Source organism: Nocardia sp. NPDC055002, from assembly GCF_053608825.1.
In genome coordinates this window covers 193484-248678 of sequence record NZ_JBSGWE010000006.1, presented here as the reverse complement: position 1 = coordinate 248678, position 55195 = coordinate 193484, and the positions used below count along the sequence as shown (strand labels likewise).

Annotated in this window: 61 protein-coding genes (2 of these 61 cut by a window edge); 12 read left to right on the top strand and 49 right to left on the bottom strand. The window is 68.2% G+C overall.

All coding sequences use genetic code 11. The annotated features are described in order from the left end of the window. The 6 genes from ACWF99_RS24795 to ACWF99_RS24770 all read right to left on the bottom strand — a co-directional run. Positions 1-289: the start of an ABC transporter permease gene (locus ACWF99_RS24795; RefSeq protein ID WP_452537516.1), read on the bottom strand. Its footprint begins 515 nt before the window's first position; only the first 289 of its 804 coding nucleotides appear in the window; its start codon is at positions 287-289; the stop codon falls past the left edge of the window. Continuing rightward, a complete protein-coding gene (locus tag ACWF99_RS24790) occupies positions 286-1182 on the bottom strand; it encodes a 2-aminoethylphosphonate ABC transporter permease subunit (protein ID WP_378626421.1) in 897 nt (298 codons plus the stop codon). Before ACWF99_RS24790 ends, ACWF99_RS24795 begins: the two co-directional genes overlap by 4 nt. A gap of 40 nt (positions 1183-1222) precedes the next feature. Further along, positions 1223-2425 (bottom strand): ABC transporter ATP-binding protein, encoded by a 1203-nt coding sequence (locus ACWF99_RS24785; RefSeq protein WP_452537515.1) that lies wholly within the window; start codon positions 2423-2425, stop codon positions 1223-1225. A gap of 28 nt (positions 2426-2453) precedes the next feature. Beyond that, positions 2454-3500: a 2-aminoethylphosphonate ABC transporter substrate-binding protein gene (locus ACWF99_RS24780; protein ID WP_378626419.1), complete on the bottom strand. Its 1047-nt coding sequence runs from the start codon at positions 3498-3500 to the stop codon at positions 2454-2456. A 109-nt stretch (positions 3501-3609) separates the two neighbouring features. Then, entirely contained in the window at positions 3610-4296 is a 687-nt protein-coding gene (locus tag ACWF99_RS24775; protein ID WP_452537514.1) for a phosphonatase-like hydrolase, read from the bottom strand. Between the two features lie 9 nt (positions 4297-4305). Further along, complete coding sequence (locus tag ACWF99_RS24770; protein ID WP_378626416.1) at positions 4306-5433, bottom strand: TIGR03364 family FAD-dependent oxidoreductase; 1128 nt, start codon at positions 5431-5433, stop codon at positions 4306-4308. A gap of 97 nt (positions 5434-5530) precedes the next feature. On the opposite strand from ACWF99_RS24770, the gene ACWF99_RS24765 reads away from it, so the two are divergent. Continuing rightward, positions 5531-6253 (top strand): GntR family transcriptional regulator, encoded by a 723-nt coding sequence (locus ACWF99_RS24765; RefSeq protein ID WP_378626415.1) that lies wholly within the window; start codon positions 5531-5533, stop codon positions 6251-6253. A gap of 4 nt (positions 6254-6257) precedes the next feature. On the opposite strand, the gene ACWF99_RS24760 is transcribed toward ACWF99_RS24765, so the two are convergent. Continuing rightward, positions 6258-6617: a DUF4254 domain-containing protein gene (locus tag ACWF99_RS24760; protein ID WP_101468584.1), complete on the bottom strand. Its 360-nt coding sequence runs from the start codon at positions 6615-6617 to the stop codon at positions 6258-6260. Between the two features lie 398 nt (positions 6618-7015). Here ACWF99_RS24760 and ACWF99_RS24755 point away from each other — a divergent pair, with 398 nt between their 5' ends. Beyond that, the gene (locus tag ACWF99_RS24755) at positions 7016-7894 is read left to right on the top strand and encodes a helix-turn-helix domain-containing protein (protein ID WP_378655165.1); all 879 of its coding nucleotides are present in this window, start codon (positions 7016-7018) and stop codon (positions 7892-7894) included. Here ACWF99_RS24755 and ACWF99_RS24750 read toward each other — a convergent pair. The 5 genes from ACWF99_RS24750 to ACWF99_RS24730 form a co-directional block, all read right to left on the bottom strand. Further along, on the bottom strand, positions 7888-8697 hold the full coding sequence (locus ACWF99_RS24750) for an ABC transporter permease (RefSeq protein ID WP_452537513.1): 810 nt from the start codon (positions 8695-8697) through the stop codon (positions 7888-7890). The genes ACWF99_RS24755 and ACWF99_RS24750 overlap by 7 nt on opposite strands. After that, a complete protein-coding gene (locus ACWF99_RS24745) occupies positions 8694-9566 on the bottom strand; it encodes an ABC transporter permease (protein ID WP_452537512.1) in 873 nt (290 codons plus the stop codon). The genes ACWF99_RS24750 and ACWF99_RS24745 overlap by 4 nt, the downstream gene beginning before the upstream one ends. Beyond that, the gene (locus ACWF99_RS24740; protein WP_452537511.1) at positions 9560-10468 is read right to left on the bottom strand and encodes a thioesterase domain-containing protein; all 909 of its coding nucleotides are present in this window, start codon (positions 10466-10468) and stop codon (positions 9560-9562) included. Before ACWF99_RS24740 ends, ACWF99_RS24745 begins: the two co-directional genes overlap by 7 nt. A 201-nt stretch (positions 10469-10669) precedes the next feature. Continuing rightward, a complete protein-coding gene (locus tag ACWF99_RS24735) occupies positions 10670-11113 on the bottom strand; it encodes a hypothetical protein (RefSeq protein ID WP_452537510.1) in 444 nt (147 codons plus the stop codon). A gap of 256 nt (positions 11114-11369) precedes the next feature. Then, the gene (locus ACWF99_RS24730) at positions 11370-12716 is read right to left on the bottom strand and encodes a TIGR03118 family protein (RefSeq protein ID WP_452537509.1); all 1347 of its coding nucleotides are present in this window, start codon (positions 12714-12716) and stop codon (positions 11370-11372) included. A 115-nt stretch (positions 12717-12831) separates the two neighbouring features. Here ACWF99_RS24730 and ACWF99_RS24725 point away from each other — a divergent pair, with 115 nt between their 5' ends. Both ACWF99_RS24725 and ACWF99_RS24720 read left to right on the top strand, forming a co-directional pair. Continuing rightward, positions 12832-13329 carry a peroxynitrite isomerase gene (locus tag ACWF99_RS24725; protein ID WP_378655147.1) on the top strand — a complete coding sequence of 166 codons (498 nt, stop codon included), beginning with the start codon at positions 12832-12834 and terminating at the stop codon, positions 13327-13329. A 266-nt stretch (positions 13330-13595) separates the two neighbouring features. Further along, positions 13596-13799, top strand: coding sequence for a hypothetical protein (locus tag ACWF99_RS24720; RefSeq protein WP_378626405.1), 204 nt, complete (start codon positions 13596-13598; stop codon positions 13797-13799). A gap of 52 nt (positions 13800-13851) precedes the next feature. Here ACWF99_RS24720 and ACWF99_RS24715 read toward each other — a convergent pair whose 3' ends face one another. From ACWF99_RS24715 to dxr, 5 genes are all read right to left on the bottom strand, one after another. Continuing rightward, a complete protein-coding gene (locus tag ACWF99_RS24715) occupies positions 13852-15642 on the bottom strand; it encodes a penicillin-binding transpeptidase domain-containing protein (protein ID WP_378626403.1) in 1791 nt (596 codons plus the stop codon). Positions 15643-15698: 56 nt separating this feature from the next. Continuing rightward, the gene (locus ACWF99_RS24710) at positions 15699-16553 is read right to left on the bottom strand and encodes a GNAT family N-acetyltransferase (RefSeq protein ID WP_378628249.1); all 855 of its coding nucleotides are present in this window, start codon (positions 16551-16553) and stop codon (positions 15699-15701) included. Between the two features lie 87 nt (positions 16554-16640). Further along, positions 16641-17795: a flavodoxin-dependent (E)-4-hydroxy-3-methylbut-2-enyl-diphosphate synthase gene (gene ispG / locus ACWF99_RS24705; RefSeq protein WP_378626402.1), complete on the bottom strand. Its 1155-nt coding sequence runs from the start codon at positions 17793-17795 to the stop codon at positions 16641-16643. A 114-nt stretch (positions 17796-17909) separates the two neighbouring features. Further along, a complete protein-coding gene (locus ACWF99_RS24700; protein ID WP_378626401.1) occupies positions 17910-19106 on the bottom strand; it encodes a M50 family metallopeptidase in 1197 nt (398 codons plus the stop codon). A 147-nt stretch (positions 19107-19253) separates the two neighbouring features. Beyond that, positions 19254-20447, bottom strand: coding sequence for a 1-deoxy-D-xylulose-5-phosphate reductoisomerase (dxr, locus tag ACWF99_RS24695; RefSeq protein ID WP_378626400.1), 1194 nt, complete (start codon positions 20445-20447; stop codon positions 19254-19256). A 95-nt stretch (positions 20448-20542) separates the two neighbouring features. Between dxr and ACWF99_RS24690 the strand changes: the two genes are divergently transcribed. After that, the gene (locus ACWF99_RS24690; protein ID WP_378626399.1) at positions 20543-20812 is read left to right on the top strand and encodes a DUF2631 domain-containing protein; all 270 of its coding nucleotides are present in this window, start codon (positions 20543-20545) and stop codon (positions 20810-20812) included. Between the two features lie 63 nt (positions 20813-20875). Here ACWF99_RS24690 and ACWF99_RS24685 read toward each other — a convergent pair whose 3' ends face one another. The 4 genes from ACWF99_RS24685 to ACWF99_RS24670 form a co-directional block, all read right to left on the bottom strand. Further along, positions 20876-21838, bottom strand: a complete 963-nt coding sequence (locus ACWF99_RS24685; RefSeq protein WP_452537508.1) for a LysR family transcriptional regulator — start codon at positions 21836-21838, stop codon at positions 20876-20878. A 43-nt stretch (positions 21839-21881) separates the two neighbouring features. Continuing rightward, entirely contained in the window at positions 21882-23021 is a 1140-nt protein-coding gene (locus ACWF99_RS24680; RefSeq protein ID WP_378626396.1) for a serine/threonine-protein kinase, read from the bottom strand. Between the two features lie 93 nt (positions 23022-23114). Next, entirely contained in the window at positions 23115-23696 is a 582-nt protein-coding gene (locus tag ACWF99_RS24675) for a hypothetical protein (RefSeq protein WP_378626395.1), read from the bottom strand. 52 nt (positions 23697-23748) lie between these two features. After that, positions 23749-24171, bottom strand: coding sequence for an uL11 family ribosomal protein (locus ACWF99_RS24670; protein WP_452537507.1), 423 nt, complete (start codon positions 24169-24171; stop codon positions 23749-23751). Between the two features lie 115 nt (positions 24172-24286). Here ACWF99_RS24670 and ACWF99_RS24665 point away from each other — a divergent pair, with 115 nt between their 5' ends. After that, the gene (locus ACWF99_RS24665) at positions 24287-25090 is read left to right on the top strand and encodes a transglutaminase-like domain-containing protein (protein ID WP_452537506.1); all 804 of its coding nucleotides are present in this window, start codon (positions 24287-24289) and stop codon (positions 25088-25090) included. A gap of 44 nt (positions 25091-25134) precedes the next feature. Here the strand turns inward: ACWF99_RS24665 and rlmN are convergent, their stop codons facing one another. Further along, the gene (gene rlmN / locus ACWF99_RS24660) at positions 25135-26244 is read right to left on the bottom strand and encodes a 23S rRNA (adenine(2503)-C(2))-methyltransferase RlmN (RefSeq protein WP_378626392.1); all 1110 of its coding nucleotides are present in this window, start codon (positions 26242-26244) and stop codon (positions 25135-25137) included. A gap of 101 nt (positions 26245-26345) precedes the next feature. On the opposite strand from rlmN, the gene ACWF99_RS24655 reads away from it, so the two are divergent. After that, entirely contained in the window at positions 26346-26717 is a 372-nt protein-coding gene (locus ACWF99_RS24655) for a LapA family protein (RefSeq protein WP_452537505.1), read from the top strand. A 3-nt stretch (positions 26718-26720) separates the two neighbouring features. On the opposite strand, the gene ACWF99_RS24650 is transcribed toward ACWF99_RS24655, so the two are convergent. From ACWF99_RS24650 to rpsB, 5 genes are all read right to left on the bottom strand, one after another. Further along, positions 26721-27599, bottom strand: coding sequence for a phosphatidate cytidylyltransferase (locus tag ACWF99_RS24650; protein WP_378628247.1), 879 nt, complete (start codon positions 27597-27599; stop codon positions 26721-26723). Between the two features lie 111 nt (positions 27600-27710). Next, the gene (gene frr / locus ACWF99_RS24645) at positions 27711-28268 is read right to left on the bottom strand and encodes a ribosome recycling factor (RefSeq protein WP_101468579.1); all 558 of its coding nucleotides are present in this window, start codon (positions 28266-28268) and stop codon (positions 27711-27713) included. A gap of 49 nt (positions 28269-28317) precedes the next feature. Then, entirely contained in the window at positions 28318-29046 is a 729-nt protein-coding gene (gene pyrH, locus ACWF99_RS24640) for a UMP kinase (RefSeq protein ID WP_378607015.1), read from the bottom strand. Positions 29047-29214: 168 nt separating this feature from the next. Beyond that, positions 29215-30039, bottom strand: coding sequence for a translation elongation factor Ts (gene tsf / locus ACWF99_RS24635; RefSeq protein WP_358105503.1), 825 nt, complete (start codon positions 30037-30039; stop codon positions 29215-29217). A 252-nt stretch (positions 30040-30291) separates the two neighbouring features. Continuing rightward, positions 30292-31182: a 30S ribosomal protein S2 gene (gene rpsB / locus ACWF99_RS24630; RefSeq protein WP_062989975.1), complete on the bottom strand. Its 891-nt coding sequence runs from the start codon at positions 31180-31182 to the stop codon at positions 30292-30294. 416 nt (positions 31183-31598) lie between these two features. Between rpsB and ACWF99_RS24625 the strand changes: the two genes are divergently transcribed. The 3 genes from ACWF99_RS24625 (at position 31599) to ACWF99_RS24615 (ending at position 33556) form a co-directional block, all read left to right on the top strand. Then, the gene (locus ACWF99_RS24625) at positions 31599-32336 is read left to right on the top strand and encodes a hypothetical protein (protein ID WP_452537504.1); all 738 of its coding nucleotides are present in this window, start codon (positions 31599-31601) and stop codon (positions 32334-32336) included. Between the two features lie 103 nt (positions 32337-32439). Next, positions 32440-32982: a M23 family metallopeptidase gene (locus ACWF99_RS24620; RefSeq protein ID WP_452537503.1), complete on the top strand. Its 543-nt coding sequence runs from the start codon at positions 32440-32442 to the stop codon at positions 32980-32982. 61 nt (positions 32983-33043) lie between these two features. Beyond that, positions 33044-33556, top strand: a complete 513-nt coding sequence (locus ACWF99_RS24615; RefSeq protein WP_452537502.1) for a DUF1990 family protein — start codon at positions 33044-33046, stop codon at positions 33554-33556. 31 nt (positions 33557-33587) lie between these two features. Here ACWF99_RS24615 and ACWF99_RS24610 read toward each other — a convergent pair whose 3' ends face one another. From ACWF99_RS24610 to ACWF99_RS24535, 16 genes are all read right to left on the bottom strand, one after another. Next, the gene (locus tag ACWF99_RS24610) at positions 33588-33929 is read right to left on the bottom strand and encodes a GatB/YqeY domain-containing protein (protein ID WP_378655116.1); all 342 of its coding nucleotides are present in this window, start codon (positions 33927-33929) and stop codon (positions 33588-33590) included. A gap of 62 nt (positions 33930-33991) precedes the next feature. Continuing rightward, positions 33992-34291: a DUF202 domain-containing protein gene (locus ACWF99_RS24605; protein ID WP_452537501.1), complete on the bottom strand. Its 300-nt coding sequence runs from the start codon at positions 34289-34291 to the stop codon at positions 33992-33994. Continuing rightward, positions 34288-34653 carry a YidH family protein gene (locus tag ACWF99_RS24600; protein ID WP_452537500.1) on the bottom strand — a complete coding sequence of 122 codons (366 nt, stop codon included), beginning with the start codon at positions 34651-34653 and terminating at the stop codon, positions 34288-34290. The genes ACWF99_RS24605 and ACWF99_RS24600 overlap by 4 nt, the downstream gene beginning before the upstream one ends. A gap of 412 nt (positions 34654-35065) precedes the next feature. Then, the gene (locus tag ACWF99_RS24595) at positions 35066-35989 is read right to left on the bottom strand and encodes a tyrosine recombinase XerC (protein WP_378626382.1); all 924 of its coding nucleotides are present in this window, start codon (positions 35987-35989) and stop codon (positions 35066-35068) included. Positions 35990-36211: 222 nt separating this feature from the next. Next, positions 36212-37393, bottom strand: a complete 1182-nt coding sequence (gene dprA / locus ACWF99_RS24590) for a DNA-processing protein DprA (RefSeq protein ID WP_452537499.1) — start codon at positions 37391-37393, stop codon at positions 36212-36214. Then, positions 37390-38898: a YifB family Mg chelatase-like AAA ATPase gene (locus tag ACWF99_RS24585; RefSeq protein ID WP_378626380.1), complete on the bottom strand. Its 1509-nt coding sequence runs from the start codon at positions 38896-38898 to the stop codon at positions 37390-37392. The genes dprA and ACWF99_RS24585 overlap by 4 nt, the downstream gene beginning before the upstream one ends. Further along, on the bottom strand, positions 38898-39254 hold the full coding sequence (locus ACWF99_RS24580) for a YraN family protein (protein WP_378626379.1): 357 nt from the start codon (positions 39252-39254) through the stop codon (positions 38898-38900). Before ACWF99_RS24580 ends, ACWF99_RS24585 begins: the two co-directional genes overlap by 1 nt. A gap of 91 nt (positions 39255-39345) precedes the next feature. After that, positions 39346-39651 (bottom strand): DUF2469 domain-containing protein, encoded by a 306-nt coding sequence (locus tag ACWF99_RS24575; RefSeq protein ID WP_011210678.1) that lies wholly within the window; start codon positions 39649-39651, stop codon positions 39346-39348. A 46-nt stretch (positions 39652-39697) separates the two neighbouring features. Beyond that, entirely contained in the window at positions 39698-40402 is a 705-nt protein-coding gene (locus tag ACWF99_RS24570; protein WP_452537498.1) for a ribonuclease HII, read from the bottom strand. A 136-nt stretch (positions 40403-40538) separates the two neighbouring features. After that, positions 40539-41303: a signal peptidase I gene (gene lepB, locus ACWF99_RS24565; protein ID WP_378626377.1), complete on the bottom strand. Its 765-nt coding sequence runs from the start codon at positions 41301-41303 to the stop codon at positions 40539-40541. A gap of 86 nt (positions 41304-41389) precedes the next feature. Next, on the bottom strand, positions 41390-41731 hold the full coding sequence (gene rplS / locus ACWF99_RS24560; protein WP_062986944.1) for a 50S ribosomal protein L19: 342 nt from the start codon (positions 41729-41731) through the stop codon (positions 41390-41392). Between the two features lie 157 nt (positions 41732-41888). Next, a complete protein-coding gene (locus ACWF99_RS24555; protein ID WP_378626376.1) occupies positions 41889-42767 on the bottom strand; it encodes a hypothetical protein in 879 nt (292 codons plus the stop codon). 28 nt (positions 42768-42795) lie between these two features. Next, positions 42796-45177 (bottom strand): Tex family protein, encoded by a 2382-nt coding sequence (locus ACWF99_RS24550; RefSeq protein ID WP_452537497.1) that lies wholly within the window; start codon positions 45175-45177, stop codon positions 42796-42798. 47 nt (positions 45178-45224) lie between these two features. Beyond that, on the bottom strand, positions 45225-46406 hold the full coding sequence (locus tag ACWF99_RS24545; protein WP_452537496.1) for an alpha/beta hydrolase family protein: 1182 nt from the start codon (positions 46404-46406) through the stop codon (positions 45225-45227). A 98-nt stretch (positions 46407-46504) separates the two neighbouring features. Continuing rightward, the gene (locus ACWF99_RS24540) at positions 46505-48118 is read right to left on the bottom strand and encodes an AMP-binding protein (protein WP_452537495.1); all 1614 of its coding nucleotides are present in this window, start codon (positions 48116-48118) and stop codon (positions 46505-46507) included. Next, entirely contained in the window at positions 48118-49728 is a 1611-nt protein-coding gene (locus ACWF99_RS24535; protein ID WP_452537494.1) for an AMP-binding protein, read from the bottom strand. The genes ACWF99_RS24540 and ACWF99_RS24535 overlap by 1 nt, the downstream gene beginning before the upstream one ends. Positions 49729-49824: 96 nt before the next feature. Here ACWF99_RS24535 and ACWF99_RS24530 point away from each other — a divergent pair, with 96 nt between their 5' ends. Both ACWF99_RS24530 and ACWF99_RS24525 read left to right on the top strand, forming a co-directional pair. Beyond that, the gene (locus tag ACWF99_RS24530; protein WP_378626371.1) at positions 49825-50670 is read left to right on the top strand and encodes a helix-turn-helix transcriptional regulator; all 846 of its coding nucleotides are present in this window, start codon (positions 49825-49827) and stop codon (positions 50668-50670) included. A gap of 396 nt (positions 50671-51066) precedes the next feature. Continuing rightward, on the top strand, positions 51067-51435 hold the full coding sequence (locus ACWF99_RS24525) for a VOC family protein (protein WP_378626370.1): 369 nt from the start codon (positions 51067-51069) through the stop codon (positions 51433-51435). Between the two features lies 1 nt (position 51436). On the opposite strand, the gene trmD is transcribed toward ACWF99_RS24525, so the two are convergent. The 6 genes from trmD to ACWF99_RS24495 all read right to left on the bottom strand — a co-directional run. Continuing rightward, the gene (trmD, locus tag ACWF99_RS24520) at positions 51437-52114 is read right to left on the bottom strand and encodes a tRNA (guanosine(37)-N1)-methyltransferase TrmD (RefSeq protein ID WP_452537493.1); all 678 of its coding nucleotides are present in this window, start codon (positions 52112-52114) and stop codon (positions 51437-51439) included. Between the two features lie 3 nt (positions 52115-52117). Next, the gene (gene rimM / locus ACWF99_RS24515) at positions 52118-52642 is read right to left on the bottom strand and encodes a ribosome maturation factor RimM (RefSeq protein ID WP_378626368.1); all 525 of its coding nucleotides are present in this window, start codon (positions 52640-52642) and stop codon (positions 52118-52120) included. Next, positions 52643-52885, bottom strand: a complete 243-nt coding sequence (locus tag ACWF99_RS24510; RefSeq protein WP_056811833.1) for an RNA-binding protein — start codon at positions 52883-52885, stop codon at positions 52643-52645. It abuts the gene before it with no gap. Then, positions 52885-53322 carry a 30S ribosomal protein S16 gene (gene rpsP, locus ACWF99_RS24505; protein ID WP_378626367.1) on the bottom strand — a complete coding sequence of 146 codons (438 nt, stop codon included), beginning with the start codon at positions 53320-53322 and terminating at the stop codon, positions 52885-52887. Before rpsP ends, ACWF99_RS24510 begins: the two co-directional genes overlap by 1 nt. A gap of 204 nt (positions 53323-53526) precedes the next feature. Next, on the bottom strand, positions 53527-54111 hold the full coding sequence (locus tag ACWF99_RS24500) for a Uma2 family endonuclease (protein ID WP_378655105.1): 585 nt from the start codon (positions 54109-54111) through the stop codon (positions 53527-53529). 168 nt (positions 54112-54279) lie between these two features. Continuing rightward, positions 54280-55195, bottom strand: the 3' portion of a protein-coding gene (locus tag ACWF99_RS24495; protein ID WP_452537492.1) for an amidohydrolase family protein. Its footprint extends 179 nt past the window's final position; only the last 916 of its 1095 coding nucleotides appear in the window; its start codon lies beyond the right edge, outside the window; its stop codon occupies positions 54280-54282.

Sequence of the window (55195 nt, the reverse complement as noted above, 5' to 3'; positions counted from 1 at the left end):
TGGGCGCCTCGCGGGAGGCCAGGGCCGCCCACGTGCCGAGGACGAGGGAGATCGCGCCGGCGAGCAGGGCGGTTTGCAGGCTCACCGAGAGGCTGGCCGCCTGCTCACCGCTGAGCGCGTGGCCGATATTGGTGAAGCCGAGGTCCGACGGCAGTGGGCCGGTCCAGCTGCCTGCCAGGGCGGCGGCGACCACGGTGGCGATCGGGGCGACGAAGACCACCGTAACCACCAGCCCGAACACGCCGAGTACCAGCGCTTTTCCGCGAGAGGTCCAGACGAGCACGATCATTGCTCCTTCGGGCGGGCGATGAACCGGGCGAACACGAACCGGTAGACGAGGTAGAGGCCCAGCGAGAGCAGCACCTGCACCGAGGCCAGCACCGCCGCACCGGGCAGGTCGAAGGTGACGATGCCCCGGGTGTAGATCAGCGCGGGCAGCGTGATGACGCCCTTGGCGCCGGTGAACAACACGATGCCGAACTCGTTGAGCGTGAGCAGCAGCACCAGCGACCCGCCCGCCGCGAGCGCGGGCCACGCCTCGGGCAGCACCACCTGCCGCAGCACCCGCCACGGTGAAGCGCCGAGACTCGCTGCCACATCGAGCTGTTCCCGGGGCAGCTGCGCGAACGCGGCCAGCACGGGTCGCACCACGAACGGGGTGAAGTAGGTGATCTCGGCCAGGATCACGCCGAGCGGGGTCGTCAGAAAGTCGATGACCGGTGTGGTGGCGCCGGTCAATTCGGCGATCAGGGCATTCACCGCGCCCGCCGTCCCGTAGAGGAAGGTGAAGGCGAGGGTGATCAGGAACGAGGGCAACGTCAGGATCGTGTCGATGAGCCTGCCGACCAGACCGGATCCGGGGAACGGCACGAAGGCCAGCACGATCGCCAGAAACGTGCCGAGCACCAGACACCCCGCCGTGGCACACACGGCGATGGAAACGGTGCGCCACAACGCTTCCCGAAATGCTTCGGAGCCGAGTACCGACGTCCACACCTCGGTGCCGCGCCCGGTCGGCGTCTGGGTGGACTCGGTGAGCACCCGCAGAATCGGATACCCCGCGATCCCGAGCACCACGAGCACGGGCGGCAAGGTCCACAGGATCGGCAACCACGACCGGCGAGGCGCGCGATCTTTCGACGGCGGCGACGCGTCGGGCCGATCGAGAACTACAGCGCTCACGACAGCACCTCGCTGATGCCCGGTTCGCGCACGATCGCTGTCATGACTGACCCTCTGCGGACACGGAACTTCCTGCCGTAGTGGATGTCTCGCCGATTGCGCGAGGGATGAGCACACCCGCCGGGTCCGGAAGCTTCACCCCGACAACGGCACCGGCCTCGGTCGTGAAGTGCCCCGACACGTCAGCCGCGAGCGTGCCGGGTAGCCCGTCGATCGACAGCTCTACCCTGGTCGTGGCACCACGCCATACCGAGGTCGACACGGTGGCGCGCAAGGCGTCCCGCTCACCGGGTTTGCCGACGGTGATCGTGTGCGGGCGGATACACAGCAGCGCGTCGTCGTCGGGCGCCCACTCCGCCAGTCCCACGCCGGGTTGCGGCGCCTGGGCGCGCAGGGTGTTGGTGCCCGCGGTGACCAGGGCCGCGGTGCCGGTGACGTGGTTGACGGTGCAGGGCACCAGGTTCGCGCCGCCGAGGAACCCCGCGGTGAAGTCGGTGGGCGGGCGCTGCCACAGGTTTTCGGCCGTGTCGATGTCGACGAGGCGGGAATCGCGCATCACCGCGATCCGATCCGCCAGTGCCAGCGCCTCGGCCTGATCATGGGTCACGTACAGCATCGCGGTGTCGGGCAGCGCTTTTCGCAGCGCCTGCAACTCGCCGAGCATCGAATGACGCAATTGCGCGTCGAGCGCGGCGAGCGGCTCGTCCAGCAACAGGACGCTGGGCTTGATGGCCAGCGCACGGGCGATCGCCACCCGCTGCTGCTGGCCACCGGACAACTCACGCGGGAGCCGCTGCGCGTAGCTGCCCATGCCGACCATGTCGAGCGCCTCGGCGACCCGTGCGGCGATCTCCGCCCGCGGCACCCGATGCGATTTCAGGCCGAACGCGACATTGCTGTGCACGGTCATGTGCGGGAACAACGCGTAGGACTGCACGACAACACCGATCCCCCGCTTGGCGGGCGAGAGATCGGTGACGTCGCGGCCCGCCAGGCGGACCGCGCCCGAGGTGGGCCGGACGAAACCGGCCAGGGCCTTGAGCGCGGTCGACTTGCCCGAACCACTCGGGCCCAGGAGCGCGACGGTCTCACCGACGGCGACGCGCAGGGTGAAATCGGCCAGCGCGACGGCGGCCTTGCGGCCGCGGCCGTAGCTGACCCCGACCCGGTCGAACACGATCGCGGGTTCGGTGGTGGCCGCCACGGAAATGGCGGATCTCATCTGGAGGTCACCGTCGGACATCGTCAACTCCCTTGTGTCACAGCCGCAGTCAGCTGCCGGTTGCCTTCTGGTACGCCGCGACATCGGCGTCCAGCTCGGTCAGCACCTTGTTCCAGTCGACCGGGACCACCTCGACACCCGTCATGGCGGCGGCCGGACCACCGTCGGCCGGGGCGGGCACATCGGTGCGGGGCGACACGGCGAACGCCTCGGGGCCCAGTTTCGCCTGCGCGGCCGGGGCCATCAGGAAGCTCATCAGCTTGGTGGCGTCGTCCTTGTGCGGCGCACCCTTGGCCAGACCCATCATGTACGGGACGGCCACGGTGGAACGCTTGCCTGCGGCGGCCGGGAAGAAGACGTTGAACTTGGAGCCCTTCTCCTTCACCGTGGTCAGGTTCATCTGCACGTCGCCGTTGGCGATGAGCAGCTCACCCTTGTCGACCTTGGCTTGCAGCTTGCCGGTCGAGGACGACGGGCCGACGTTGTTGGCCTGCAACGCGGCCAGGTAGTCGAGGGCGGCCTGCTTGCCACGCAGCTGCTGCAGCAGCACCAGTACCGCGGTGCCGTCACCGGCCTGGCCGGGAGTGGAGTACTGCAGCTTGCCCTTGTACTCCGGCTTCAGTAGGTCTTCCCAGGTGAGCGCCGAGGCGTCGACCGCGGGGTTGGCGATGAAGCACAGGAAGTTGTTGGCGAGGGTTACATAGCTGCCGTCGGCGTCCTTGGCCGCGGCGGGAACAGCGGCGGTGTCGATGCCGCTGGGCTGCAGCAGACCTGACTGCTTGGCCTTCTGGATGAACGGCGGCAGCGTGACGACGACGTCGGCCTGCGGGTTGGACTGCTCCTTGTCGACCCGGTTCACGACCTCGCCGGAGCCCGCCTCGACCAGGTTGACCGCGATGCCGGTCTCCTTGGTGAACGCCTCGAATTGGTTCTTGTACCAGCCACCGACACCGTCGGCGGAGTACACGGTGACGGTCTTGCCGTCCGCGGATTCGGTACCGGTGCCACCGCAGGCGCCGGTGAACGCGACGGCGGTGACGCCGGCCAGCAGCAGCGCGGCCTTGGACAGGCGGCGCGCGGTGAGGGAAGTACGCACGATGACAGCAACTTTCGTTTCAGATGTCGGGGGAATCGCAGGGGCGGGTGGATCGGAGGGCGACGCCGCGGCGAATACCGCGACGCCAGGTTCGGCAGCGCACCAGCTCTCAGTGCGCGAGCACCAGCGCCGGGAAGTCGGCGACCGACGCCACGACGTGGGTGGCGCCGGCGGCGCGCAGCTGCTCGGCGGTGTGCGCGCCGGTCAGGGTGCCCGCGACGATGCCCGCGCCGGCGGCCAGGCCGGTGGCGATATCGCTGGTGGTGTCACCGAGCACGGCGATCCGGTCGACGGCGTCGACGCCGAGGCGCAGCGCGGCGGCCAGCACCATGTCGGGGTAGGGGCGGCCGCGTCCGGCGTCGGACGGCGCGAGGGTGAGATCGACCAGGTCGGCCCAGCCCAGCGCGGCGAGGAGCTTGTCCTGCGTGCTCCGGCTGAATCCGGTGGTCAGCGCGACCCGGACACCGGCCTCACGCAGTGCGGTGATCGCTTCCACCGCACCGGGAATCGGCGCGATATCGGCCTCGTCGACCAGTGCTTCGTAGGCGGTTTCGAAGGCGCTGTTGGCGTGGTGGGCGGCAGCCTCCTCGCCGTCGAGCAGCGCGCGGAACACCTCGATCTTGGACTGGCCCATGGTGTCGACCACGTAGCGGCGAGCCTGTTGCCGGCGCGGGCCCTCGGGCTCGATCCCGGCGGTGGTGGCGGCACTCTCGAAGGCGCGCAACACCAGTCCGCCGTCGGCGACGGTGGTGCCTGCCATGTCGAGGGCGGCGAGCTGAATCTTGTTGTTCGACACAGTTGTTCCTCACAGTCCGATCTGGTCGGCGGTCTGTTCGCCGATGGCGGGGCCGAGCGTCATACCGCGACCGCCGGGGCCGGTGACGACCCAGACGTTGGTATCGGCCCGCACCCGGGTGACGACGACTCCGGGGTCGACGCTCTGGCTGTAGACGCCCGCCCAGCGCCGCACGATCGGCGGCAGCTTGCGGCCGAGCAATTCCTCGGTCACCTCGGTGAGGTGGTCATAGGGTGCTTCGTCGACGTCGAAGGCGAACGGCTCGACGTATTCGTGGGTGTCGCCGATGGTCAGGCCACCGTGCAGGCGCTGCACGCACAGCAGCTGCATCTTGTGCTCGGCGGCGGTCGCGGTCTGCGATTGCTCGGCGGCCAGCGAATCCACCTGCGGACCCGCGAAACCCGGGTAGTACCGGAAGCTGTCGCCGTCGGCGATCGCGGTGGTGAGCGGTTCGCCCAGCGGGGCGGTCTGCATCATCTGCAGCCGCACGCGGCGCACCGGCAGTTCGCCCGCCAGCTCACGGGTGAGCCCGGAGTGGGCGGCGCCCGGGCAGTGGATGACGAGGTCGGCCTCGTGGCGGCGACCGTGATCGTCGACGACCACCGCGCCGGAACCGGTGTCGAGGACCGCGCGGGCCTCGGTGCCCTCGTGAAAGGTGTAGCGATCGGAGGCGGCCATGTGGGCGCGCAGCGCGGGCAGTGCTTGCCGCGACTCCACGGCGGCATCGGTCGAGCAATGCAGGCCCGCAAGGTATTTGCCGCGCACCGCCGGGTTGATCGCGCGTACCTGGTCGGGGTCGAGCAGGGTGAACCCGCGGGCATCGGCGGAGTCGCCGGCAGCCGCGGCCTCGGCGACAGCGAGTTCGGCGGGGGTACGCACCAGCGTGATCGAACCGGCGGGCCGGAAGCCGACGCCGGCCACCCGGCCGCCGATCTCCTCCCACAGCTCGCGCGAACGCAGCGTCAGTTCCAGCTCGTTCGCCGACCGGCCCGAGACCCAGACCAGGCCGAAGTTGCGGACCGTCGCGCCGCGGGCTTCGCGTTCGCGTTCGAGGTGCACGACCTCGTGTCCACGGGCTGTCGCCGCCCAGGCGTGGGCGGTGCCGAGGATCCCTCCACCGATGATGACCAATCGCATGCCACCGATAGTGGCAAATGGTCTAGACCGATAGGTGTGGGCCGCGAGAACGGCAAGTTAATTTTTGGTATAGACCAATCCGGGTAGGGTGGGCAGCATGGATTCGCCGCAGACGACCCGAGTTCCGAAGGTGTTCCTGGTTCGCACCGAAATCGATCTGCTGCTGGCCGATCTCACCGAGGGCGACCCGGTGCCCTCCGAACGCGACCTCGCCACCCGCTTCGGCGTCGCCCGCGAGACCGTGCGACAGGCGCTGCGAGAATTGCTGGTGGAAGGCAGGATTCGCCGTCAAGGCCGCGGCACGGTGATCTCCCGCCCCAAACTCACGCAGCCACTGTCGCTGCGCTCCTATACCGAAGGCGCGATCAGCCTCGGCCGCACCCCCGGCCGCATCCTGGTGGCCTGGGAAGACGTCGCCGCGGACGCGGCGACGGCCACCGACCTCGAGGTGGAGCCGGGCACCGAGGTGATGCACCTCGAGCGGGTACTGCTCGCCGACGGTGAACGTGTCGGGCTGGAGAGCACCTACCTGCCACTGCACCGCTTCGCCGCCCTGCGCGGCAGCTATGACCCCACCACTTCGCTGTACGCCGCGATCCGCGCCACCGGCGTCGAACTCGCCGGTGCGCGCGAACGCATCGAAACCGTACTCGCCGCCCCGAGAGAGGCGGGTCTACTCGAATGCACCACCGCACTACCGATGTTGCTGCTGCACCGGCGCAGTGTCGACGCCGACGGCGCACCCATCGAACGGGTGCGCTCGCTCTACCGTGGCGACCGCATCGCCTTCGAGGCGAGACTGTCACCGGAGCCGGCGTAGCCCCTTACTGCTCGGGCAGCCGCCGCCGCCCACCGGCCACATCGGTGACCAGATCTGTGTAACCATCCACAAGCTCGGCGAGGTGGTACCAGTGCTTGTGGGTGTTGTCGCTTCGCGCGCCGTCGATGTCGATCGCCTGATTGGCATCCACCCAGCTACGCGCCATCCGGTCGACGACCGCACCGAGACTTTCGGTGTGCAGCGAGGCGCCGTTGCGATGCAACGGGATCTCCTGGACACACCAGTCGTTGATATCGTCGACGAGTTCACTTCGACGGCAATCGATCTCGGCGATCAATGCCGTATCACGCACCTGCCCCCGCCGTTCGTGCAGTTCAGCGAGTGCGTGCGCTGACCGCAACAATTCGCGATCTTGAAATCGCCGCCCCTGAAATGCGCACAACAATTGCGGAGCGGTGGGCAGTATGCCCATCACCGGCGCGCTCATCGCACGGCCCCGAATTCACCCGACACCCAAGATTTGTCTACCAACATGATTGGCTCTCGATTCGGTTATCCCGGTCATCTGTTTGGATTGTTCGCAACCAGGCTAACTGGATCATGCTCGCTCAGAAGGCGAAACGCAAGATTGCGTTATCACTCCTGCAGTAAAGCCGCCCTGACAGAACCGGGAGTCACATGCGCAGCGCCGCACGGTCTTCCGGCGTGCCTCGCGGACTCGCCGAACACCATGGCATGCCCTATGCCTCCGTCTTCGCGGAACGCGTGACATAGCGGCCTTGCAGCGCAATAATGCGTTTCATGGCAGGCAAGCGCACGACCCTGACCGTCCGGCTCCGCAGGCTCGCAGCCATGTTGCGCGAGTTGCGCGAAAGTGCCCAGCTGAGCAAGGAAGACGTCAGCGCGCGAACCGGAATCAACGTCACCACGCTGTACCGGATCGAAATGGCGCAGGCGCGCCCACAACGTCGCACTCTCGGCGCCATGCTCGACCTGTATCAGGTCGACGACAAAATGCGCGAGGAAGCACTCAGTCTGCTCACCGATGCGTTGAAACCCGGCATGTCGCGACCTTACGAAGGCGCGGTGTCGGAGGTGTACGCGAATTACATCAACTTCGAGGCGGAAGCGTTGTCTGCCAGGCAGTACCAGACCTCGACGGTACCCGGCCTGCTGCAGACCTTCGAGTACGCCGCCGCCGTGATCGACACCTCGATGCCACGCCTGGATGCCTCGGTGATGGAGAGCCGGGCGCAGGCGCGCATGGATCGCGCCATCAACCTGACCAAGGACGACCCGCTGGAATTGTGGGTGGTGATGGACGAGGCGGCGATCCGCAGGGTGGTCGGTGGACCCGCGACGATGGCGGGCCAGCTCGACCGGCTGCTCGACGAGACCAAGCGCAAGAACGTGATCCTGCAGGTACTTCCGTTCGACGCGGGCGCGCACCCCGGCATGGCGGGCTCGTTCACGCTGCTCGACTTCCGCAATCCCGTCGACCCCGAACTGGTGTACGTGGAGAGTATGTCCGTGCACGATCTGGTCGAGGGGCACTCGGAGATCCGCCGGTTCGGCGTGATCTTCGACCAGCTGCGGGCGATGGCGTTGAGTCCCCGCGATTCGGCGAAGCTGATCACCGAGGCACGGGACGCGATCACCCGCTCCGCGTCCGCTCAGTAGCGGCTGGCCCGGCGGAAACCGATCGCGGCCGGTAGGGCGAAGATCGCGATCGCGCCGAGGGACCACGCCAGAGTGGCCAGCAGCGGGCCACGCACCGGCCCGCCGAGCGAGAGTCCGCGCATGGTGTCGATGGCGTGCGTGAGTGGGTTGTGCTCCACGATCGGGCGTGCCCAACCGGGATAGGCGGCGAGCGGGACGAATCCGGTGCTGAAGAACATCAGCAACGACGATCCCAGCGAAACCACCTCCACCAGTGCGGCTTTAGCGGTGTACACCGCCAGTGCGGTGACCATCGTCGCGAAGCCGAGTCCGTACAGCACCGGGATGGCGAACAGGGCGATCGCGGCAGGCAGGCCCTGGGTGAAGCGGAATCCGAGTGCGATGCCGACCGCGAAGATCACCATGGTGCACACCAGGATCCGGACGCCTTCGGCCAGGACGCGCGACAGCAGACCCGAGGCGCGATGGACCGGCAGCACCCAGAATCGGGAGAGCAGTCCCTCGTCGCGCTCGCGGCCCAGGGTGACGGCTCCGGCCAGGGAACCCGACATCACCCCGACCAGTGCGACCATCGGGACCGAACCGTAGAGGGCGTCGGCGCCCGCGAACGACGACACCTGCTTGCCCAGTACGGCATTGAGCATCACCAGTAGCAGCGCCGGGAAGAGCAGGGCCTGCATCACGGTCAACGGGTCTCGAGTCCAGCGAGTCAGCAGGCGCCGGGTCTGGATCACCGTCTGCGGTAGCAGCATTCGCAGCGACTCGCTGTGCCGTGCGAGAGCGGGCAGGGGAAGGGTCGTCATGCGGCCCGCCGGGCGGCATGACGCCAGGACAGACCGCCGCAGACCACCAGGATGCCGAGCGCCCAGGCCAGGCCGGGGCCCAGCGTCGCGAGGTCGACGGTGCCCGCGTCGCCGGTGGAATCGCCCGCCAGCGCGCGCAGGCCGTCGACGAACTGGGAGACGGGCTGATTGCGGGCGAAACCCTGGATCCAGCCCGGAAATTGGCTCGCGGGCGCGAAGCCGGTGGACACCATGCCGAAGATCAGCTGGGGCAGGACGAGGATCTGGGTGGTGGCCTCGGGACTGGCGGACACGCTGCCGAGCAGATCGGCACCGCAGCACAGGGCCGTCGCGATCAGCAGCGAGAACGCGAGAAAACCGACTGTGTGCCACCAGCTTCCGTAGAAGCGGAACCCGATGACGGCGCCGCAGACGAGCGCGGCGCCGACCGCGATCACCGCACGGTGGGCGGCCACGGTGATCCTGGCCGCGAACGGGACCCAGCGTGGCATCGGCAAAGTCGCGAACCGGACGTCGAGGCCGTCACGGGCATCGGTGGCGGCACGGAACGCGGCCGAGATGGCGCAGAACGCCACGGCCTGCATGACGATCATCGGCATCAGGAACTGGGCGTAGCTGCTCAGGCCGTGCCCGTAGACGGTCATCACGAGGTTGAGCGGGACGTAGAAGCCGAGAGTGAACACCGCGGGGGCGAGCAGGGCGGTGAGGATCTCACCGGTGCGCCATGCCGGGCGGATCAGCCGTCGCGCGAGCACCCACCACTGGGTGAACGCCACCGTCGGCGCGCGGTCGGAAGTGAGCTCGTCGGCGGTCGGCACGCCCCCATCGTGGTCGACGCGCGCGGTGGTGCCGGGGAACCCGGTCAGCATGTCGTGCGCGCGGAGGGCGGGGCGGTCGCGAGGATGCGGGCGATCTCGGGGAGGACATCGGGTGCGGTGAGTTCGTCCGGGGTGGCGTCGAGGACGAAGCCGGTGACCGCACCCTCGACGTAGGGGCGCCACCGGCGAACCGTGGCACCGGGGTCGAGGCGATGGGTGCCGCCGGGTTCCCGGCCCGGGATGCACACGGTGAGGTCGCCGAGGAGCCACGAGGGTCGGTGTCCGGACACCATGCGTGCGGCAGTGGCGCTCAGGCCGGCCAGGCGGTCGAGATCGTCGCCGGTGATGTCGATCGTTCCCGCCGTCGCGGCGTTGATCGCCGCGGCGTTGTCGTCGGAGGTCGTGGTTGTCGCGCCTTCCGCAGCTGCGTCGAAGGCCGGGCCGTCGGCGCCGAGCAGCGAGGCGATACGGTCGGCCGGCAGCGGCGCCGGGGCGGGGGCTTCGGGGTCGGTGGCGAGAACGACGACGCGAACTCGCTCGCCTGCCGCGCGGAGCCGAACCGCGACTTCGTGGGCAACGAAACCCCCTGCGGACCAACCGAGTAGCTGGTACGGGCCGTGCGGGGCGATGCGGCGGATCTCGGCGAGACAGCGGGTGGCGTAGTCGCGGATCGTGCGCGGTTCGGCGCTCGCCTGCAGGCCGTAGATCGGGACGCGAGGATCGAGGTGGGCGACCAGGCCCACATAGTTCCAGGCCAGGACCGCTTCTCCGGCCAGGCAGAACAGCGGTGCGCCGTCGACGTAGGTGGTGCGCGGGCGGATCGGCAGCACCAACGCCGTGGCCGCGGAATCGGCACGCTCGCCGACGGCCGACTCCGCCGAACAGGAATCGGGCCGACCTGCTGTCCACCCGCAGGCGGACGGCAGATCGGCCGGATCGTCAACAGTGCCCACAACAAATGATACGTCGCGCGAAACCCCCAGCAGCCCAATACTTTCGGGGGCTTCCGCCGCAGACCGACCGCGCATCCGAACTCCTTCGCCGACCCGACCACAGATGGTGTGAGTTCCACTGTCGCGCGGGACGGCCCCGGCCCCAACCATCCCCGGGGCCCGGTCTCGCCCACCCAGGTGGCGGTGAATCCACCCTTGGTGTCAATACGTGTTCGCGGGCAGGCTGCGCGCACCGGACCACAGATCGTCGATCAGGCGCTCATAGCTGTCAGCGAGGTCGTCGAGGCGGACCCATTCGTCGTAGCAGACCGACACGGGGGCGCCGGCCAGGGCGACGAACGCCTGGGAACAGTGCTTGGCCAGACGATCGACCAGGCCGCCGAGAGTTTCGCAGTGTTCGTCCGCCGCGGCGTGCGGAACGGGGGCGGCGAGGATCACCCAGCGGTCGATCGCGCGCATCAACTGGGCCCGGCGCCGGTCGATGCGCTCGGACTCGCTCAGCGGGGAGTGCGCGCGCAACTGGTGCAGCAGCGCCAGCTCCCCGGCGGCATCAAGGATGGGGTGGTCATCGTGTGGCAAACCACGGAACGCCGCGAGGAGCACGTCCTTGCCGGGCAGCATCGACTCTCGTGCCGCGTGCCGCATTTCACCGCTCCCCCGCCGAACCGCCGACGTCAACGCGCGAAACCTTCATCTGGCACTCCTCCGGCTCGGGCACGGCACCCCGGTGGAGGTGCCATCGCGTGCGGACGGAACAGGCCGGGTGGACACCGATCGCATCCACCCGGCAACCATTCCGCCACCACTGTCCCCTACAACGGCCCGTCGGCGGAAGCGAATCGGCACGGACATCCACATTGTCCGCTTCGCCGCCCCTTGTCCGCCCCGCCCCCGAGCTTGCCTACTGCACGCGCAGGCTGCCGAAGAGGCCGTCCTTCTCGTCTTCGGGACCTGCCGTGAAGTAGAGGGCGTTCGCGTCGCCCAGGCTTTCGCCGTTGCCGAACATCAACGCCCACAGGCCCGCGATCTCGACCGGCTTCGCCTCACCGTCGCGCAGATAGTCGACAAAGGTGCCGGTGGTGTCGTCGTAGGCGAGGACCCGGCCGAGGCCACCGAAGTTGCCGATCAGCAGCTTGCCCGACAGCGCGCCGAAGTTCGACGGCGCGATCGCCACACCCCACGGCGCGTTGAGCCTGCCGCCGTCGTCGATGATGCGAACCAGCTTGCCCGCGCCGTCGAACTCGGCGACCTTGCCCTTGTCGGGCTTGCCGTGGGAATCCTTGTCCTGGTCGGCGTCGAGCGAGGCTTCCTCGGCCTTGTCGAAGGCCTTCGGGTCGTTCTCGTCGGGCTGCGTCACGGCGTAGGACACGAACACCCGGCTGCCCAGGGTGGTGATGTTGAACGGCGCGGGATCGCCGGGCTTGGCCTTCTTGCCCTTCTCGGGCGAGGACGCGTCGATCACCTCGCCGGTGGCGAACGGGTTGGCGAAACCGGTGGTCGCGACCGGCTGCCAGAACTTGTCGAAGGTGCGAACCTGCGGGTCGGCACCGAAATCGGCGGCCAGCAGTTTGTCACCCGAGGGCGCCAGCGCGATTCCGAAGAAGGCCATGCCCTGCGCGGAACCGTCGAACACCTGGTTCGCGCCGCCGTCGCGGCGCACGATCGCGCCGTCGGGGGCCTGCTCGGTCCAGGCCGAGATCTTGCCCGAGTCGGTGGCGAAGATGAAGCGCGAGGAACCGCCGAGCGGGATCGGCACACCGTCCACATCGACCCACTGGTCGCGCACCGCGAACAGATCCGAGGTGATCGGCGCCGGGTTGAACACGACGCCGGTGACCTTGCCGATGCTCTTGTCGGAGGTGTCGGCATCGGCGCCGGGGACGCCGACGAGCTTGAGCTGGTCCTGGGTCAGCTTCTGCAGCTTGGGATCCGAAGACGACTGCACGTCACCGAGGAACTGGAACGACTTGCCGCCCGCGCCGACCCAGAAATGCCCACCGGCGCCCTTCGGCCGATCTGCCAGCCCCCAGGCGTTGACCATGCCGGGCAGCGTGAACTGGGCGTGATAGGAGTCCTTGTCGGCGGCCAGGTTGGTCTGGCCGTAGCGGTTACCGTCCAGCGCGGCCACATCGTCGTTCGAGGGCTCGGTGTTCGAGCACGCCACGGCGAGCAACACTGCCGCGCCGAGTACCGCACCGCGCACCAGCCCGGACCGCACCCCGCGGGCGCCCCTCACATGTCCGTTCACGTTCTTGTCCTTTCGACCTTCCGCCGGACGGCGTTCAGGCGAGGCTGACCTTATCGTGGCTGATGCGGCGGTGTGCCGTGACCGTCGCAGGAAGCACAGGGCTACGCTGTCGGCCGTGGTCGAACCTTCCCCCAACATCGCCCCGCACCCCGACATCGCCGCCCTGGCACCACTACTCGGCACCTGGCGCGGTCGGGGCAGGGGCGAATACCCGACCATCGAATCCTTCGACTACGTCGAGGAGATCACCTTCGGGCACCTGGGCCGGCCGTTCCTCACCTACAAGCAGCGGACCAAGGCAGGCTCCGACGGCAGGCCGCTGCACGCGGAGACCGGCTACCTGCGCAGTCCGGCGCCGGGCCGGGTCGAACTGATACTCGCCCATCCGACCGGAATCACCGAGATCTGCGAGGGCACGATCACCGAAACGGTGGACGGAATTCGTCTGGAATTGAACTCCACGAATATCGGTCTGAGCGAATCGGCAAAGCCGGTTACCGCCGTCGGACGCTCATTCCATGTCACCGGCGACACCATCGAGTACACGCTGCGGATGGCGGCGGTCGGCGAATCTTTGCAGCATCATCTAGCGGCGACTCTGCAACGCGGCTGAGTCACGCGCAATTCGGCGAGTTACCCGAACATAACCTTTGATCAGCGCATTTGCCGGATCGAAACCGATAATTCACCTTTTCATCACGGCCCGGTAGCAGTTGTGTTCGAACACGCCCGCACATAGGGCAACAATTGTGTGTCGCTTGCTGCCGTCGCCTGTTGCCGAAGTAACCGCCGTTCTACGGTGGTGCATCAGCTAATCCTCAGACAATCGAACGACCTGCCCCGCGAACACGTCGAAACCCTGAATGAGGGAGACGAACCATGAGGCGTTCTACTTTGATCTTGACCACAGCGGGGATGATCCTCGGCGGCGCGGCCGCCATCGACGTCCTCGACAGCGCGGCCACCGCCGCACCCGAGCCCGTTGTCAGCTACAACGTGCTGCACGACACGGCGTCATCCCACACCGACAGCACATCGCTCGCGGTGGTGCGGGGTCTGCTGGCGACCGAGAACGCCGACTGACCCGACACCATCACGAGTCCCGTAGTGCCCGCTACCCGTTCGACCGGCGTACTCAGTAGCCGGCGGGTAGTGCGGCGAACATGTCCCGGGTGACGGCCACCGCGTTGTCGGAACTGCCACCCTTCACCAGCAGTGTCGCGAACGCGATATCCCCGCGATAGCCGACGAACCACGAGTGCGATCCACCGTCGACCTCGGCCTCGCCCGTCTTGCCGTACACCTCACCCTGATCCCTGATGCGTTCGGCCGTGCCACCCGTGACCACCATGCGCATCATCGAACGCAGCCCCTCGACCACCTCCGGCGCGATCGCGGGCCGATCGCCGGTGATCTCGGTGGGCCTGCCCGCGATCAGATACGGCACCGGCGCGGCACCGTGCGCGACCGTCGCGGCCATCACGGCCATCCCGAACGGGCTCACCACCACCCGGCCCTGGCCGATGCCGTCTTCGGCGCGCTGGACGAGCCCCTCGGCCTTCGGCACCGACCCGGACACGGTCGGTAGACCTTCGACCTTGTAGTCCTGGCCGACGCCCAGGCGCGCCGCGGCCTCGGTGAGCGCGTCGGGTTCGAGCTTGCTGGCCAGCCTGGCGAAGGTGGTGTTGCACGAGCGTTCATAGGCGGTGGCCATCGGCACTTCACCGACGGTGAACATGTTGTAGTTGGGGATGGTGCGCTCGCCGATGATGGTGCTGCTCGGACAGGCCAGGACGGTGTCGGGCGTGGCCAGCCCGGAGGCCATCGCCGCCGACGCCGTGACCGTCTTGAAGATCGAGCCCGGCGGGTACTGACCGCTGGTGGCCACCGGACCGTCGCGGTCGGCGAACTTGTTCTGGGCCACCGCGAGGATCGCACCGGTCGACGGGCGCAGCACCACCATCATCGCCTGCTCGGTGCGCAGATCGACCGCGTGCTGGGCGGAATTCTGCACGAACCGGTCGATGCTCAGCGCGAACGACGGCGCGGGTTCGGCCGCTTCCTCGTGCAGCACATCGAGATCGGCGCCGTCGGCATTGCGGGTGACCACACTCCAGCCCGCCTTGCCGTCGACCTCGGCGATCACCGTCTTGCGGACCTGGGTGAGCAGGTCGGGCGCGAATTTACGGTCGGTGGGCACCATGTCCCACTCCTGGGTCAGGGTCACGCCGGGCAGGCCGATCAGTTCGCCGCCGATGGTCTCGGCCTCGTACTCGTTGAGCAGGATCACGGTGTGCGCGCCATCGGTCTTGCGCGCCGCGGTGAGGATGGACTGCGGGGTGTAGGCGACGGGGTCGATGCGGCTCAGCGCCGCGGCAAGCGCACCGGCGACGCGGCCGGGGTCGGGAGCGTCGGCCACGGTGAACTTCACCCGCGAGACCTTGCCGGGGACCAGCACATCGCTGCCCGCGGCCTCGTTCACCCTGGCTCGCGGCGCGGGGCGGGTGCGCAACTCCATGCTCTGGGTGTCGCCGAGTTTGGGGTGGATGTCGGCGGAGCTCCAGCGGACCAGCCAGCGCCCGTCACTGCGGCCCATCTGCAATTCGCCGGAATAGGTCCACTGACGACCCTTCGGCAGGGTCCACTCGTAGGTGTAGTCGACCGTCGCGGTGTCACCGTTGACGCGCGCGTCGCCGGTGCGGATCGACAACTTCTCCGCCTGCAACGCCTGCCACGTCGAAGTCAGTGCCGCCGCGGCCTTCTCGGGTGCGGTGGTGAGCGCCGCGGCCGCGGGGAGATCGTGTTCGGCGAATGCCTCGGCGAAGGCGTCGGCGGCGGGCACCGGCCCCTGGGCACCGGAAGAACAGGCCGTCGCCGCGACAGCGAGGGCGGCCACCGCGCATGTGGTGAGCATCCGTGTCCTCATCGGCACCGATGGTAGCGGCGAAAAGCCCCCCGACCTCGGCGCCACGCGCCAAAGTTTCAGTCCAGCAAGACGGTTGCGAAGGTAGCGATCTGACGGAACCCCACCCGGCTGTAGGCGCGGCGGGCGACGCGGTTGTAGTCGTTGACGTAGAGACTCGCCGTACGGCCTGTCGCCACAACAGCATTGGCGACCGAGGCGGTCCCGGCGGTCCCCACACCCGCACCCCGGAATTCGGGATGCACCCATACGCCTTGGATCTGGCCGGTGCGCCGCGACAGCGCGCCGATCTCGGCCTTGTAGACGACCTCACCGTCCTCGAAACGTGCCCAGGCCCTGCCGGATTCGATGAGATTCTTGATCCGCCGCCGATAGCCGCGCCCACCGTCGCCCGTGCGCGGGTCGATGCCGACCTCTTCGATGAACATCGCGATCGCGGCGGTCAGATAGCGGTCGATCTCGTCGGGCCGCACGCGGCGCACTCCCCCGTCGGCGCGCGCGGCGGCCGGCCTGGCCAGTGCCAGCAGGGGCTGATCGGCGCGCAGTTCCCTGGCCGGGCCCCAGCTCGGGAGCAGCATCTCCCACAGCGGGAGTGCGAGTTCCTGCCTGCCGACCACCGAGGAACACACCCGCGGCCAGCGGCCTGCCCGATCGGCGAACGCGCGCAATGCCTGCTGGTCACCGCGCAGCGGCACCAGATTGGCTCCGGAGAAACACAGGGAGTCGGCCGGTCCGCCGCGGCTCCACAGCTCACCGGCACCGGTCCGGGAGTCGATCCCGAATTCCTGCACCCGGGCCGCGATCATGCACGACGCCACCGGGTCGGCGTCGAGGACGCGCAGCACCTCACCGAGATCTCGCACGGCCACCGGGCGCGCGGGAGCGGTTTTGGACCGTCGCGTCGGCTCCAGCAGACTCCGCACGGCACAAGCCTGCCACGAAAGCACGCCGAGCGGTACGGGTCCGCCGAATCCGGCGGATGACCGTGTACGGAGGTCGGTTCAGCTCACAGAGACAACGGGCTCCGCACCCGGCTCCGCGTCCATCTGTTCGGCGATGCGCATCGCCTCTTCGATCAGGGTCTCCACGATCAGATGCTCGGGCACGGTCTTGATGACCTCACCCTTGACGAAGATCTGCCCCTTGCCGTTACCGGAGGCGACACCGAGGTCGGCCTCGCGTGCCTCGCCGGGCCCGTTCACGACGCAGCCCATCACCGCGACGCGCAGCGGCACCTCCAGGCCGTCCAGACCGGCGGCGACCGCGTCGGCCAGGGTGTACACGTCCACCTGGGCGCGTCCACACGACGGGCAGGACACGATCTCGAGCTTGCGCGGGCGCAGGTTCAGCGACTGCAGGATCTGGCCGCCGACCTTGATCTCCTCGGCGGGCGGGGCCGAGAGCGACACGCGGATCGTGTCGCCGATGCCCTCGCTGAGCAGCGCGCCGAAGGCCACCGCGGACTTGATCGTGCCCTGGAACGCCGGGCCCGCTTCGGTGACACCGAGGTGCAGCGGGTAGTCGCTCTGCGCGGCGAGCTGGCGGTAGGCCTCGACCATGATCACCGGGTCGTTGTGCTTGACCGAGATCTTGATGTCGCCGAAGCCGTGCTCCTCGAACAGGCTCGCCTCCCACAGCGCCGACTCGACCAGCGCTTCGGGGGTGGCCTTGCCGTACTTCTCCAGCATCCGCTTGTCCAGAGAACCGGCGTTGACGCCGATGCGGATCGGGATGCCCGCGGCGCCCGCGGCCTTGGCCACCTCGCCGACGCGGCCGTCGAATTCCTTGATGTTGCCCGGGTTGACGCGCACCGCCGCGCAGCCCGCGTCGATGGCGGCGAAGATGTAGCGCGGCTGGAAGTGGATGTCGGCGATCACCGGGATCTGCGACTTCTTCGCGATCGTGGCGAGCGCGTCGGCGTCTTCCTGGCGCGGACAGGCCACCCGCACGATGTCGCAGCCCGAGGCGGTGAGCTCGGCGATCTGCTGCAGCGTGGCGTTGATGTCGTGGGTCTTGGTGGTGGTCATCGACTGCACCGAGATCGGCGAATCGCTACCGACGCCGACATTGCCGACCATCAGCTGGCGGGTCTTGCGCCGGGGTGCGAGAACAGCAGCGGGGGCGGCGGGCATCCCCAATCCGATTGTGCTGGTCACGTTCGGCTGCCTTCTTTCGTACGTTTCGCGGATCGACCTGGGTTGTTGTTGCCGAGCTTAGTCGCGCAGGGTAACGGGGCGCCCTGTGAGGGGCATGACACCGGCCGTCTCACCTCAGGGCAGACGGATCGGGTTGACGATATCGGCGGCCAAGGTCAGCACCATGAACGCACCGCCGATCACTACCGCCACATAGGTCACCGGGAGCAGCTTCAGATAGTCGACCGGACCGGCAGGGGCCTTGCCGAGCCAGCCGCGGACCGTGTTGCGGATCTTCTCGTAGAGCACCACCGCGATATGCCCGCCGTCCAGCGGCAGCAGGGGCAGCAGGTTGAATGCTCCCAGGAAGAAGTTCAAGCTGGCCAGCACCATAATGAACATGCCCCACAGGCCACGTTCGGCGGTCTCGCCACCGATGCGGCTGGCACCGTAGACGCTGACCGGGGTCTCCGGATCGCGCTCGCCGCCGGTGACCGCTTCCCACAGCGCCGACACCTTCTGCGGCATCTTGGCGAGCGACTTCACCGTCTCGACGAAGAAATCACCGGTGAACGAGATGGTGGCCGGGATCGCCGCGATCGGGCCGTACTGCTTCGGCTCGGCGTAGTCGGGGCCGACGCCGACCGCGCTCACCTCACGACTCGCGCCTTCCTTGGGCGAGCGCACGACCCGTTCCGGGGTGACCGGGACCGTCAGCGTGGTGCCGTCGCGTTCGATCGTGTAGGTGAAAGTGCCGGTCTGCTTCTGGGTTTCGGCCTGGAACTGCGCCCAGGTGCTCACCTCGACGCCGTTCACGGCCTTCACCACGTCACCACGCCGCAAACCGGCGCGCTGGGCGGGTCCGTCGCCGGTGCAGGGGGCGAGGGTCTTCTGCGGGGTCTCCTGCGCGACACAGCTCATGGTGCCCAGCGCGGTGGCAGGCGGCTGCTCGAGCTGGGGCAGGCCCCAGCCGATCGCGAGGACCATCAGCAAGACGAACCCGAGCAGGAAGTTCATGCCGATGCCGCCGAACATCACGACGAGGCGCTTCCAGGTCGACTGGCGATACATCGCCCGGTCGACCTCCTCCGGTTCGAGCTCGTCGAGCGCCGTCATGCCCGCGATGTCGCAGAAGCCGCCCAGCGGCAGCGCCTTGAGCCCGTACTCGGTCTCACCGCGACGGAACGAGAACACCTTCGGCCCGAAGCCGATGAAGTAGCGGCGCACCTTCATGCCGGTGGCCTGCGCGGCCCACATGTGCCCGCACTCGTGCAGCGCGATCGAAATCGTGATGCCGAGCGCGAACAGTGCGAACCCCAGCGCGAAAACCATGTGGGCCCTTCTCTTTGGCGGCTGGCGCCGCGTGTTTTCGGCCTCGTCACCCCGAATCCGAGGGGCGATACTGCGCCTGCGGCGTTCCGTCTCGCCCCTCGGATCCGGGGCGGCCGAAAACGTGGTGGTCTCGTTGTGGTCGTCAGGTCAGGACGTTGTTTCACCGTCGATGGTCTTCGCGGCGTACTCCCGTGCCCAGCGGTCGGCCGCGAGGACGTCGTCCAGGGTATCGGGTTCGGCATGCCAGCGGTCGGCGGCCTCTACCGCGCGGGTGACGGTGCGCACAATGGCGGGGAAGGTGATCTTGCCGTCGAGGAATGCTTGGACGGCGACCTCGTTGGCGGCGTTGTAGACCGCGGTGACGCTGCCGCCCGCTTCCCCTGCCTGTCTGGCCAGCCGGACGGCGGGGAAGACCTCGTCGTCGACCGGCTCGAAGGTCCAGGTGGAGGCGGTGCCGAAATCGCAGGCGGCGGCTGCGCCGGGGATGCGGTCGGGCCAGCCCAGCGCCAGGGCGATGGGGAGCTTCATGTCAGGGGGGCTGGCCTGGGCCAGGGTCGAGCCGTCGGTGAAGGTGACCATCGAGTGGACGATCGACTGGGGGTGGACGGTGACGTCGATGCGGTCGTAGGGCACACCGAAGAGCAGGTGCGTCTCGATCAGTTCCAGGCCCTTGTTCACCAGCGAGGCCGAGTTCAGGGTGTTCATCGGGCCCATCGACCAGGTCGGGTGGGTCTTGGCCTCCGCGGGGTTCACCGATTCGAGCATCTCGGTGCTCCAGCCGCGGAACGGTCCACCCGACGCGGTGAGCACGAGCCGGTCGACTTCTTCCGCACGACCGCCGCGCAGGCACTGGGCCAGCGCCGAGTGCTCGGAGTCGACGGGCACGATCTGGCCGGGCGCGGCCGCCCGCGTCACCAGGGAGCCGCCCGCGACCAAGGATTCCTTGTTCGCCAGCGCCAGGCGGGTGCCCGCGTGCAGGGTGGCCAGCGTGGGTTCCAGACCCAGCGAACCCACCAGGGCATTGAGCACGACATCGGCGTCGGTGCGGCGGACCAGTTCGGTCACGGCGTCGGGGCCGCCGAGTGCCAGCCCGAGCGCCTGGGCGGCGGCGGGATCGGCGACGGCGACATTGCGGGTGCCGGTGGCGGTCATCTGCTCGGCGAGCAGGGCGGTGTTGCCGCCGCGTGCCGCCAGCCCGACCACCTCGAAGCGGTCGGGGTTGGCGGCGATCACCTCGAGCGCCTGGGTACCGATCGAACCGGTACTGCCGAGAAGCAGTACCTTCACCCGATCGGTGGACGGGGAACTGGCGTGCGCGGCACGCGTTGCGGGGTGGGACACGGGCCCATTGTGGCAGGGCTGCTGGCTACGACGGACGGTCGTATGCCACGATATGCTCACTCGCCCAACCAGAACTCGAGCCCTTAGGAGCGATCGTGGCAGCCACGGACCTCGATAAAGCCAGCACCGAGCGTGCCGTCGCCACCAGCGTCGACCCCGCCGAGGTGCCCTCGGCAGCATGGGGCTGGAGCGGTGAGTCGCGCAAGACCTTCCGCATCGCGGGTTGGGTCGTCGTCGTGGCCCTGCTCGGGATGACCATCGGCAACCACCAGGGTCATGTCGAGGACATCTTCCTCGTCGGCCTGGCCGGCGTGATGGCGCTCATCCTGGTCGTCGATTCGCTCACCCGGCGGATGCCGAAGTAGTTCTTCGACGACAATACGTCCACGCCTGCGGCAATCACCATGCGCCGCAGGCGTTTTCGTGTGTCAGCGGCCGCGGCGGGCTGGTTTGCGGCCACGCGCGACCGGCTTCTTCGGCGCCGGTTTCTTGGCCGCGGGCTTCTTCGCCGCGGGTTTGCGCGCGGGCGCCGCGGCGCGCTGCTCCGGTTCCGCGACCCCGCCGCGCGAGCTGTTGGCCGAGCGGCCGCGCACGATGCCGACGAACTCCTCGAGCAGATCACTGTCGGTCCCGGCAGGCCATGCCAGCGCGATCTCGGTGAACTCGGTGTCGCTGATCGGGCGGTAGACCAGGTCGCGGCGGTGATGCAGGCGCGCGATCGACTGCGGCATGATCGCCGCGCCACCCACGGCGGCGACCAAGGCGAGAGTGTCGACGGCCTGATCGAGGTCGGCGCCGGCCTGGATCGTCTCGTCGGCCAGATCCGCCGGGCTGATCGTCTCGAGCAGGGACAGCGCGTCGTCTTTCTGCACGACCGCGACCGGCGTCTCCTGCCACAGCGCGATCGCGTTGGTCGCGGTCCGGTCGATGGGCAGCCGGACGAAGCACAGGTCGACTCGCCCCTCGCGCAGCGCCGACTCCTGCTCGCCCTGCGCGACGCCGACGACCTCGAGCGGGTGGTCGGGTAGCCGTTCGCCCCAGATCCGCGCCCACTTCGACACCGTGACCCCCGGCACGAACCCCACCCGCAGGCTCGCGGGCGCGTCGGGCTTCTGCTCCCTTTCGGCCTGCTCGCGCACCCGGATCAGGTCCCTGGCACGCGCGAGCAGCGCGGTGCCGTCGTCGGTGAGCTGGGTCGGCGAAGCGCTCGGCACGAAGACGCGGGTGCCGAGCTCTTCTTCCAGCTCGATCACGGTGGCGCTCAGCGCCTGCCGTGGGATCCGCAGCGCCTTGGCTGCGCGGGCGAAGTGCAACTCCTCGGCGACCGCGACGAAACGACGCAACCGGTCGAGGTCGATGGAGTCGGCGGCGGTGACGTCGAAGTCGCTCATTCTGACCAGAATATGGCACCCGCCGATCGGGTCGACGAGCCGATCAGAGGTTGGCCAGCAGCGCGATCACGCCGGCGATCACGATGACGACGACCAACAGGACCGCGTAGGTGCCCAGCGCCGATCCCCAGCCGCCCCGTTGCGGCGGCGGATTCGGTATCGGCGCCGGTTGCGGCTGCCAATACTGCGGCGTGGGCGCGTACTGCGGCTGAGGCATCCGTGGGGGCATCGGAGCGGGGTTGTACTGCGGGATGGGAGTGCCCGTCGAACTCACCGGGCGCATGGGCTGCATGCCGACGAACGGCTGCGCGTGCGCCCCCGAGGTGGGCCGGGCGATCGGGCGGGCGCCGGTGGTTCCGGTGCGCACCGCCCGTCGGGCGGCGTCGACGAACTCCTCGCACGAGGTGAACCGGTCGGCGGGCCGCTTGGCCAGCGCACGCGCCATCACAGCGTCGAGCACCGGCGGCAGGCCGGCGCGACGCGGGCTGATCGGGGGTGGCGGCGCTTGCAGATGCCCGGTGATGACCGCGGCCGGGCTGGTCGATTCGTACGGCGCGCTGCCGGTCAGCAATGTGTAGAGCGTGCACGCGAGGGAGTACTGGTCGGCGCGGTGATCCAGTGCGGCGCCGGTGAGCTGCTCGGGTGCGGCGTAGGCCAGCGTGGCGGTGAACGATCCGGTCTCGGTGAGATGACCCGAATCGTCGCGCAGCCGTGCGATGCCGAAGTCGGTGAGATACACCCGCTCCTGGCTGCTGGAACGCGCCAGCAGGATGTTGGCGGGCTTGACGTCGCGGTGCAGTACCCCCGCGCGATGCGCGTAGTCGAGCGCGGCGGCGGTCTCACCGATGATCTGCAGCGCCCGGTCCGGCGGCAGGGAATGCGGATCCAGCGAGGAGGCATCGATCCCGTCGATGTACTGCATGCTGATCCACAGCTGATCGCCCTCGACGCCGCGGTCGAACACGGTGACGATATTGGGGTGGTCGAGCTGGGCGACCAGGTCGGCTTCGCGCTCGAACCTGGCCCGGATCTCCTTGTCGGAGAACAACTCCCGATTCAGCAGCTTGAGCGCCGTCCATCGGGGCAGACGCGGGTGCCTGGCCAGATACACCGACCCCATCCCGCCCTGACCCAGCTGCCGGTCGATCGTGTAGCCGGCGAACACCGTCCCGTCAGAAACCACTCTGACCCCCGAATCTCGCTCTTCGTCCGACGGCCTGGACCCTACCAAACGCAGGACCCGCGAATCGGTGCAGTACACCGCCGGGTGGCGGGTTCAACCCAGTGGGAAGCGGGCGATGTCGGCGAGGAGAACAGGCATGTCGGCCTCGACTGTGGTGAAAGCCGAGCCGCGCTGGAATACCAGCACCCACCGTTCTCGCGCGGGATCGCTGAAGGTGGACACCACGGCGGAGCCACTGTATCCACCGTTGTAGGTCTGTTCACGATGGTGGTCGGTCCGCGACCCCGACGACGCGTTTCCTTTGTCACCGGTCTCACCACGAAACCGATTCACGGCCTCGACCGCGTCTGCCGCGGTCGCGAAGGCGTAGAAGAAGTAGTCGGTATCGGCACTTTGCAGGCTGCCGCACGACCATTTCGCGTCTGCCTGCTGAAACGTCAGCTCCCACAAGAGTTCGTTCCGAATCTTCGTGTTCGCGTACGCCGAACACTCGCGGCCTTCGAATCCAGGGCCGTCCGCGAATCCGGTCGGCACCATCTGGGGAAATGCCTGCGACATCGCGGCCAGATCTTTGTGCGCACGCGACCGTTCCAGCATGTCCGATATCCAGGTGCTCTCGTCCTGCCACACCCAGGTGACGGCGCCGCCGATGATCAGTGTGAAGGTCAGCAACACCGCGACAGCTACCCGGCCAAATGGGCGCGAGTACAGGGCACTACACCCCAGCTCACTCCTCCACGCGCACACCCATCGATCGCGCCGTGCCCGCGACGATGCGCATCGCCGCCTCCACATCGGTGGTGTTCAAGTCGGGGAGTTTGCGGATCGCGATGCGGCGCAATTGGTCCCGGCTGATCGCCCCGACCGGCTTGTGCCCGGGCTGCGGGGAGCCGGGGTGGCCGAGAGCCTTGCGGATCAAGGACGCGGTCGGCGGGGTCTTGAGCCGCATCGTCCAGCGTTTGCGGGCGTCGATCGTGATGACGGCCGGAATGATCTCGCCACGTCGATCCGCGGTGGCGGCGTCGTAGCGCCGTTTGACCTCGAAGGGCGCAATGCCGGTCGGACCGAGCATCTTGCCGAGGACCATCAGCGAGGCATTGCCCGCTTCGAGCTCGAGAGTGACTGTGACAGAGGCTGTTTCGCGCGCCATAGTCAACGATCTCGGACGCACGCGTCGATCCGGTCCCACGACGATAACGCCTGGGCCGCAACCCGCTCACGCGGTTCGGTTCGCCTGATCCCGATTCGCCTGTCAGTCTGTGGGCGTGAAACGGGACGTTTCCGCTCGCCTGGAGGTCGCGGTCCATGCCGATTCGGTGTTGCAGTGTCAGATCGCTGTCGCCCGCCAGCCAGGACTCGATCTCATCGAGTCCATGACATGCTCGCTCGACGGCGAGTTCTGCACGCCACGCGAAGTGGTCGGTCCGCACGGTTCCCGGATCCACGTGCTCGACGTGCGCGCGGGCACCCTCCGGATCGACTATCAGGCGACCCTCCTGGGCACCGCCGTCCTCGCGCCGCCTTCCGACTACGACCTCGCGCTGTACCGGCGGCCGAGCCGCTACGCAGAGTCGGACAAGCTGCTGGGCTTCGCGGCGGCCGAATTCGGTTATGGCATCGCCGATCCCGAGGTGGCCAACCGTGTCTCGTCGTGGATCGGCAGACGGATCACCTATGTCTCGGGCAGCAGCACGCCCATCGACGGCGCGGTGGAGACGCTGCTCTCCGGCACCGGAGTCTGCCGCGACTTCTCGCATCTGATGGTCGCGCTGTTGCGCGCCGTCGGCGTCCCCGCCCGGGTCGCCGCGGTCTACGCGCCGGGCTGTGTGCCGATGGACTTCCACGCCGTCTGCGAGGCCTACATCGACGGCGAGTGGCGCACCTACGACCCGACCGGCCTCGCGCCGCGCTCGAGCCTGGTACGCATCGCCACCGGCCGCGACGCCTCAGATATCGCCTTCCTGGACAACCACGGCGGCGACATCACCCTGAACTTCATGTCGGTCAACGCCTTCGTCGCGGGCCCACTCCCCTACGACGACTTCATCGCACCGAGCAGCATCGTCTGAGCTCGGGCACGTCCTCCGAGCCCGTGAACGGCGACGAGCGCCGTCTAACCCTCGGCGGCGAGCTGACCGCAGGCGGCGGCGATCTCCTGGCCGCGGGTGTCGCGCACCGTGCACGACACGCCCTGGGCGATCACGCGGCGCACGAACTCCTTCTCGACCGGCTTGGGGCTGGCATCCCACTCGCTGCCCGGTGTCGGGTTGAGCGGGATCAGGTTCACGTGCACGAGCGGACCGAGCGCCTTGTGCAGTTTCTTGCCCAGCAGGTCCGCACGCCACGGCTGGTCGTTGATATCGCGGATCAACGCGTACTCGATCGACACGCGACGCCCGGACTTGTCGGCGTAATACCGTGCGGCGTCGAGCACTTCGGCGATCGACCAGCGATTGTTCACCGGCACCAGGGTGTCGCGCAGTTCGTCGTCGGGGGTGTGCAGCGACACCGCCAGGCGCACCGACATGTTCTCGTCGGCCAGTTTGCGGATCGCGGGCGCCAGGCCGACCGTCGACACCGTCACCGACCGCTGCGAAATGCCGAGCCCGTCGGGAGCAGGCGAAGTGATCCGGCGAACCGCGTTCACCACCCGCTTGTAGTTGGCCAGCGGCTCGCCCATCCCCATGAACACGATGTTGGACAGCCGGCCCGGACCGCCGTGCACCTCGCCGTCGCGCAAGGACGCCGCGGCGGCACGCACCTGGTCGACGATCTCCGCGGTCGACAGGTTGCGGGTGAGCCCCGCCTGCCCGGTCGCGCAGAACGGACACGCCATCCCGCACCCGGCCTGACTGGAAATGCACAGCGTGTTGCGGTCGGGGTAACGCATCAGCACGCTCTCCAGCAGCGTCCCGTCGTGCGCCTTCCACAGCGTTTTGCGGGTGTCGCCCTCGTCGCACGCGATATTGCGCACCACCGACAGCAGCGGCGGGAACAGCGTCTCGCCGACCTTCGCGCGCACATCGGCGGGCAGGTCGGTCATCAGGGCGGGATCGGACTGCAGGCGGCCGTAGTACTGACGGGCCAGCTGGTCGGCCCGGAACTTCGGCAATCCCAGCTCCTGCACCGCGGCCTTGCGTTCGTCCGAATCGAGATCGGCGAGGTGGCGCGGCGGCATGCCGCGGCGCGGGGCATCGAACACGAGGGGCAGGGAGATGGCCATAGTTTCACCATTGTCCCAAACGCACCGTCGTGGTCACCACGCCGGGCAACGTTATCGACAAGATGCGTGCACGAGCCATAGCAGTCGGCAATGATCGAACTATGAGTACACACGCAGAATCCGGTGCGTCACCGGCCGAACACCACCCGCCGCCGACCGATCTCACCGGCAAGCACAACAAGCCCGCCGAACCGGCGAAGCCTGCTACCACACCGGCTCCGCGCGACGCCGTGCACGGATCGCGCACCGGCTACACCTGGATCGCGTTGCTGGCCGCGGCCCTGCTCGGCATCGTCTTGCTGATCTTCATCATCCAGAATCTCGACAAGGTCCGGACCAACCTGCTGTTCTGGCACTTCGAACTGCCGCTCGGCGTCACCGTGTTGCTGTCGGTGATCGCGGGGGCGCTGGTGATGGGCCTGGTCGGCGGAGTCCGCATCCTGCAACTGCGGCACGCCGCCAAGAGGCCCTGACGATCAGATCAGCGCGCTGAGTACCAGCCAGGAGACGAACGCCGAGGGCAGCATCGAGTCCAGGCGATCCATGATTCCCCCGTGCCCCGGCAGGAGCGTCCCCATGTCCTTGATGCCGAGCTCCCGTTTGATCTGCGACTCGATCAGATCACCGATGGTCGCCACGGCCACCAGGCCGACACCGAGCACCACACCGATCATCGAGTTCGCCTCGAGCAGCAGCGTGACGGTCAGCAGACCGCCGATCACGCTGAACACCAGCGACCCGCAGAACCCCTCCCACGACTTCTTCGGGCTGATCGCGGGCACCATCGGATGCCTGCCGAACAGCACACCGGCGACGTAGCCGCCGACATCGGAGCACACCACCAGGATCATGAAGGTGAGCACCCGTAGATTGCCGTCGGGTTCGAGCAGCAGCAGCGTCGAGAACGCGGCCAGCAACGGAATCCAGGTGAGGGTGAACACCGCGATCGCGGTGTCACGCAGGAAGTTCTTCGGCGCGGTACTGAGGCCGTGGTCGAACAGACGCCACACCATGCACACCAGCGCGGTGGCGGCGAACGCGCCGAGCACCCCGCTCGCCCCCCACGGCCAGCCCAGCCAGAACACCGCCTGACCGCCCACCAGCAGCGGAATCCGCGGCACCAGCACATCGGCTTCGCGCAGCCGCTTGGTGACCTCCCAGGTCGCCACGCCGACGCCGATGCCCGCGACCGCGATGAACACCTTCGGGACGAACAACAGGATCGCGATCAACGACAGCCCGAGCGTCAGCCCGACTGCCAGTGCCGCGGGCAGATTGCGCCCGGCCCGTGAGGTCGGGGCGGGCGGCTGCTCGTCCTGCGGCGCGGCCGCGGTCTCCTCGACCTTGTCCGGCATGGGATCCGGTGCCGCCCCGGTGGCGGCGGCGTCTTCGGCCACGATTGTCCCGTCGCTCAACTCGTCGTTCCGTTCATCCCCCGCACGAGCGGGACTGGCGAGATCTGGCGCTCAGACCTCGAGCAGTTCGGCTTCCTTGTGCTTGACCAGCTCGTCGACCTGGGCCACGTACTTGGCGGTGGTCTTGTCGAGCTCCTTCTCGGCGCGCCCGACCTCGTCCTCACCCGCTTCGCCATCCTTCTGGATGCGACCGAGTTCGTCCATCGCCTTGCGGCGGACGTTGCGAATCGAGACCTTGGCGTCCTCGCCCTTGCTCTTGGCCATCTTGACCATCTCGCGGCGGCGTTCCTCGGTGAGCTGCGGCACCGAGATGCGCAGGATGTCGCCGTTGTTGGTCGGGTTCACGCCCAGGTCGGAGTTGCGGATGGCGTTCTCGATCAGGCCCAGCGAGCTCTGCTCGTAGGGCTTGATCACGACCATGCGCGGCTCGGGCACGGTGATGCTCGAGACCTGGGTGATCGGGGTGAGCGAGCCGTAGTACTCGATCAGCACACGGGTGAACATGCCCGGGTTGGCGCGACCGGTACGGATGCTGCCCAGGTCGTCCTTCGCCACCGTGACGGCCTTGTCCATCTTCTCTTCGGCATCGAAGAGCGCTTCATCAATCACGACCGAATCCTCCACAGCGTCGTCATCGTCATCGTCCGCGGGTGCGGGGTCACGACCGAACCAGGGTGCCGATGGGTTCACCGGCGACCGCGCGGGCAATATTGCCCTTGATCAACAGATTGAACACCAGCATCGGCATCTGGTTGTCCATGCAGAGACTGAAAGCGGTGGCATCGGCCACCTTCAGGCCCTTTTCGATCACTTCCTTGTGGGTGATCTCGGTGAACATGCTCGCATTCGGGTCGACGCGCGGATCGGCGTCGAACACACCGTCGACCGCTTTCGCCATCAGCACCACGTCGGCGCCGATTTCCAGCGCGCGCTGAGCGGCGGTGGTGTCGGTGGAGAAGTAGGGCATGCCCATTCCCGCGCCGAAGATCACGACGCGGCCCTTCTCGAGGTGGCGCTTGGCGCGCAGCGGCAGGTAGGGCTCGGCGACCTGGCCCATGGTAATGGCGGTCTGCACGCGGGTGTCCACACCCTGCTGCTGAAGGAAATCCTGGAGGGCAAGGCTGTTCATCACGGTGCCGAGCATGCCCATATAGTCGGAGCGCGCCCGCTCCATGCCGCGCTCCTCCAGTTCGGCGCCGCGGAAGAAGTTGCCGCCGCCGATCACCACGGCCACCTGCACGCCGGTCTCGACGATCTCGGCGATCTGCTCGGCCACGGTCTGCACGACGTCGGGATCGAGGCCCACCCCGCCACCACCGAACATCTCCCCACCCAGCTTGAGCAGCACCCGGTTGTATCCAGGGCGGTCGTTACCCGGGTCGGTCATGGGTGTCGGTCTCCTTCGGCGAGGTCGAGAGCGGGGCGAGCAGGCGGCATCCATCCTGCCCTATCAGGTTGCGGTCACCCGGAAGTGGGGTCGGTCGATCCATGAGGAAAGCCCCTCCGGCGCGGTATCACACCGCGCCGAAGAGGCTATTCGTGAAGTTCAGGCGGATCAGGCCTGGCCGACCTCGAAACGAGCGAAACGCTTCACGTTCACGCCCGCCTCTTCCAGAAGCGCCTTGACGGTCTTCTTGGAGTCGGTGACGGCGGACTGCTCGAGCAGCACGACGTCCTTGAAGAAGCCGTTGACGCGGCCTTCGGTGATCTTCGCCAGCGCGGCCTCGGGCTTGCCCTCTTCGCGCGCGGTCTCCTCGGCGATGCGACGCTCGTTGTCGACGACATCGGCGGGCACCTCCTCGCGGGTCAGGTACTTGGCCTTGAGCGCGGCGACCTGCATGCCCGCGGCACGCGCGGCGTCGGCAGCGGCGTCGCCGGTGCCTTCGTACTCCACCAGCACGCCGACGGCGGGCGGCAGGTCCGAAGCGCGCTTGTGCAGGTAGGTGGCGACGGGGCCGTCGAAGGACACGACGCGACGCAGTTCCAGCTTCTCGCCGATCTTGGCCGACAGCGCCTGCACGGCGTCGTCAACGGTGCCGTCGGTCAGCTTGAGCGCCTTGAGGGCGTCCAGGTCGGCCGGCTTGGCCGCGGCGGCCGCGGTCACGATGGTGTCGGCCAGCTGCTGGAACTCGGCGTTCTTGGCGACGAAGTCGGTCTCGCAGTTGATCTCGACCATGACGCCGTCCTTGGCGATGACCAGGCCTTCGGCGGTCGCACGCTCGGCGCGCTTGCCGACGTCCTTGGCGCCCTTGATACGCAGCACCTCGACGGCCTTGTCGAAATCGCCGTCGGAGTCGGCCAGCGCGTTCTTGCAGTCCATCATGCCGGAGCCGGTGAGCTCCCGGAGCCGCTTCACATCAGCAGCGGTGTAGTTCGCCATCGGGGGCGAGCCTCCTGTAATTTTTGGCGGCTGGCGCCGCAGGTTTCTCGGCCCTGTGGGCCTCGATCTTCCCTCCCGGCGGGCACTCCTTCGTCGCACCCTCTGGTCAGTCCAGATCGAGGCGGCCGAGAAGCCACGGAAAAGACATCTCGGCCGAGGCCATGCACTTGCTTGTTCGGGTATTACGCCACCTTGCCGACCACATCTGAATTCAGACGGGTCGGCAAGGTGAACAGTGCGCTACCGGTCAGCTCAGAAGTCGGCCGGGGTGTGCTGTGCCGGGTCGGCCTTGACCTCGGCCTCGGCCTCGGCCGGGGTCTCGACGGCCGGGGCCTCGGTCGCGGCAGCGACATCGGCTTCGGCAGCCGGGGTCGCCGAGGACAGGAGCTCCTGCTCCCATTCGGCCAGCGGCTCGCCTGCGCCGGCTTCGGGCTTCGCGTCGCCGGAAGCCTGGCCCGCGCGGGCCTGCACGCCCTCGGCCACCGCGGAAGCGACGACCTTGGTGAGCAGTGCGGCGGAACGGATCGCGTCGTCGTTACCCGGGATCGGGTAGTCGACCAGGTCGGGGTCGCAGTTGGTATCCAGGATCGCGATGACCGGGATGTTCAGCTTGCGCGCCTCGCCGACGGCGATGTGCTCCTTGTTGGTATCGACGATCCAGATGGCCGAGGGAACCTTGGCCATGTCACGGATACCGCCGAGGGTGCGATCCAGCTTGGTCATCTCACGCGTGAGCATGAGGATTTCCTTCTTGGTACGACCCTCGAAGCCACCGGTCTGCTCCATCGCCTCGAGTTCTTTGAGGCGCTGCAGGCGCTTGTGCACGGTGGAGAAGTTGGTGAGCATGCCACCCAGCCAACGCTGGTTGACGTAGGGCATTCCGACGCGCAGCGCCTCGGAAGCGATCGACTCCTGGGCCTGCTTCTTGGTACCGACGAAGAGGACGGTGCCACCGTGGGCGACAGTCTCCTTGACGAACTCGTAGGCCTTGTCGATGAAGGTCAGCGTCTGCTGCAGGTCGATGATGTAGATGCCGTTGCGGTCGGTGAAGATGAACCGCTTCATCTTCGGGTTCCACCGACGAGTCTGGTGGCCGAAGTGCGCGCCGCTGTCGAGCAGCTGCTTCATAGTTACGACAGGCATAGCCTTCGTATCTCTCTTTCGTTGCCGGTTGTCGCGGTCGATCGGCGATCGACTGCCCTGGCGCCACCGAAACCGCCGGACCCGATTCGAAGAATCCGGGACCAGCCGACGATTTCCCTGTTCATCCGCTGGAGAACTCGCGCTGACATGCCCTCGCGGACCGTCTGCATTGCGAGCGACGACCGGATGGACGAGCACGGGTGGCGCGCGAAGTCGGTCCGTGCTGTGCACACGCATTGGCTGCTGAGCACAAACCGCTTGTTCAGTCTACGCGGAGCAGGGCCAGGTCCGAAATCGCCCCTGCGCAACGACCGCCCATTTCGCGGATGAAGTACGCGATATCCACATGCGGGCGAGTTGTCCACATTCTCGAAGTCGTTGTCCCGGTGGGGTTGTCCGGCGTCCAGAGTTGGGGCATGAACACTTTGACACGCACCCTGATCACGACGTTTCCGCTGCTCTGCGCGGCGGGAATCGCTGCCGCACCGGCCGCGGCACACCCCGAGAGCGGCGCTCCGGACGCAGTCCGACCTTCCGCCGCCGACGTCGCGCCGACGCTCTCCCCTCACAGTGGATCATCGTCCATATGCGCCGGAGTGCGCGGGGCTGTCGTCCTGGCCCACCCACCCGAGGGCGTCGGCCAGGTGATTCGCCCGGCGCAGCGTGCGGCCGCGCCCGGCGCTGTGCCGATAGCACCGCCCGTGCCGAATCCTCAGAGCGCGCCGACCTCGCCGGGCAGACCGGCGGCGGACGTAGCCGTCGAAATCAACCTGGGAGCAGCGGTGGCTGTGGAACTCCCGCCGAGGCCGACGCCGGAAGGTGTGCGCAGGAGCGCCGCGCCTGTGCAGCCGCGGGAGCGCCCGTCCGGCCCTGTCTCGTGCGGCCGGGAATCGACCGCGGTTCCGGTGACCGTGCCTCGACGCGAACTCGTTCCCGCACCAGTTCCGGTTCAGGTGACGGTCCACGATCTCGGCTCCGCTCCGGCGCGGCCGCAGGGGATCGATCAGAGTGCGGGGGCTCGGTCGGAGATCGAGATCGTGGTGCGAGCGGGCGGCGGAAGTGGATCAGCGGCCGAACTCCCCGCAGTCCTGCGGGAGATGCTGCGGTCGCTGGCCGGGCAGCAGCGTGTGCCGACACCACGACCTCACCGCTGAGGCCTCGATGTTCGAAAGGTTCCCTGCCGATCGCCCGCGGCCCGACAACACGGCGTGGCCGGGCAGGACCGGTCGCGGTCGGCGGCCGCGCACATCCTCGACGATGCGGCAAGCGGCGCTCCGGACGTGGACGATTCTCGGGCGGGTGCTGGGTGTCGTCTGCCTGGTGGCGATTGTGCTCAGTGGGGCGGTGCCCGCCGAGGCGTCGGAATCGGGGCCGTTCGGTTGGCCGTTGCGGCCGCGGCCGACGGTGGAGCGCCGGTTCGACAAGCCGGAGCGGAATTGGCTGCCGGGGCATCGGGGGGTGGATCTGGCGGGTAGCGCCGGGCAGACGGTGCTGGCGGCGGGGGACGGCATCGTGGTGTTCGCGGGGGAAGTGGCGGGCAAGCCGGTGGTGTCCATCGATCATCCGGGCGGCTTGCGCACCACCTATGAACCGGTGACGGCGAAGGTCGCGGTGGGGAGCCGGGTGGTCAGGGGCACGGCGATCGGCACGCTGGTGGCCGGACACGAGGGGTGTCCGGCCGCCGTGTGCCTGCACTGGGGAGCCCGCCGTGAATCCGGCGCCCACAACCGGCGCGAATACGTCGACCCGCTGGGACTCCTGCACGAGGTGCCGGTCCGGCTGAAACCGTTGGAACCGTGATGTGACGAAACGCTCCGCCACCCCGCCCCCGCGGCAGCCGGTCGCGGACGAGAATCGAGGCGTGTCCGAGAAATCAGCGCCTTTCACCTATCCCGACGTGGGCGCCACCCGCGCCACGATGCCCGACGGGTACCACCGGTTCCGGAATCGACGGCCGATCGGCCACGGCCGCGATCTGTTCGAGCGCGCGGCCACCTACATTCTCGACTTCGGAATTCAGAAGGGCGTCGGCACCTTTCGCGGCGCCGACACCGAAACCGCGCAGCCCGGAACCGAGTTGACGGTCGTTCTCCGCATCGGGCCACTGAACATCAGTGCGCCCTGCCGCGTCGTCTACGTCCTCGACGAACCCGACCGCCGAGGTTTCGCCTACGGCACCCTGCCGGGACACCCCGAGGTCGGCGAGGAACTGTTCGCCGTCGAATACGACCCGACCGACGACACCGTCTACGGCCTGATCACCGCCTTCTCCCGGCCGGGCGCCTGGTACGTCCGTCTCGGCGGACCCGTCGCCCGGCTGATCCAGCGCTGGTTCACCCATCGCTACCTGAACACCTTGCCCACCAGCAACTGACGTCGCGGCCCGGCCGGCACGGGTACGGCGATCAGAGCAGCGCAGCCAGCGTGTCGGCTTCGGCGCTCAACCGATCGCGGCGATCGATCGCGCCGAGTCGGTCGTATTCAGCTGCCGCGCAACGTCTTTCGTCGATCTCTCGACGGACGATCGCTTCGATCTCGACCTCGGTGAGGTCGCGGCGAACAGCCTCGGCCGCACCGAGGCCGACTGGGCTTTCCTCCATGGCGCCGGCTCGTACGTCAGCGGCATCGATCGCCTCCGCGTTGTCGATCGCCGCCAGCGCCGAACGCAGCGCCGTGACCGCACCGAGGTCGCGGGCCTTCATCGCAGGTTTCAAGGCGGCACGCAGCCGCTCACGCAGGGAAGTCACGTCCACCACACTATTTTCTGAGAACGCCCCCAGTGCCGAGTCCGTCGCAGGGCGAGCGCGAGCTACCCGTTGAGCAGTACGGTGACCGCCGCGATGAGGGAGACGGCCGCGACAGCGAGGGTGGTGGTCGCGACGAATCGGTGCGCGGTGCCAGAGTGTCCGCGATCGAGTGCGCGGCCGCGCGACCAGCCGACTCCGGACACGAGCAGGGCGACCGCGGCGGCAGCGAAAGGGACCGGCCATGTCGGCCAACCATCGACAGTCGCCTCGTGCACGAAGAGCAGGGCGCAGCCGGCCGCTCCGAGAGCGGTGCGCCGCCAAGCCAGGGCCGTGCGCTCCATCGCCAGGGTCGGTGCGGTCACGACAGCACGACCGCCACGCAGGCGAGCACGGCGACGATCGCGACACCGGCCGACAACACGGGAACCAGGACCGTTCCGGGCAACGGTCGCCCGGAACGCATCGCGAGATCGACCCGGCGCCAGTGCCGGAAGGCGGCGAGGGCCACGGCCAGCGCCATGATCAGGCAGATCATCGAGATGGCACCGGCGAATCCGGCCAGCCGAGTCGGCTGCACGAGGGTGTGCACCGCGACGCCGCCGGCGAGCAGACCGATCGCGGTCCTGATCCACGCCAGAAACGTCCGCTCGTTAGCGAGGGTGAACCGATAGTCGACATCTTCCTCGCCGTCGTCCGATTCGGCCCCGACCTCGGGCAACGTCACGACCACCACCTCCTGCCCCCATCATGCGCTACCCCGATCCACCCACCGATGATCCGCATGAGCGCGGCGTCGATCGTGTTGTCGCCGCTGATCTGTGCGGCGACAGCGCGGCGCCGATCGTGCGCACTCCATGACAGGGACGTGTGAGGGTTCCCGGCCGTCCGAGGAACCTCCGGAGCGGCACTGTTCCGGGAGCCAACTTCCCCAGACCGGACACGAGAATCGGCACGCTGCGGGCCGACCAAGGTCACCTGCCGACGCGGGGAAAGTGTGAACCCGTTTCAAGGCGACCAGTCGCAGGGGGCGGCCCCTGACCGCTCTAGCCAATCGGCCGCGCACGGGGCCTGGCCGAGAACCCACTCGGCACGATCAGCCATCGAAGGCGGCCGGGCCGAAGACCGACTCGACGCGGTCAGGCGCGGGGGTGGGCTTGGTCGTGGACTCGCTTGAGGCGTTCTACGGAGACGTGGGTGTAGAGCTGGGTGGTCGCCATGCTGGCGTGACCGAGGAGTTCCTGGACGACGCGCAGGTCGGCGCCGCCTTCGAGGAGGTGGGTGGCGGCGCTGTGGCGCAGGCCGTGCGGGCCCATGTCGGGAGCGCCGGGGATCGCGGCGATGACGTCGTGGACGACGGCGCGCGCTTGGCGCTGGTCGAGGCGGCGACCACGCTGGCCGAGGAACAAGGCGCGGCCCGAGTTGCTGTTGACCAGCGAGGGACGGCCGGCCCGGAGCCAGGCCTCGAGCGCCGTGTCGGCCGGACCACCGAACGGTACCGAGCGCTCCTTGTTGCCCTTGCCGAGCACCCGCACCAGGCGGCGCTCCCGGTCGATGTCGTCGAGATCGAGACCGCACAGCTCGCTGACACGAATCCCGGTGGCGTACAACAACTCCACCACCAGCCGATCCCGCAGCGCCATCGGATCCTGCTGCGCCGCCCCGGATTCCGCCGCCACCATGGCCTGTTCGGCCTGACCGCGGCCGAGCACCGCGGGCAACACGCGATGGGCTTTCGGAGCCTGCAGGCGCAGCCCCGGGTCGACACCGAGTCGCCCGGTCTCGGTCAGCCACGCGGTGAAAGTCCTTGCCGCCGATGCCCGCCGAGCCAGGGTCGTCCGGGCCACCCCGGCCGCCGCCAGCTCGGCCAACCACGACCGCAGCAGCGGCAGATCCAGCTCCCGCACCGCCGAATCCGCCGACCGCGCGTACAGATGCTCGAGCAGCGACCGAACATCCCCCAGATACGCGCGCACCGTATGTGCCGACCGATTCCGGCCCAACCGCAGATGCCGTCCGAACTCGGTGAGCAACGCGGTCAGGTCATCGGGCAACACATCCATGACCCAACCGTCACCCTTCCCGGTCCCCCACGCAACCCACCACGCCGCCGAGCCGACCGAACGGTCCGCTGCGCCGAACTGCCCGTCTGCGCACCCGTCGCCGCCCTGCCGGCGAAGCACTCAGTCGCCCTACCACTCGACGATCGCCGCGCAGCCGGGACAGACCCTGCGCTCGCCCGGCCCGCCGATGTCCACACGTCACCCTGCTGGGCGCTCACCACGTCAGCTGGCTCGCCGACCGGAGGTCCGAAACCACCCACCGGAATCGCAGCCGACCAGTTCGGCGAACTCCAGGCTCGGCAGGACCGCTCGAACCGTGGCCAGGTCCAAGCCGGACTGCTGCGACAGTTCGCGAGGTAGACGCGAGCCGATGGTGGGTAGCGCCGCGTAGATCTCAGCTTCAGCACCGCGCAGGTGTCCGGCGGGGTCCGCCGTGCCACCTGCGCTGACGGGGAGACGGAGGGGACCCGCTTCGTCGATGATGTCGTCGGCTCGGGTTACCAGCAGCGCCTCGCCGTCTCTGATCATGCGATGACAGCCTGCCGAGGAGGCCGACCCGACCGGTCCCGGCACAGCCATGGCCGGCCGGCCCAGTCTGCGGGCCCATTTCACGGTGTTGCGAGCGCCACTGCGTAACCCTGCCTCGACCACCAGAACCCCGTCCCCGAGCGTCGCGATCAACCGGTTCCTCGCCAGGAACTGATGTTTCTGCGCCGAGATGCCCGGCGGGTATTCGCTGACGACCAGACCACTTTCGGCGATGGCGGCGAGCAGGCGGTCGTGCTGCGCCGGATAGGGACGATCGACACCGCAGGCCAGGACCGCGACGGTGGTTCCACCGACGGCGAGGGCCGCCCGGTGCGCCGCCGCGTCGATGCCGAAGGCCGCTCCGGAGACGATTGTCCAGCCCCTGCCTGCCAGGTCGCACGCGATCTCGCTCGCCACCTGCAACCCGTATCCACTGCTACACCGCGAACCGACTACCGCGACAGCGCGTTCGGACGCGCTGTGGAGCGAGAGGGGACCCCGCGCCCACAGCACCAGCGGCACAGCCGCCTCGCGATCACGCTCGCTGTCGAGCTGATCGAGTCCGAGCATCCGCCAGCCCGGCCATTCCTCGTCGTCGGGAGTGATCACCCGCCCGCCCAGACGCGCGATCGTCTCCAGATCCGCTGCTGCCGAGTCGATCTCACGCCGCATCGCGGTGGGACCACGCAGTGCCGCGGGCAACTCGTGCTCACGGACAGCACGCGCGGCCTCGCACACCCCGACCGAGGCAATCAAGGCCGACAGTGGCGCACACGGCCCCTGCACCACCCGCGACAGGTACACCCAGGCGAGTCGGCGCTCGTCCGGATCACCGTCGAGGTCCACCACCTCGCCGACCGCACGCGATTCGCTCATTGCGCGCCTCGCTGCCGGAAGTTCAACGACGACATCACATCCTGCACGGTGGGCCGCTCCCCTTCGCGCAGATCGCAGACCGTCCAGGCGACCCGGATGGCCCGGTCGGCGCCACGGGCCGACATGCGCCCCAGCCGTAAGGCCGTCTCGATCGGCGCGATCGCTTCCCGCGGCAACGTGAATCGCTTCCGCAGAATGTGGCCCGGCACTTCGGCATTGGTCGCCCACCCGTCCTCGCTCCACCGCTGCGCCGCGCGGGCTCGCGCCCGGGCCACGCGTTCGGCCACCGTGCTGCTGCTCTCGGCCTGTTCGTCGCCGAACGTCGCACCGGCGTGCCCGTGCATCTGGACCCAGATATCGATGCGGTCGAGCAACGGCCCCGACAGTTTGCCCAGGTAGCGGCGCCGTGCCAGTGGCGCGCAGATGCAGTCCACATCGCGTGCCGGAGCACACGGGCAGGGATTGGCCGCCAAGACGAGCTGAAAGCGGGCCGGGTACCGGGCAACGCCGTCGCGCCGGGCGATGCGCACTTCCCCCTCTTCGAGCGGAGTCCGCAGTGCCTCCAGGACTTTCGTGCCGATCTCGGCGCATTCGTCGAGGAACAGGACCCCGCGATGGGCCCGGCTGACCGCGCCGGGACCGGCCATGCCGGAACCACCGCCGATCATGGCGGTGACCGATGTCGAATGATGCGGCGCGACAAAGGGAGCCACCGTGAGCAACGGCTGCTCGGCCGACAGCGATCCCGCCATCGAATGGATCGCGGTCACTTCCAGCGACTCCGCTTCCGACAGCGGCGGCAGCAACCCCGGAAGACGTTGTGCCAACATCGTTTTGCCGATTCCGGGCGGCCCGGTGAGCAGCAGATGGTGCCCGCCTGCCGCAGCGACCTCCAGCGCCCAGCGGGCCTCGTCCTGCCCGACGACATCGCTGAGGTCACCGCACGGGACCTGTGTCCCCGGCACGACGCCGTCGGGTTCGAGCAGCCGGCCCTCCCCGCGCAGCCACGCCACCACTGCCCGCAGGCTCGTCGCCCCGAGCACCTCGATTCCCTCGACCAGCCCCGCTTCGGCCACCGCCTCGGCGGGCACGACCACCGTGGGCAGCCCGGCCCGACGGGCCGCGATCACCGCGGGCAGCACCCCGCGCACCCGCCGAACCCGCCCGTCGAGCGCCAATTCCCCCAGCAGCACCGTTTTCACCAGCCGCTCGCCGGGCACCGCCCCGGAGGCGTCGAGCACGGAAACCGCCAGTGCGAGGTCGTAGACGCTGCCCACTTTCGGCAGTGTCGCAGGCGAGAGGGCCAGGATCACCCGGCCGTCCGGCCACTTCTCCCCCGTATTGGCCACCGCCGAACGCACCCGATTGCGCGATTCTTGGAGGGCGGTATCGGGCAGACCGACCAGATTCACCGAGGGCAGACCCTGACCTATATCGGCCTCGATCTCCACGAGCTGCCCGTCGACCCCCGTCACAGCGACCGACAGCGCCCGTCCGAGCGCCATCAGAACGCGCCGGTCAGATGTTCGATGACCGGCCCGCGCCCCCGCGGCATCAGAACCGACACGACGTCGAAGCGGATCCGCCGCCACGGCCCGTCCTGTTCGGCCAGCCACAGCAGCGCCAGCCGGCGGATGCGCTGCTGCTTGCTGAAGGTGACCGACTCGGCCGGAGTTCCGAACCCCAGGCCCGACCGCGTCTTCACCTCGACGAACGCGGTGATCGACGGGTCCTGGGCGATCAGGTCCAGCTCACCGTATCGACACCGCCAATTGCGGGCGACGATCTCCATCCCCGACTCGCACAGATACTGCGCGGCCAGCTTCTCCCCGTACGCCCCGAGCGCCTGTTTGTGTGCCATGAGCGAAAGCATGGCCACAGACGCTCACGTGGCTGTCCCCCGCGACCTGGGCAAACAGAAATCCTGTGGATAACCGCGCCCCTGTGGACAACTACTCCGGCAGGCGCAGGTCCGGCTTCTCCAGCTCCTCGATGTTCACGTCCTTGAACGTGATCACCCGAACGTGCTTGACAAACCGTGCCGGGCGGTACATATCCCACACCCACGCATCGCTCATCCGCACTTCGAAATACACCTCGCCGTCGGCGTTCTGCGGACGCAGCTCGACCGAATTGGCCAGGTAGAAGCGCCGTTCGGTCTCCACGACGTACGAGAACTGGCCGACGATGTCCTTGTACTCGCGGTACAACGACAGTTCCATCTCGGTTTCGTACTTCTCGAGGTCCTCAGCACTCATCGGGTGGGACGTCCTCCTGCTAGCAGCGCCGCGTTCATTGGTGACATCATCGCGCATGTGCCGCGCGAGTAGCCACTCGGCTACCTCCGGGCACCTCGAGCTCGCGCACATTCCGCCAGGAACGGCGGTGTTCTGTGCTCGGTCCGAGCTGCCGCAGGGCGGCGGTGTGCTCGGGCGTGTTGTAGCCCTTGTGCGCGGCGAAACCGTAGCCGGGTAGCTGCGCGTCGAGCTCGACCATCATCCGGTCCCTGGTCACCTTCGCCAGGATGCTCGCGGCCGCGATGCAGGCCGCGGTGCCGTCGCCGCCGATCACCGGCAGTGACGGTGCGGGCAGGCCGGGGACCTTGAATCCGTCGGTCAGGATGTAGCCGGGGGTGCGTTCGAGACCGACCACGGCTCGGCGCATGCCCTCGATATTGGCGACGTGGATCCCGATCGAGTCGATCTCCCACGCAGGTACCACCACGACGCTCCAGGCCAGCGACAACCGCTGAACCACCGGGAACAGCTCCTCACGAGCCGCCTCCGTGAGTTTCTTGGAGTCGTCGAGCCCGGCGAGCTTGTCGTAGGCCATGGGCGCCAGCAGGCACGCGGCCACCACCAGCGGACCCGCGCAGGGTCCGCGCCCCGCCTCGTCGACACCGGCCACCGGCGCGAGGCCACCGCGCACGAGCGCGGCCTCGAGCGTGCGTAGTCCCGCCGCCCGGCGCATCACCATCCGCGGCGGCCAGCTGGTCCGATCCTGCCCCACAGTTCGATTGTCCCGTCGCGTCAGTTCGACCGGGTGTTCCGGGTGCGTGTTCGCCCCGGAACACCCCTCCTCAACGTGTCAGTTCTCTTGCGCGTTCTGAGTCTTCACTGGGCACAGAACACTCGTCCTCATCGTGTCAGTTCTCTTGCGCGTTCTGGGTCTTCACTGGGCCCATCCGGTTCGGCGGCCAGATCTTGAACACCGTTTTGCCCCGGACGTTGTCCACCGGCACGGTGCCCTGGAGATCGTCGCTGACGTGGGCGCGCGAATCAGCCGACTCGTTGCGGTTGTCGCCCATCACCCACAGATTGCCCTCCGGCACCTTCACCGGACCGAACACCCGACCCGCCGGGTACACGGCGTTGGGACGATCGGTGTACCAGGGGTAGTCCTTCTTGATGTACGGCTCGTCGAGCGGTTTGCCGTCGACCATGACGCGACCCTGCGGATCGCAGCACTGCACGGTTTGCCCGCCGACCGCGATCACGCGCTTGACCAGATCGTTCTCGTCCGGCGGGACCAGCCCGAAGTAGGACAGGAAGTTCTGCAGACCGCGCACGACAGTGTTGTCCGAACGCACCGACTTGTAGTGCCCGTTCCACGACGGCGGCCCAACGAACACCACCACGTCGCCCGGTCCGGGTTCGGAGCCGTAATAACTGATCTTCTGGACGTAGATGCGATCCCCGATCAGCAGCGTGTTCTCCATCGACTGCGAGGGGATCACATACGGCCGACCGACGAAAGTCACCATCAGCGCGGCGATCACAGCCGCGATCACGACGAGTATCGGCAGCTCCTGCCAGAACGGGCGCTGCTTCTTGTCGCCGCGCTTTTTTCTGCGCCGCCCGCCTTCGTCGCCCGAATCGGACACCGACACCGACCCACTTTCGTCTGCCACGCCGAACAGAGTAGCCCGGCGCCCCGACGTGAGTCGGGTACCGGGCTACCTGAAGAATTCTGGTACTGCGAAGTGCTACTGCGAGATCAGCGCTTTTCCTTGATCTTGGCAGCCTTGCCGCGCAGGTCGCGCAGGTAGTACAGCTTGGCGCGACGCACGTCACCGCGGGTCACGACATCGATGTGGTCGATGTTGGGGCTGTGCACGGGGAAGGTGCGCTCGACACCGACGCCGAAGGACACCTTGCGGACCGTGAAGGTCTCGCCGATGCCGCCGCCGTGACGCCGGATCACGACGCCCTTGAAGACCTGGATGCGCTCCTTCGAGCCTTCGATGACCTTCACGTGCACGTTCAGGGTGTCGCCCGGACGGAAGTTGGGGACATCGCTACGCAGCGACTTCTCGTCGACGAAATCAAGGGTGTTCATTTTCCACCTTTTCGGATTCTTTGCGTGAACAGAGGAACCTGGCGGCACTCGCGCGCTCGACCGGTTCATGCTCAGAACAGGAGTGCTCTCGGACATGACTCGTCCAAGGCAACCGGTTCATTGTGCCAGACCGGGTAGCCCTGATCGAAATCGGGCCTCACTGCTCGTCGGTCTGGTCGGCCCGGCGGCGCGGCAGCAGGTGCGGATGCGGCGGCGGTGCCGAGGGCGCCGGGACGACGGTCCGCGCCAACTCCGCCTCGGCTGCCGTCCGCGCGTGCTCGACGTCGGGCTTGCCCGCGATGAGGTCCTGGATGAAGATCTTCGCGCGGATGACCGGGCGACGATAGCGCCGCTCCCGGGCGACCGCCCGGTTCATGGTCTTGGGCCGGTGACCGTAGCGCCAGCGCGCCCACGGGGCGCCAGGCCTGCTCAACCGCACCGCGCCGACCAGCAGCAGCGGCGTGAAGAACATGCCGAACAGCCCGGTCCAGATCTTGCCCTTGGCGATCACGATCGCGGCGAGCACCAGATTCACCGTGATCGTGATCACCACCCCGACCCGCACCCCGACACCGCGCGATGCCCGGAAGTCGTCGTAGTCCAGAAACGTCGCCGGTTGGACGCCGAGCAAGAGCAGACCGGTCACGGCGAAGGCGACGAAGACGGCGTCCACCGAGGTTCGGCCCTGCTCGGACCAGTAGACGTCACGCAGATAGAAGATCAGCGCGAATTCGTCGAGTACCAGCGCGGCGCCGATCCCGAAGATCGCGGCCAGCACGCTCGAGGTGACCTGGGTGGAGTCCTCGGCGGTGGCGATCAGCCCGATGCCGGACAGCAGCACGGTGATCACGCCGAACACCATGTGGTGGATGTGGGTGTCGCCGGCTTTCACATTGCCCGGCCACCAGCGCACATTGGCCCGGATCATCCTCACACTCACCCGGATCACCACAAAGCCGAGGATGAACCCCAGCAGGAAACAGAGCAGGGGCAGGCGGCCGTGCGCGATCACCTCTTCTTCGAGCCACCGTCGCATGCCGCCCGCCCTGTCGTCGAGTCGCTACCTACTTGTTGCCGAAACCAGCCGCGCGCAGGGCGTCTGCCATCGAACCGCTCGGTGCCGCAGCCTGCTTGCGCTGGTTACCGCCGCCGTTGCCCTGACGCCCCTGTCCCTGGTTGCGGGCAGGTGCCGGACCACGACCGCCTTGCTGTCCACGACCCTGCCCGCGCGGCGCGCCACCCCCACGATTGTCCCCCTGCGCGGGCTTGCCCGGCTCGTCATCGAGCCGCAGGGTGAGCCCGATCCGCTGACGGGCGACGTCGACCTCGAGAACCTTCACCTTCACCACGTCACCGGACTTCACCACTTCGCGCGGATCCTTGACGAAGGTGTGCGACAGCGCCGACACGTGCACGAGACCGTCCTGATGGACGCCGACATCGACGAACGCGCCGAACGCGGCCACATTCGTCACGACGCCCTCGAGCACCATCCCGGGCTTCAGATCGGCGACTTTCTCGATGCCCGCGGCGAACTCGGCGGTCTTGAATTCCGGACGCGGGTCCAGACCCGGCTTCTCCAGCTCGGCGATGATGTCGCTGACGGTGGGCACACCGAACTTCTCGTCGGTGAAGTCGCCGGGCTTCAACGCGCGCAGAGTGCTGGTGTTGCCGATGACCTCGGCCATCTCCCGGCCGGTGTGCTCGAGAATGCGGCGCACCACCGGATAGGCCTCGGGGTGCACGGCGGAGGTGTCCAGCGGGTCGACACCGCCGCGGATACGCAGGAAGCCCGCGCACTGTTCGAAAGCCTTCGGCCCCAGGCGCGGAACCTCGAGCAGGGCCTTGCGGCTGCTGAAAGGCCCGTTCTGATCACGGTGGGCCACAATGCTTTCCGCCACGGACGAGGAAACACCCGACACCCGCGAGAGCAGCGGCACCGAAGCCGTGTTCACGTCGACACCGACGGCGTTCACCGCGTCTTCGACGACCGCGCCCAGCGAGCGCGCGAGCAGCGTCTCGGATACGTCGTGCTGGTACTGGCCCACGCCGATCGACTTCGGATCGATCTTCACCAGTTCGGCGAGCGGGTCCTGCAGACGCCGGGCGATGGAGACCGCGCCGCGCAGCGACACGTCCATGTCGGGCAATTCGGCCGAGGCGTAGGCCGACGCGGAATACACCGAGGCGCCCGCCTCCGACACCACGATCTTGGTCGGCTTGTTCTCCGGAATCCGCGAGATCAGTTCCACCGCGAGGGCATCGGTCTCGCGCGAGGCGGTGCCGTTACCGATGGCGATGAGCTCCACGCCGAAGCGGGCGACGAGCGCGGCCAGCACCGCGAGGGACTTCTCGGTCTGCCCCTGCGGCTTGTGCGGGTAGATCACCTCGGTCGCGACGGCCTTGCCCGTGGCGTCGACGACGGCGACCTTCACGCCGGTGCGGTAACCGGGGTCGAGGCCCATGGTGGTGCGGGTGCCCGCGGGTGCGGCGAGCAGCAGGTCGCGCAGGTTCGCGGCGAACACGTCGACCGCGTCCTTCTCGGCCGCCTGGCGCAACCGCATCCTGGTATCGATACCCAGGCTCACGGCGAGCTTGGTGCGCCAGGCCCAGCGGACGGTGTCGAGCAGCCAGGAATCGGCCGGACGGCCCTTGTCGGCGATGCCGAAGGCGACCGCGATGCGGCCCTCGTAGAGGGTGCGCTCGCCGGGTGCCGGTTCTTCGGTGTCGGCTTCGAGATGCAGCGTGAGCATCTCTTCCTTCTCCCCGCGCAGCAGCGCCAGGATCCGGTGCGAGGGCAGCTTGTGGAAGGGCTCGCTGAACTCGAAGTAGTCGGAGAACTTGGCTCCCGCCTCCTCCTTGCCCGCGCGCACCGTGGAGGTGATCTGGCCGCGGTTCCACATCAGCTCACGCAGCTCACCGACCAGGTCGGCGTCTTCGGCGAAGCGTTCGACCAGGATCGAGCGGGCGCCGTCGAGCTGTTCGGCGGTGTAGGCGGCCGGATCGGTGCTCGGGTCGCCGATCAGCGCGTCGGCCACCGGCTCGTGTCCGGCTTCGCGCGCGATCTGCGCCTTGGTGCGGCGCTTGGGCTTGTACGGCAGGTAGATGTCTTCCAGGCGCGCCTTGGTCTCGGCGAGCATGAGCTGCGAGTGCAGCGCGGGATCGAGTTTGCCCTGGCCGCGGATGGATTCGATGATCGCGCCGCGGCGCTCGTCGAGCTCACGCAGATACCCGAGCCGTTCCTCGAGCTGGCGCAACTGAGCATCGTCGAGGCCGTCGGTGACCTCCTTGCGGTAGCGCGCGATGAACGGAACCGTCGAACCACCGTCGAGCAGTTCGACGGCGGCGCGGACCTGGGTCTCGCGCACCCCCAGTTCATCGGCGATCCGCCTGCCTACGCTGGCGATGGTGGTCGTGCTGTCGGCGATCTCGGGCGCTGTCGTCACAGCCGCAGAGACTACAGCTCATGACCGACACCTCGCTGGCACCCAGGTCAGCGAACTGTCCGCACCTCGGGTTCGGTGATCGGACGATCCAGCACGGTGTCGGTGCGCTCGCGCAGGAATTTGTCGAACATCGCCGCGACATAGCCCCGCACGAGCGATGCCATGCGATCCGGATCGATGGCGCCGATGTAGGTCGATGCGGCGGGCCGGGCGACGGCGGGTACCAGCGACGGCATGTCGGTGAAGTCGTAGTGCGCCGAATCCGCTATGGCCAGATGACGTTTCCAGCCGGTGGCCCCCTGCCAGAACGCGTCGAGGGACGGATTCGCGTCACCGACTTCCTCGATCTGCTCGCTGGTCAAAACCAGGGTGGGCCGGTCGACGCCCTCGGTCACCGCGCGGCCGAATGCCTCGTCCACCCCGATCTGCCCGTCCATGTCGACGGCCGCGTCGATGCGACGGTCCCCGTGCATGGCCTCGACGGCGGTGTACCCACCCGACGAATGTCCGACGGCGCCGACCCGGTTCAGGTCGAGCACCCGCCCCAGATCGGTGGGTAGGGGGTCGGATTCGGCATCGGGGTCGGTCCGCGTGGCCAGCCCGGCGAGGGAGTCGAGAACGAACCGGAGATCGAGCAGCCGTGCGGCGATGTACTTCTCGCGGATCGCGGTGTCGAAACCGTTGGGCGCCGGGGCGGGCCGCACGAGCCGGCCGCCGGGGAACTCGACGGCCGGACCGGTTTCATAGGTGTGATCGACGGTCACCACCACGTAGCCGCGCGACGCCAGGTCCTCGGCCAGCCCGGTGCCCAGAATCCGCGAGACACCGGCGCCGGGGGTGTACAGCACGACCGGGTAGGCGCTCGCCGCCTGCGCGGGCGCCTCCCGGTGGGCGTGAGTCAGGGCGCCGGGCAGCTCGATGCCGAGTTCGTCCTCCAGTCCGGGGATCAGTTCGGTCGACGCGTAATGCGCACGCGGGTAGCGATCCACCTCGGTCGCCGGGTAGAACACCGAAACCATCAGCTCTCTCGACCGGCCGGGCTGGAACGGATCCGGCCGTGCGTCGTCGACCAGGTGCAGCGTCGTGGCGCCGACCGGCAGAGTCGCGCTGGGACTCGGGAGAACGCCGACCCCGCCCGGCCCGGCGTCGGCACCACCCACACTCGACGCGACCAGCGCGCAGACCGACATCGACACCATCACCACACGACGGAACACCGTCTCCCCCATCACTATTCGGTACCAGCCCGAACGCCCGACCGTCGCGAACACGCTAGCAAGAAGCGCCGGTGCCCGCGACGGATCGAGTCATGGTGCGCCCCAGCCGCTCAGCCGAGGATGTCCCTGGCCAGTTCGCGCATCTCGGCCTTGCGGACCTTGCCGGTGACCGTCATCGGGAACTCGTCGACCACGTGCACATAGCGGGGAATCTTGTAGTGAGCCAGGCGTCCGGCGCAGAAGGTGCGGACGGCGTCGGCGTCGAGGGGTGTCGCGCCCTCACGGAGCCGGAGCCAGACCATCAGCTCCTCACCGTATTTGGCGTCCGGGACACCGATGACCTGGGCGTCGACGATATCGGGGTGGGTGTAGAGGAACTCCTCGATCTCGCGGGGGTAGATGTTCTCGCCGCCGCGGATCACCATGTCCTTGATCCGGCCGGTGACCGCGAGGTAGCCGTCGGCGTCCATGACGCCGATGTCGCCGGTGTGCATCCAGCGGGCGGCGTCGATCGCCTCGGCGGTCTTGTCGGGCTGTTCCCAGTACCCGAGCATCACCGAGTAGCCGCGGGTGCACAGTTCGCCCGGTTCGCCGCGCGCCACGGTGCGCCCGGTCTCCGGATCGACCACCTTCACCTCGAGATGCGGGCCGACCCGGCCAACCGTGGCGGTGCGCCGGTCGATGCTGTCGTCGCGACGGGTCTGCGTGGACACCGGTGAGGTCTCGGTCATGCCGTAGCAGATGGAGACCTCACTCATCCCCAGCCGATCGATCACCCGTTTCATCACCTCGACCGGGCACGGTGAGCCCGCCATGATGCCGGTACGCAGGCTCGACAGGTCGTAGTCGGCGCCGGAATCGAGTTCGGCCAGCATCGCGATGAACATCGTCGGCACACCGTAGAGCGAGGTGCAGCGTTCCGCGGCGACGGCGGCCAGCGCTGCGGCCGGGTCGAACGACGGCGACGGAATCACCGCGGTAGCACCGTGGGAGGTGACCGCGAGATTGCCCATCACCATGCCGAAGCAGTGGTAGTACGGAACCGGGATGCAGACCCGGTCGGCTTCGGTGTATCCGCACAGTTCGCCGACGAAGAATCCGTTGTTGAGGATGTTGTGGTGGCTCAGCGTCGCGCCCTTCGGGAAACCCGTTGTTCCCGAGGTGTATTGGATGTTGATCGGGTCGTCGGCCGACAGCGTCTCGGCGATCGCACCCAGCCGCTGCCTGTCCGGCACGGTCTCGGCCACCTGCCGCCACGGCTCGGTGCCGAGAATCAGCACCTGCTCCAGGGCGGGACAATTCGGCCGGACCTGCTCGATCATCGCGACGTAGTCCGAGCTCTTGAACTCCGGTGCGGCGATCAGCGTGCGTACCCCGGCCTGGACGAGAACGTATTCGAGTTCGCTGGTGCGGTAGGCGGGGTTGATGTTGACCAGGATGGCACCGATCTTCGCGGTGGCGTATTGCACGAGGAACCATTCCGCGCAGTTGGGTGCCCAGATGCCGACCCGGTCACCGGGTTCGATGCCGTGTGCGGCGAGACCGGTCGCGACGGCGTCGACCGCCGCACCCACCTCGAGGTAGGTCCAGCGACGCCCCGCCGGGCAGTCGACGAGCGCGTCACGCGCGGGGTGGGCCGCGACGGCGCGGTCCAGATTCGCGCCGATGGTGTCACCGAGCAGCGCGACCTCGGCGGGACCGCAGCTGTAGCTGAGTTCGGACATCAGCCGATCTCCTTGCCGCGCAGCAGGAATCGCTGCACTTTGCCACTCGGTGTCTTGGGCAGGCTGTCCACGAAATGAACCCTTCTCGGATAGGCGTGGGCGGCGAACTCGTCCTTGACCAGCTGCTGCAGTTCGGCTGCCAGCTCGGCGCTGCCCTCGGTGCCGGTGCGGGTCACCACGAAGGCTTCCAGCACCTCCCCGCGCAGTTCGTCCGGCATCCCGACCACGGCGGCCTCGGCGACCTGCTCGTGCAGGACCAGCACACTTTCGACCTCGAACGGGCCGATCCGGTAGCCCGCCATGATGATCACGTCGTCGTCGCGGGAGCTGAAGCGGAAACAGCCGTCGGTATCGCGGGAGCCGACGTCACCGGTCAGATACCAGCGTCCGTCGGCGGTGAATCGGCTCGCGGTGCGCTCCGGATCGTCGAGGTAGCCGAGGAACCAGAGCAGCGGGCTGTGGTGGGTGTCGATGGCGACCCGGCCGATCTCACCGGGTGCCGCCTCGGTGTCGACGTCCTCGGCGAGGACCGCACAGGACCACCCGGGGAGCTGCCTGCCCATCGAACCGGGCGGGACGGCCATATCGAGGGCGGTGTGCCACGCGTGGCAGATCACCATGCCGTGCTCGGTCTGGCCGTAGTGATCACGCACCGCGACCCCGAGTGTCCGCTGCGACCAGGCCACCACGTCCGGGGTCAACGGCTCGCCGGCCGACGACGCCCGGCGCAGGGCGAAGCTCTCCGGAGCCGCGGCGCTGTCGGCGCGCAAAGCCCGATAGACGGTCGGCGCGGCGGCGAAGTTGGTGACGCCGAAGCGCTGCAACACGTCCCAGGTGAGTGGCGCCGAGAACCCCGCGTGCAGCAGCAGGCTGCGCATGCCGGTGGCCAGCGGCCCCAGGATCGCGTAGTAGAGGCCGTACGCCCAGCCCGGATCGGCCGCGTTCCAGAAGACGTCCTCGGGGCGCACGTCCAGGGCGAACTCCTGATACGCGTGGAAGGACGCGAGCGCGCGCACGGGGATCGGCACCCCCTTGGGGGTGCCGGTGGTGCCGCTGGTGAACAGCTGGACCAGCAGGCCGTCACCACCGACCGCCACCGGCCGCGCGCGCGGATCGTCGGATCCGTACCCGTCGAGCAGATCGCCGAAGCGCAGCGTGCCGGGAATCTCGGCGCCGACGACGATTGTTCGGTAGTCGGTCGCCGCGAGTTTCGGCGCCTGGTCGGCGTCGGCGACAACGACTTTCGCGTGGCTCGCCCTCAGCCGGAACTCGACCGCGGGTGGCGCGAACGCGGTGAACAAGGGCACGTGCACCGCGCCGCGCCGCCAGATCCCCAGCAGCGCCACCACGAGCTCGACGGATTTCGCCATCAACGTCGCCACCCGATCGCCGGGTTCGACGCCGAGTTCGGCCAGCGCGGCGGCGAACCGGGCCGAGCGCTCCCGCAGCTCACCGTAGGTCAGGTCGTAGGCGCGCAGATCGGACTCGATCACCGTGAACGCGATATGCCCGGCCGGGTGCCGATCGCAGAGCAGATCGGCCGCACAGGACTCTGGTCGGTCGTAGTGGTCGAGCAGGTCGCGCACCCGCGCGTCCAGATCGGTAGTCATCGCAGCTTCTCCTCATCACCCGGGTATCGGCCACCGGGTCTGTCCTAGAATGTGGCATAGCTCACGTGCCCCACTACCCCCGAAAAGGGGTGATCCATGACTTCCCTGTTGCGCCCGCGCGACGGTGACGCGCTGCGCGCCGAGATCCGCTGGGTGGCGGGACGGGCGAGCGTCCCGGTGGTGTTCGGCGGCGCGGTGGACGAGGACACCCTGCTGCTCACCGAGTTCGTCGGCACCGTCACCACCGGTCTGCGCGGGCTGTCGGTGCTGCGCACCTCCGGGCTCGGCGGGCAGGCCATGGAGTACCGCAGGCCCGCGTCGGTGGCCGACTATCGGGGCTCGTCCGCGATCACCCACCACTACGACGCCGCGGTCGTCGGCGAAGGGTTGCGGTCGGTGATGGCCGTGCCGGTGCTGGTCGCCGACCGACCTCGCGCCGTGCTGTACGCCGCCACTCGCGGCACGGGCCCCCTCGGGGACCGCACCGCCGAGGTGATCCTGCAGGCGGGTAAGCGACTGGCCGCGGAGATCGCCGTCCGCGACGAGGTGGACCGGCGGGTCCGGCTGCTCGAGCTCGCGACACCGCCGACGGCTACCACGCCCGCGGCGACCGAGGAGTTGCGCGAGATCCACGCCGAGCTTCGCGCCCTCGCGACCACCACGGGCGATCTCGCCCTGCGCGACCGGCTTTCCGGGGTGTGCGAACGGCTGACCGGGGTGTTGACCGGCGAGTCCGTCGGCGATGCGCCGCGGCTGTCGCGGCGCGAACTCGACGTTCTCGCCCAGATCGCCCTCGGCTGCACGAATCAGGAAGCCGCGCTTCGACTCTCGCTCGGCGCCGAGACCGTCAAGAGTTACCTGCGGCAGGCGATGAGCAAGCTGGATGCCGGCACCAGGCACGAGGCGGTGGCTCGGGCGCGGCGGCACGGCCTGCTGCCCTGACTGCCGCGACCCCTTCACCCCCCACGCCAGATGTGGGATATATCACCGTCATTCGGCCGCCGGATCTACCGGAATGCCTCCGGCGCGGCCGAGCGGACCGGCAAGGTCTCACACCGTGGGCGCGACACCCCACACCGAAGGTCGCCGAGCGCTCACTCGGGCAGCGCCCAATCATCAAGGGACGCAGTGCCTGTACTGGGAACATCGGCGCACAGTCCGCTCAACCTTGTCGCGTCCGACCCGGCCCCGCCGACGGACGCTGGGACCGAACCCATTCCGGATGGAACCAGCAACCCTCACTATGGACGATCACACAAAGAACGACCGGAATGGATACCCAAATGTCTTTAGGGCAAAACAATCTCGGTCCCCGTCGGGCCCGGTAGCGTCGCTTCGATGACGGAGCCTTTTCAACTGGCCGGCCTCTCACTGGACTGTGACGACCCCGAGTCCCTCGCCCGCTTCTACCTCGGGCTGCTCGGTGGCCGTGTCCTGTGGAACGACGCGCACAGCGTCGGGATCCGTATCCCGTCGGGACTGACGGTCGCCGCGCAACGCGTCGAGGACTACTACCCGCCGCAGTGGCCCGGCACCGCCGCGGTGCACCTGGACCTCGCCGCCGACGCCGACCTGGATCTGTGCGAACAGCACGCCCTCGCGATCGGCGCGAAACCCGCACCGGTACAACCGGATCCGCGCTGGCGGGTATTGCTCGACCCCGCGGGCCACCCGTTCTGCATCACCACCCGCGTGATCGCGGGATAGGTCAGGCCAGCAGGTCGGGACGGCGCTGCGCCGTGCGTTCCAATGACTGTTCGTGCCGCCACGCGGCGACCTTGGCATGGTCACCCGACAGCAGGACCGGGGGCACCTCGAGGCCACGCCACGACACCGGCCGGGTGTAGCTGGGACCTTCGAGGAGTCCGTCGGAGAACGAATCCTCCTGGTGGGACTGCTGATTGCCGAGCACGCCGGGGATCAGACGCACGACGGCCTCGGTCATCACGAGCACCGCGGCCTCGCCGCCGATGAGGACGTAGTCGCCGATGCTCACCTCTTCGACGCGGACGCGGCGGGCGGCATCGTCGAACACGCGCTGATCGATGCCCTCGTAGCGCCCGCAGGCGAACACGAGGTGCTTCTCGGTGGCCCAGCGCTGCGCGGTGGCCTGGGTGAACGGCACACCGGCCGGCGTGGGGACGACGAGCAGTGCGTCGTCCGGGCACACCTCGTCCAGGGCGTCGCCCCAGACGGTGGGCTTCATGACCATGCCGGGACCGCCCCCGTAGGGCGAATCGTCGACCGATTTGTGCACGTCGTGCGTCCAGTGGCGCAGATCGTGCACGCCGATCGAGATCAGGCCCTTGTCGACAGCCTTGCCGAGCAGCGCGGTCCGCAGCGGCTCGAGATACTCCGGGAAGATCGTGACGACGTCGAGTTGCACGAATTACTCCGGATCGAGCAGGCCCTCGGGCGGCGTGATGACAACCAGTCCATCGGCGAGCGAAACCGTCGGCACGATGGCGGTGACAAAGGGAATGAGAATCTCGCGACCGTCGTCGGCGGCGCGCACCGACAGCAGTTCGCCCGCGGCCGAATGCAGCACCTCGGTGACCGTGCCGACGAGGGTGCCGTCGGTGAACTCGACCCGGAGGCCTTCGAGTTCGTGGTCGTAGAAGGCGTCGTCATCCTCCGACGGCGGCAGCGAATCGCTGTCGACGACGAACAACGTGCCACGCAGGGCGTCGGCGGCGGTGCGATCGTCGATCCCGTCGACGAACACCAGAAGTCGGCCCGAGTGCTCTCGGGCCGACTTCACGGTGTAGTCACGGGTCGCCGAGGACTTCGGCATCCTGCCGCGCAGTGTGACGCCCGGCGCGAACCGGACGTCCGGTTCGTCGGTGCGAACATCGACGACGAGTTCGCCGCGCACACCGTGCGACTTGGCGACCCGACCTACGACGAGTTCCATCTAGGCGTCGGTATCGACCACGTCGACCCGGATCCCACGGCCGCCGATGCCGGCGACCAGGGTGCGCAGCGCGGTCGCGGTACGACCACCGCGCCCGATCACCTTGCCCAGGTCTTCAGGATGGACGTGGACCTCGACGGTGCGTCCACGACGTCCGGTGAGCAGCTCGACACGGACGTCGTCAGGGTTGGCGACGATGCCGCGAACCAGATGTTCGACGGCATCGGCAACAACAGCAGTCATTACTCGGCAGCCTCGGTGGCGGCTTCCTCAGCGGCAGCCTCGTCCTTCTTGGCGGCCTTCTTCTTCGGGGTGACGGCCTCGGTGGTGGGCGCGTTGTCGGCGGCGGCGAGCGCGGCGTTGAACAGGTCCAGCTTGGAGGTCTTCGCGGCCTTCACCTTCAGGGTGCCCTCGGTGCCCGGCAGGCCCTTGAACTTCTGCCAGTCGCCGGTGATCTCCAGTAGACGCTGCACCGACTCGGTGGGCTGCGCGCCGACCGAGAGCCAGTACGCGACGCGCTCGGCGTCGATCTGGATCAGCGAAGGCTCTTCCTTCGGGTGGTACAGGCCGATGGACTCGATGGCCCGGCCGTCACGACGGGTGCGGGCGTCGGCGACGACGACGCGGTACTGCGGGTTGCGGATCTTGCCGAGACGAGTGAGCTTGATCTTGACAGCCATGCTGTTCAGTCTTCTTTCAGTAGTTTTGGTCACCACGCGATTCGGCGACCCGCATGGTCTGCGGGTCCGGTTTCGCGCATGCGTGCGTGACCGCCGCGCGGTACGTAACCGGAGACGGGCTGACACTGTCCAGGAAGGACGAGGGTTCATTCTGCCAGACGACCCGCCGCGGCCGGAAATCGCCTCCGCCAGTCGCGCGCTATCTCACCGCAACTGCGAAGTGTCGACCACCACCGGCACCGGGCCCGGCGCCTTCACCGTCTCGCCATCGGTGGCGAACACTTCCTGGCGGTAGCCGGACTCGCCCAGCGTGTAGCCCCAGAACCGTGCGGGCTTGCCAGCGGGGAGTTCGACGATCCACAGATACGGAACCCGCGCCGAGGCATAGGCCGCGATTTTTGTGTCTCGTTCCTCACGGCTGTTGCCGGGTGACCAAACTTCCACAGCCAACACCAGGTCATCCGCAGCGAAGTTGACGCGGTCGGGCGGAACACTGACCACCGCGACGTCTGGGATTATGCCAATCCGAAACGGAGTACTGATCCGGACGCCGACAGCGGGAAGCGCCGTGAGATCTGAGCGATCAGCAGCACGAACAGCGGCCCGTAGAACCACGAACAACTCACCTGCGGCGTACTGATGCGGACCACCCGGCGGCGGCGTCATGTGCAGGTACCCCCAGATGAGTTCGAGTCGAGATCCATCGACCGGCTGCTCTTCGGCGAGCCAGTCTTCCACAGTCTTCGGGCCCAACGGGTGGATCATCGAAACCTCGGCGCTCAGGGTCATCTCCAGCCAACCTCCCCGCGTACCAGCGATGGACCACTCGGACTCGGCCCAGACGGGCACGCACTTGACTTGCCACAATGGGGCAAGTCAAGTGTACCGATTTGTAAACCCCAGGGGTTACAAATCGCCAGCCGATGGACGGTGTCAACCAAGGGGCGACTACGCGATTCACCGATGTCCGGTGACCGGGTCGGGCGTCCTGACAACCGCGCCACGCAGCACCACCCATTGTGGCTCGGTGAGCGACTGAGGGTTCGTGCGGGGATCTTCGGCATAGACGACGAAGTCGGCCGGGGCGCCCTCGTCGATACCGGGACGGCCGAGCCAGGTGCGGGCGTTCCATGAGGCGGCGCCGAGAGCCTCGTGAGGTGACAGGCCCGCGCCGGACAGGGCGGTGATCTCGTCGGCGATGCGGCCGTGGCGGATGGAGCCGCCCGCGTCGGTGCCCGCGTAGATCGGGACGCCCGCCTCGTGGGCTTTGCCGACGGTGTCGCGGACGCGGCGGTGCAGGTCGCGCATGTGGGCGGCGTAGACCGGAAACTTCGTGGCGCTGTCGGCGATGCCGGGGAAGGTGTCGATATTGATCAGGGTGGGGACGAGCGCGGTGCCGTTGGCCACCATCAGTTCGATGGTGTCGTCGGTGATGCCGGTGCCGTGTTCGAGGCAGTCGATACCCGCGTTGATCAGGCCCGGCAGGGCGTCCTCACCGAACACGTGGGCGGTGACCCTTGCCCCGTTCGCGTGGGCGGCGTCGATGGCCTGCTTCAGGATGTCGTCACTCCACAGCGGGCGCAGGTCGCCGACGGAGCGGTCGATCCAATCCCCCACGATCTTGACCCAGCCGTCACCGAAGCGGGCCTGCTCGGCGACGATCTCGGGCAGGTCGCGCTCGTCGTCGAGTTCGATGCCGAGTTCGCGGATGTAGCGCTTGGGGCGGGCGATGTGACGACCCGCGCGGATGATCCGCGGCAGCTCCGCGTGCTCGTCGATGAAGCGGGTGTCGATCGGCGAGCCCGCGTCGCGCAGGAGCAGCGCCCCCGCGTCGCGTTCGATCTCGGCCTGCTCGATCGCGCCGTCGTGGGTC

Excerpts from the sequence above, each read along its gene's own strand:
- ACWF99_RS24785 (WP_452537515.1), bottom strand. The coding sequence starts at position 2,425 with ATGTCCGACGGTGACCTCCAGATGAGATCCGCCATTTCCGTGGCGGCC.
- ACWF99_RS24770 (WP_378626416.1), bottom strand. The coding sequence starts at position 5,433 with ATGCGATTGGTCATCATCGGTGGAGGGATCCTCGGCACCGCCCACGCC.
- ACWF99_RS24765 (WP_378626415.1), top strand. The coding sequence starts at position 5,531 with ATGGATTCGCCGCAGACGACCCGAGTTCCGAAGGTGTTCCTGGTTCGC.
- ACWF99_RS24755 (WP_378655165.1), top strand. The coding sequence starts at position 7,016 with ATGGCAGGCAAGCGCACGACCCTGACCGTCCGGCTCCGCAGGCTCGCA.
- ACWF99_RS24750 (WP_452537513.1), bottom strand. The coding sequence starts at position 8,697 with ATGACGACCCTTCCCCTGCCCGCTCTCGCACGGCACAGCGAGTCGCTG.
- ACWF99_RS24745 (WP_452537512.1), bottom strand. The coding sequence starts at position 9,566 with ATGCTGACCGGGTTCCCCGGCACCACCGCGCGCGTCGACCACGATGGG.
- ACWF99_RS24735 (WP_452537510.1), bottom strand. The coding sequence starts at position 11,113 with ATGCGGCACGCGGCACGAGAGTCGATGCTGCCCGGCAAGGACGTGCTC.
- ACWF99_RS24720 (WP_378626405.1), top strand. The coding sequence starts at position 13,596 with ATGAGGCGTTCTACTTTGATCTTGACCACAGCGGGGATGATCCTCGGC.
- ACWF99_RS24715 (WP_378626403.1), bottom strand. The coding sequence starts at position 15,642 with ATGAGGACACGGATGCTCACCACATGCGCGGTGGCCGCCCTCGCTGTC.
- ACWF99_RS24700 (WP_378626401.1), bottom strand. The coding sequence starts at position 19,106 with ATGGTTTTCGCGCTGGGGTTCGCACTGTTCGCGCTCGGCATCACGATT.
- ACWF99_RS24685 (WP_452537508.1), bottom strand. The coding sequence starts at position 21,838 with ATGAGCGACTTCGACGTCACCGCCGCCGACTCCATCGACCTCGACCGG.
- ACWF99_RS24670 (WP_452537507.1), bottom strand. The coding sequence starts at position 24,171 with ATGGCGCGCGAAACAGCCTCTGTCACAGTCACTCTCGAGCTCGAAGCG.
- rlmN (WP_378626392.1), bottom strand. The coding sequence starts at position 26,244 with ATGGCCATCTCCCTGCCCCTCGTGTTCGATGCCCCGCGCCGCGGCATG.
- ACWF99_RS24655 (WP_452537505.1), top strand. The coding sequence starts at position 26,346 with ATGAGTACACACGCAGAATCCGGTGCGTCACCGGCCGAACACCACCCG.
- ACWF99_RS24650 (WP_378628247.1), bottom strand. The coding sequence starts at position 27,599 with ATGCCGGACAAGGTCGAGGAGACCGCGGCCGCGCCGCAGGACGAGCAG.
- pyrH (WP_378607015.1), bottom strand. The coding sequence starts at position 29,046 with ATGACCGACCCGGGTAACGACCGCCCTGGATACAACCGGGTGCTGCTC.
- tsf (WP_358105503.1), bottom strand. The coding sequence starts at position 30,039 with ATGGCGAACTACACCGCTGCTGATGTGAAGCGGCTCCGGGAGCTCACC.
- rpsB (WP_062989975.1), bottom strand. The coding sequence starts at position 31,182 with ATGCCTGTCGTAACTATGAAGCAGCTGCTCGACAGCGGCGCGCACTTC.
- ACWF99_RS24625 (WP_452537504.1), top strand. The coding sequence starts at position 31,599 with ATGAACACTTTGACACGCACCCTGATCACGACGTTTCCGCTGCTCTGC.
- ACWF99_RS24620 (WP_452537503.1), top strand. The coding sequence starts at position 32,440 with ATGCGGCAAGCGGCGCTCCGGACGTGGACGATTCTCGGGCGGGTGCTG.
- ACWF99_RS24595 (WP_378626382.1), bottom strand. The coding sequence starts at position 35,989 with ATGGATGTGTTGCCCGATGACCTGACCGCGTTGCTCACCGAGTTCGGA.
- dprA (WP_452537499.1), bottom strand. The coding sequence starts at position 37,393 with ATGAGCGAATCGCGTGCGGTCGGCGAGGTGGTGGACCTCGACGGTGAT.
- ACWF99_RS24585 (WP_378626380.1), bottom strand. The coding sequence starts at position 38,898 with ATGGCGCTCGGACGGGCGCTGTCGGTCGCTGTGACGGGGGTCGACGGG.
- ACWF99_RS24580 (WP_378626379.1), bottom strand. The coding sequence starts at position 39,254 with ATGGCACACAAACAGGCGCTCGGGGCGTACGGGGAGAAGCTGGCCGCG.
- ACWF99_RS24575 (WP_011210678.1), bottom strand. The coding sequence starts at position 39,651 with ATGAGTGCTGAGGACCTCGAGAAGTACGAAACCGAGATGGAACTGTCG.
- rplS (WP_062986944.1), bottom strand. The coding sequence starts at position 41,731 with ATGAACACCCTTGATTTCGTCGACGAGAAGTCGCTGCGTAGCGATGTC.
- ACWF99_RS24555 (WP_378626376.1), bottom strand. The coding sequence starts at position 42,767 with ATGCGACGGTGGCTCGAAGAAGAGGTGATCGCGCACGGCCGCCTGCCC.
- ACWF99_RS24545 (WP_452537496.1), bottom strand. The coding sequence starts at position 46,406 with ATGGGGGAGACGGTGTTCCGTCGTGTGGTGATGGTGTCGATGTCGGTC.
- ACWF99_RS24540 (WP_452537495.1), bottom strand. The coding sequence starts at position 48,118 with ATGTCCGAACTCAGCTACAGCTGCGGTCCCGCCGAGGTCGCGCTGCTC.
- ACWF99_RS24535 (WP_452537494.1), bottom strand. The coding sequence starts at position 49,728 with ATGACTACCGATCTGGACGCGCGGGTGCGCGACCTGCTCGACCACTAC.
- ACWF99_RS24530 (WP_378626371.1), top strand. The coding sequence starts at position 49,825 with ATGACTTCCCTGTTGCGCCCGCGCGACGGTGACGCGCTGCGCGCCGAG.
- ACWF99_RS24525 (WP_378626370.1), top strand. The coding sequence starts at position 51,067 with ATGACGGAGCCTTTTCAACTGGCCGGCCTCTCACTGGACTGTGACGAC.
- rimM (WP_378626368.1), bottom strand. The coding sequence starts at position 52,642 with ATGGAACTCGTCGTAGGTCGGGTCGCCAAGTCGCACGGTGTGCGCGGC.
- ACWF99_RS24510 (WP_056811833.1), bottom strand. The coding sequence starts at position 52,885 with ATGACTGCTGTTGTTGCCGATGCCGTCGAACATCTGGTTCGCGGCATC.
- rpsP (WP_378626367.1), bottom strand. The coding sequence starts at position 53,322 with ATGGCTGTCAAGATCAAGCTCACTCGTCTCGGCAAGATCCGCAACCCG.
- ACWF99_RS24500 (WP_378655105.1), bottom strand. The coding sequence starts at position 54,111 with ATGACCCTGAGCGCCGAGGTTTCGATGATCCACCCGTTGGGCCCGAAG.